63 protein-coding genes are annotated in these 54,114 nt (G+C 29.2%); 52 read left to right on the plus strand and 11 right to left on the minus strand.

Annotation, left to right across the window (positions count from 1 at the left end; translation table 11 throughout):
• The 22 genes from LJD34_RS05910 to LJD34_RS06015 form a co-directional block, all read left to right on the plus strand.
• Nucleotides 1–339 (plus strand): SpaA isopeptide-forming pilin-related protein (locus LJD34_RS05910; protein ID WP_227359411.1); only part of this gene is annotated, 339 nt, incomplete at its 5' end.
• 156 nt (nt 340–495) lie between these two features.
• Nucleotides 496–1,434, plus strand: a complete 939-nt coding sequence (locus LJD34_RS05915; RefSeq protein ID WP_227359412.1) for a DNA adenine methylase — start codon at nt 496–498, stop codon at nt 1,432–1,434.
• Nucleotides 1,418–1,831, plus strand: a complete 414-nt coding sequence (locus LJD34_RS05920; protein WP_227359413.1) for a hypothetical protein — start codon at nt 1,418–1,420, stop codon at nt 1,829–1,831. The genes LJD34_RS05915 and LJD34_RS05920 overlap by 17 nt, the downstream gene beginning before the upstream one ends.
• Nucleotides 1,832–1,845: 14 nt before the next feature.
• Nucleotides 1,846–2,190 (plus strand): DUF3852 domain-containing protein, encoded by a 345-nt coding sequence (locus LJD34_RS05925; protein ID WP_022001033.1) that lies wholly within the window; start codon nt 1,846–1,848, stop codon nt 2,188–2,190.
• A gap of 44 nt (nt 2,191–2,234) precedes the next feature.
• Nucleotides 2,235–3,053: a conjugal transfer protein TrbL family protein gene (locus tag LJD34_RS05930; RefSeq protein ID WP_412531082.1), complete on the plus strand. Its 819-nt coding sequence runs from the start codon at nt 2,235–2,237 to the stop codon at nt 3,051–3,053.
• 55 nt (nt 3,054–3,108) lie between these two features.
• The gene (locus LJD34_RS05935; RefSeq protein ID WP_106988547.1) at nt 3,109–3,501 is read left to right on the plus strand and encodes a hypothetical protein; all 393 of its coding nucleotides are present in this window, start codon (nt 3,109–3,111) and stop codon (nt 3,499–3,501) included.
• A gap of 1 nt (nt 3,502) precedes the next feature.
• A complete protein-coding gene (locus tag LJD34_RS05940; protein WP_022001030.1) occupies nt 3,503–3,817 on the plus strand; it encodes a hypothetical protein in 315 nt (104 codons plus the stop codon).
• Nucleotides 3,817–4,440 (plus strand): hypothetical protein, encoded by a 624-nt coding sequence (locus tag LJD34_RS05945; protein ID WP_052010810.1) that lies wholly within the window; start codon nt 3,817–3,819, stop codon nt 4,438–4,440. The genes LJD34_RS05940 and LJD34_RS05945 overlap by 1 nt, the downstream gene beginning before the upstream one ends.
• Nucleotides 4,430–6,277, plus strand: a complete 1,848-nt coding sequence (locus LJD34_RS05950) for a VirB4 family type IV secretion system protein (protein ID WP_227359415.1) — start codon at nt 4,430–4,432, stop codon at nt 6,275–6,277. The genes LJD34_RS05945 and LJD34_RS05950 overlap by 11 nt, the downstream gene beginning before the upstream one ends.
• Nucleotides 6,278–6,291: 14 nt before the next feature.
• Nucleotides 6,292–7,281: an amidoligase family protein gene (locus tag LJD34_RS05955; RefSeq protein ID WP_227359416.1), complete on the plus strand. Its 990-nt coding sequence runs from the start codon at nt 6,292–6,294 to the stop codon at nt 7,279–7,281.
• A 17-nt stretch (nt 7,282–7,298) separates the two neighbouring features.
• Complete coding sequence (locus LJD34_RS05960) at nt 7,299–7,790, plus strand: gamma-glutamylcyclotransferase family protein (protein ID WP_227359417.1); 492 nt, start codon at nt 7,299–7,301, stop codon at nt 7,788–7,790.
• Nucleotides 7,790–8,863 (plus strand): C40 family peptidase, encoded by a 1,074-nt coding sequence (locus LJD34_RS05965; protein WP_227359418.1) that lies wholly within the window; start codon nt 7,790–7,792, stop codon nt 8,861–8,863. The genes LJD34_RS05960 and LJD34_RS05965 overlap by 1 nt, the downstream gene beginning before the upstream one ends.
• 2 nt (nt 8,864–8,865) lie before the next feature.
• Nucleotides 8,866–9,273, plus strand: a complete 408-nt coding sequence (locus LJD34_RS05970; protein ID WP_227359419.1) for a hypothetical protein — start codon at nt 8,866–8,868, stop codon at nt 9,271–9,273.
• A gap of 13 nt (nt 9,274–9,286) precedes the next feature.
• Nucleotides 9,287–9,895, plus strand: coding sequence for a DUF4314 domain-containing protein (locus LJD34_RS05975; protein WP_117844942.1), 609 nt, complete (start codon nt 9,287–9,289; stop codon nt 9,893–9,895).
• A gap of 2 nt (nt 9,896–9,897) precedes the next feature.
• Nucleotides 9,898–10,128 (plus strand): hypothetical protein, encoded by a 231-nt coding sequence (locus tag LJD34_RS05980; RefSeq protein ID WP_117576125.1) that lies wholly within the window; start codon nt 9,898–9,900, stop codon nt 10,126–10,128.
• Nucleotides 10,129–11,117: 989 nt separating this feature from the next.
• Nucleotides 11,118–11,516: a ribbon-helix-helix domain-containing protein gene (locus LJD34_RS05985; protein ID WP_032089689.1), complete on the plus strand. Its 399-nt coding sequence runs from the start codon at nt 11,118–11,120 to the stop codon at nt 11,514–11,516.
• A 60-nt stretch (nt 11,517–11,576) separates the two neighbouring features.
• On the plus strand, nt 11,577–11,870 hold the full coding sequence (locus tag LJD34_RS05990) for a hypothetical protein (RefSeq protein ID WP_022001019.1): 294 nt from the start codon (nt 11,577–11,579) through the stop codon (nt 11,868–11,870).
• Between the two features lie 54 nt (nt 11,871–11,924).
• Nucleotides 11,925–13,868, plus strand: a complete 1,944-nt coding sequence (gene mobP3 / locus LJD34_RS05995) for a MobP3 family relaxase (RefSeq protein WP_227359420.1) — start codon at nt 11,925–11,927, stop codon at nt 13,866–13,868.
• A 135-nt stretch (nt 13,869–14,003) separates the two neighbouring features.
• The gene (locus LJD34_RS06000) at nt 14,004–15,629 is read left to right on the plus strand and encodes a DUF3991 domain-containing protein (RefSeq protein ID WP_117832925.1); all 1,626 of its coding nucleotides are present in this window, start codon (nt 14,004–14,006) and stop codon (nt 15,627–15,629) included.
• A gap of 26 nt (nt 15,630–15,655) precedes the next feature.
• A complete protein-coding gene (locus tag LJD34_RS06005; RefSeq protein ID WP_227359421.1) occupies nt 15,656–17,395 on the plus strand; it encodes a VirD4-like conjugal transfer protein, CD1115 family in 1,740 nt (579 codons plus the stop codon).
• Nucleotides 17,379–17,660: a helix-turn-helix domain-containing protein gene (locus LJD34_RS06010; RefSeq protein WP_227213440.1), complete on the plus strand. Its 282-nt coding sequence runs from the start codon at nt 17,379–17,381 to the stop codon at nt 17,658–17,660. The genes LJD34_RS06005 and LJD34_RS06010 overlap by 17 nt, the downstream gene beginning before the upstream one ends.
• Nucleotides 17,661–17,858: 198 nt before the next feature.
• A complete protein-coding gene (locus LJD34_RS06015; RefSeq protein ID WP_227359422.1) occupies nt 17,859–20,348 on the plus strand; it encodes a DEAD/DEAH box helicase family protein in 2,490 nt (829 codons plus the stop codon).
• A gap of 723 nt (nt 20,349–21,071) precedes the next feature.
• Here the strand turns inward: LJD34_RS06015 and LJD34_RS06020 are convergent.
• On the minus strand, nt 21,072–22,106 hold the full coding sequence (locus LJD34_RS06020; protein WP_227359423.1) for a hypothetical protein: 1,035 nt from the start codon (nt 22,104–22,106) through the stop codon (nt 21,072–21,074).
• Nucleotides 22,107–22,167: 61 nt separating this feature from the next.
• On the minus strand, nt 22,168–22,815 hold the full coding sequence (locus tag LJD34_RS06025) for a YiiX/YebB-like N1pC/P60 family cysteine hydrolase (RefSeq protein WP_227359424.1): 648 nt from the start codon (nt 22,813–22,815) through the stop codon (nt 22,168–22,170).
• A gap of 282 nt (nt 22,816–23,097) precedes the next feature.
• On the opposite strand from LJD34_RS06025, the gene LJD34_RS06030 reads away from it, so the two are divergent.
• The 6 genes from LJD34_RS06030 to LJD34_RS06055 all read left to right on the plus strand — a co-directional run bounded on the left by LJD34_RS06030 (nt 23,098) and on the right by LJD34_RS06055 (nt 27,157).
• Nucleotides 23,098–23,481, plus strand: coding sequence for a hypothetical protein (locus LJD34_RS06030; protein ID WP_227359425.1), 384 nt, complete (start codon nt 23,098–23,100; stop codon nt 23,479–23,481).
• 260 nt (nt 23,482–23,741) lie between these two features.
• Nucleotides 23,742–24,539, plus strand: coding sequence for a hypothetical protein (locus LJD34_RS06035; RefSeq protein WP_227359426.1), 798 nt, complete (start codon nt 23,742–23,744; stop codon nt 24,537–24,539).
• Nucleotides 24,536–25,219 carry a hypothetical protein gene (locus tag LJD34_RS06040; protein ID WP_227359427.1) on the plus strand — a complete coding sequence of 228 codons (684 nt, stop codon included), beginning with the start codon at nt 24,536–24,538 and terminating at the stop codon, nt 25,217–25,219. Before LJD34_RS06035 ends, LJD34_RS06040 begins: the two co-directional genes overlap by 4 nt.
• Nucleotides 25,212–25,871, plus strand: a complete 660-nt coding sequence (locus tag LJD34_RS06045; RefSeq protein ID WP_227359428.1) for a hypothetical protein — start codon at nt 25,212–25,214, stop codon at nt 25,869–25,871. The genes LJD34_RS06040 and LJD34_RS06045 overlap by 8 nt, the downstream gene beginning before the upstream one ends.
• Nucleotides 25,855–26,508 carry an ABC transporter ATP-binding protein gene (locus LJD34_RS06050; protein WP_227359429.1) on the plus strand — a complete coding sequence of 218 codons (654 nt, stop codon included), beginning with the start codon at nt 25,855–25,857 and terminating at the stop codon, nt 26,506–26,508. Before LJD34_RS06045 ends, LJD34_RS06050 begins: the two co-directional genes overlap by 17 nt.
• A complete protein-coding gene (locus LJD34_RS06055) occupies nt 26,501–27,157 on the plus strand; it encodes a hypothetical protein (RefSeq protein WP_227359430.1) in 657 nt (218 codons plus the stop codon). Before LJD34_RS06050 ends, LJD34_RS06055 begins: the two co-directional genes overlap by 8 nt.
• A gap of 141 nt (nt 27,158–27,298) precedes the next feature.
• Here the strand turns inward: LJD34_RS06055 and LJD34_RS06060 are convergent, their stop codons facing one another.
• The 5 genes from LJD34_RS06060 to LJD34_RS06080 all read right to left on the minus strand — a co-directional run bounded on the left by LJD34_RS06060 (nt 27,299) and on the right by LJD34_RS06080 (nt 30,421).
• Nucleotides 27,299–28,369, minus strand: coding sequence for a hypothetical protein (locus tag LJD34_RS06060; protein WP_227359431.1), 1,071 nt, complete (start codon nt 28,367–28,369; stop codon nt 27,299–27,301).
• 149 nt (nt 28,370–28,518) lie between these two features.
• Nucleotides 28,519–29,223 (minus strand): LytR/AlgR family response regulator transcription factor, encoded by a 705-nt coding sequence (locus tag LJD34_RS06065; RefSeq protein ID WP_227359432.1) that lies wholly within the window; start codon nt 29,221–29,223, stop codon nt 28,519–28,521.
• Between the two features lie 43 nt (nt 29,224–29,266).
• A complete protein-coding gene (locus LJD34_RS16755; protein WP_227359433.1) occupies nt 29,267–29,821 on the minus strand; it encodes an accessory gene regulator B family protein in 555 nt (184 codons plus the stop codon).
• Nucleotides 29,814–30,116 (minus strand): helix-turn-helix domain-containing protein, encoded by a 303-nt coding sequence (locus LJD34_RS06075; RefSeq protein WP_022001000.1) that lies wholly within the window; start codon nt 30,114–30,116, stop codon nt 29,814–29,816. Before LJD34_RS06075 ends, LJD34_RS16755 begins: the two co-directional genes overlap by 8 nt.
• A 14-nt stretch (nt 30,117–30,130) precedes the next feature.
• The gene (locus LJD34_RS06080; RefSeq protein ID WP_227359434.1) at nt 30,131–30,421 is read right to left on the minus strand and encodes a helix-turn-helix domain-containing protein; all 291 of its coding nucleotides are present in this window, start codon (nt 30,419–30,421) and stop codon (nt 30,131–30,133) included.
• A gap of 258 nt (nt 30,422–30,679) precedes the next feature.
• On the opposite strand from LJD34_RS06080, the gene LJD34_RS06085 reads away from it, so the two are divergent.
• From LJD34_RS06085 to LJD34_RS16760, 13 genes are all read left to right on the plus strand, one after another.
• On the plus strand, nt 30,680–30,823 hold the full coding sequence (locus LJD34_RS06085) for a cyclic lactone autoinducer peptide (protein ID WP_022000998.1): 144 nt from the start codon (nt 30,680–30,682) through the stop codon (nt 30,821–30,823).
• A 275-nt stretch (nt 30,824–31,098) separates the two neighbouring features.
• On the plus strand, nt 31,099–32,385 hold the full coding sequence (locus LJD34_RS06090) for a hypothetical protein (protein ID WP_227359435.1): 1,287 nt from the start codon (nt 31,099–31,101) through the stop codon (nt 32,383–32,385).
• A gap of 252 nt (nt 32,386–32,637) precedes the next feature.
• Nucleotides 32,638–33,096 carry a sigma-70 family RNA polymerase sigma factor gene (locus tag LJD34_RS06095; protein ID WP_227359436.1) on the plus strand — a complete coding sequence of 153 codons (459 nt, stop codon included), beginning with the start codon at nt 32,638–32,640 and terminating at the stop codon, nt 33,094–33,096.
• 499 nt (nt 33,097–33,595) lie between these two features.
• The gene (locus LJD34_RS06100) at nt 33,596–34,306 is read left to right on the plus strand and encodes a hypothetical protein (protein ID WP_227279717.1); all 711 of its coding nucleotides are present in this window, start codon (nt 33,596–33,598) and stop codon (nt 34,304–34,306) included.
• Nucleotides 34,307–34,536: 230 nt separating this feature from the next.
• Nucleotides 34,537–36,087: a recombinase family protein gene (locus LJD34_RS06105; RefSeq protein ID WP_227359437.1), complete on the plus strand. Its 1,551-nt coding sequence runs from the start codon at nt 34,537–34,539 to the stop codon at nt 36,085–36,087.
• The gene (locus LJD34_RS06110; RefSeq protein ID WP_227359438.1) at nt 36,087–36,599 is read left to right on the plus strand and encodes a hypothetical protein; all 513 of its coding nucleotides are present in this window, start codon (nt 36,087–36,089) and stop codon (nt 36,597–36,599) included. Before LJD34_RS06105 ends, LJD34_RS06110 begins: the two co-directional genes overlap by 1 nt.
• Nucleotides 36,600–36,616: 17 nt before the next feature.
• Entirely contained in the window at nt 36,617–38,284 is a 1,668-nt protein-coding gene (locus tag LJD34_RS16595; protein WP_227359439.1) for a recombinase family protein, read from the plus strand.
• Between the two features lie 83 nt (nt 38,285–38,367).
• A complete protein-coding gene (locus LJD34_RS06120) occupies nt 38,368–39,567 on the plus strand; it encodes a bacteriophage abortive infection AbiH family protein (RefSeq protein ID WP_227359440.1) in 1,200 nt (399 codons plus the stop codon).
• Between the two features lie 352 nt (nt 39,568–39,919).
• Nucleotides 39,920–40,162, plus strand: coding sequence for a hypothetical protein (locus tag LJD34_RS06125; protein WP_227359441.1), 243 nt, complete (start codon nt 39,920–39,922; stop codon nt 40,160–40,162).
• 247 nt (nt 40,163–40,409) lie between these two features.
• Complete coding sequence (locus tag LJD34_RS06130; RefSeq protein WP_066446990.1) at nt 40,410–41,291, plus strand: MurR/RpiR family transcriptional regulator; 882 nt, start codon at nt 40,410–40,412, stop codon at nt 41,289–41,291.
• A 132-nt stretch (nt 41,292–41,423) separates the two neighbouring features.
• Nucleotides 41,424–42,383: an NAD-dependent epimerase/dehydratase family protein gene (locus LJD34_RS06135; RefSeq protein WP_227359442.1), complete on the plus strand. Its 960-nt coding sequence runs from the start codon at nt 41,424–41,426 to the stop codon at nt 42,381–42,383.
• A gap of 115 nt (nt 42,384–42,498) precedes the next feature.
• Nucleotides 42,499–43,119: a hypothetical protein gene (locus LJD34_RS06140; RefSeq protein ID WP_227359443.1), complete on the plus strand. Its 621-nt coding sequence runs from the start codon at nt 42,499–42,501 to the stop codon at nt 43,117–43,119.
• The gene (locus tag LJD34_RS16760) at nt 43,065–43,397 is read left to right on the plus strand and encodes an EamA family transporter (RefSeq protein WP_227359444.1); all 333 of its coding nucleotides are present in this window, start codon (nt 43,065–43,067) and stop codon (nt 43,395–43,397) included. The genes LJD34_RS06140 and LJD34_RS16760 overlap by 55 nt, the downstream gene beginning before the upstream one ends.
• Before the next feature lie 204 nt (nt 43,398–43,601).
• Here the strand turns inward: LJD34_RS16760 and LJD34_RS06150 are convergent, their stop codons facing one another.
• Nucleotides 43,602–43,958: a cupin domain-containing protein gene (locus LJD34_RS06150; RefSeq protein ID WP_227359445.1), complete on the minus strand. Its 357-nt coding sequence runs from the start codon at nt 43,956–43,958 to the stop codon at nt 43,602–43,604.
• 145 nt (nt 43,959–44,103) lie between these two features.
• On the opposite strand from LJD34_RS06150, the gene LJD34_RS06155 reads away from it, so the two are divergent.
• The 8 genes from LJD34_RS06155 to LJD34_RS06190 all read left to right on the plus strand — a co-directional run bounded on the left by LJD34_RS06155 (nt 44,104) and on the right by LJD34_RS06190 (nt 49,787).
• Nucleotides 44,104–44,427, plus strand: coding sequence for a winged helix-turn-helix transcriptional regulator (locus LJD34_RS06155; protein WP_227359446.1), 324 nt, complete (start codon nt 44,104–44,106; stop codon nt 44,425–44,427).
• A 418-nt stretch (nt 44,428–44,845) separates the two neighbouring features.
• Nucleotides 44,846–45,910 carry a beta-aspartyl-peptidase gene (gene iadA, locus LJD34_RS06160; protein ID WP_227359447.1) on the plus strand — a complete coding sequence of 355 codons (1,065 nt, stop codon included), beginning with the start codon at nt 44,846–44,848 and terminating at the stop codon, nt 45,908–45,910.
• A gap of 166 nt (nt 45,911–46,076) precedes the next feature.
• The gene (locus LJD34_RS06165) at nt 46,077–46,370 is read left to right on the plus strand and encodes a hypothetical protein (protein ID WP_227359448.1); all 294 of its coding nucleotides are present in this window, start codon (nt 46,077–46,079) and stop codon (nt 46,368–46,370) included.
• Nucleotides 46,371–46,445: 75 nt separating this feature from the next.
• Nucleotides 46,446–46,985: a rubrerythrin gene (gene rbr, locus LJD34_RS06170; RefSeq protein WP_022000948.1), complete on the plus strand. Its 540-nt coding sequence runs from the start codon at nt 46,446–46,448 to the stop codon at nt 46,983–46,985.
• Nucleotides 46,986–47,261: 276 nt separating this feature from the next.
• Nucleotides 47,262–47,792: a methylated-DNA--[protein]-cysteine S-methyltransferase gene (locus LJD34_RS06175; RefSeq protein WP_227359449.1), complete on the plus strand. Its 531-nt coding sequence runs from the start codon at nt 47,262–47,264 to the stop codon at nt 47,790–47,792.
• Between the two features lie 58 nt (nt 47,793–47,850).
• Complete coding sequence (locus LJD34_RS06180) at nt 47,851–48,834, plus strand: ROK family protein (protein ID WP_227359450.1); 984 nt, start codon at nt 47,851–47,853, stop codon at nt 48,832–48,834.
• Nucleotides 48,821–49,450 carry an HAD family hydrolase gene (locus LJD34_RS06185; protein WP_227359451.1) on the plus strand — a complete coding sequence of 210 codons (630 nt, stop codon included), beginning with the start codon at nt 48,821–48,823 and terminating at the stop codon, nt 49,448–49,450. Before LJD34_RS06180 ends, LJD34_RS06185 begins: the two co-directional genes overlap by 14 nt.
• A 94-nt stretch (nt 49,451–49,544) precedes the next feature.
• Nucleotides 49,545–49,787, plus strand: coding sequence for a DUF454 family protein (locus tag LJD34_RS06190; RefSeq protein WP_227359452.1), 243 nt, complete (start codon nt 49,545–49,547; stop codon nt 49,785–49,787).
• On the opposite strand, the gene LJD34_RS06195 is transcribed toward LJD34_RS06190, so the two are convergent.
• Both LJD34_RS06195 and LJD34_RS06200 read right to left on the minus strand, forming a co-directional pair.
• Nucleotides 49,767–50,060 carry a hypothetical protein gene (locus LJD34_RS06195; RefSeq protein ID WP_227359453.1) on the minus strand — a complete coding sequence of 98 codons (294 nt, stop codon included), beginning with the start codon at nt 50,058–50,060 and terminating at the stop codon, nt 49,767–49,769. The genes LJD34_RS06190 and LJD34_RS06195 overlap by 21 nt on opposite strands.
• Nucleotides 50,061–50,079: 19 nt before the next feature.
• Nucleotides 50,080–50,388, minus strand: coding sequence for a LysR family transcriptional regulator substrate-binding protein (locus LJD34_RS06200; RefSeq protein WP_227359454.1), 309 nt, complete (start codon nt 50,386–50,388; stop codon nt 50,080–50,082).
• Nucleotides 50,389–50,678: 290 nt separating this feature from the next.
• On the opposite strand from LJD34_RS06200, the gene LJD34_RS06205 reads away from it, so the two are divergent.
• Nucleotides 50,679–51,626 carry a hypothetical protein gene (locus tag LJD34_RS06205; protein WP_227359455.1) on the plus strand — a complete coding sequence of 316 codons (948 nt, stop codon included), beginning with the start codon at nt 50,679–50,681 and terminating at the stop codon, nt 51,624–51,626.
• A gap of 67 nt (nt 51,627–51,693) precedes the next feature.
• On the opposite strand, the gene LJD34_RS06210 is transcribed toward LJD34_RS06205, so the two are convergent.
• A complete protein-coding gene (locus LJD34_RS06210; protein ID WP_119362699.1) occupies nt 51,694–53,034 on the minus strand; it encodes an MATE family efflux transporter in 1,341 nt (446 codons plus the stop codon).
• Between the two features lie 84 nt (nt 53,035–53,118).
• Here LJD34_RS06210 and LJD34_RS06215 point away from each other — a divergent pair, with 84 nt between their 5' ends.
• Both LJD34_RS06215 and LJD34_RS06220 read left to right on the plus strand, forming a co-directional pair.
• Nucleotides 53,119–53,394 carry a hypothetical protein gene (locus LJD34_RS06215; RefSeq protein WP_147580835.1) on the plus strand — a complete coding sequence of 92 codons (276 nt, stop codon included), beginning with the start codon at nt 53,119–53,121 and terminating at the stop codon, nt 53,392–53,394.
• Entirely contained in the window at nt 53,381–53,725 is a 345-nt protein-coding gene (locus LJD34_RS06220; RefSeq protein ID WP_175301663.1) for a putative quinol monooxygenase, read from the plus strand. The genes LJD34_RS06215 and LJD34_RS06220 overlap by 14 nt, the downstream gene beginning before the upstream one ends.
• The last annotated feature ends 389 nt before the right edge of the window (nt 53,726–54,114 follow it).

A 54,114-nucleotide genomic window follows, 5' to 3' on the forward strand; every position in this document is an offset into this window, starting at 1 on the left:
GGAGCTAAACTTACCTTAAAAGACAAGGAAACAGGTGAAGTAGTTGAATCATGGATTTCTGGAAAAGAACCACATCGAATCGAAGGATTAACTGTTTCAAAAACTTATGTGCTTCATGAAGATTTAGCACCAGCAGGTTACAATGTTGCAAGTGATGTTGAATTTACAATCTCTGATACAGGAGAAGTTCAAAAAGTAGTTATGAAAGATGAAGCAAAACCTGTTGTTGTAAAAACAGGTGATGATACAGACTATAAATCATTGAGTGCGTTACTAATTGCCAGTGGATTATTAATTGCAGCAGTGATCTGTAAAATCAAAAGAGGTAAAGATGAATAGGAATCAGAAGGTAATGTTTATGTTGTTAGTCATTTTCATTACCTATTTTCTTTACATTGTCTATAAATACTGGATTGCAGATATCGAATGGTTTTCATTCAAGAGTATCTGTCTGTAACAAAGAAAAATGATTTTGAAGGAGGTGATGACTATAAGATGAAAATGAACAGTTTGATTTCATGGGTAGGTGGAAAGAAGTCTATTAGAGATCTGATCTATGCAAGATTTCCACAAAGCTATGGAAGATATATTGAAGTGTTTGGTGGAGGAGGGTGGGTACTGTTTGGAAAAAAGCCAGATAAGTTTGAGGTCTATAATGACTTCAATAACAACCTTTCAAATATGTTTGCGGTTGTAAGAGATCAGCCATTGGCTTTTATTCAGGAACTTGGTTATCTTCCTGAAAACGGAAGAAATATCTTTAATCTTTATAAAGAAATTATAACCAAGCAAAGAGTGGAAGATAAATTTTTACAGGAAGAAATGGAAAAGGTAAAGGTTTATTTTACCGAACTTCAGCAAGAAGAAATCATGGAAATCATGAAGCAAGAACGAATTGAAAAACAGGATGTAAAACTTGCTGTTGCATTTTTTAAGCTTGTCAGATATTCCTATGGTTCAGGGTGTAAAACTTTTGGATGTCGACCTTACGATGTGCGTAAAGCATTTAATACGGTCTGGCAAATCAGCGATAGATTAGCAAATACAGTTATAGAAAACAAGGATTTTGAGGCACTGATTATTCAATATGATCGATCAGATGCCTTTTTTTATTTGGATCCTCCCTACTATGAAACGGAAGGACATTATTCTGTCGTATTCACAAAGGAAGATCACATTCGCTTAAGGGATACCTTAAAGAAAATACAGGGGAAGTTCCTGCTTTCCTATAATGACTGTGAATTTATACGAGATCTGTACAAGGATTTTTATATTGAAGGATTTTCAAGAATCAACAATATGGCTCTTCGTTATGATAAGAGTTCACAGTTTCCAGAAGTGTTGATTTCCAATTACAATCCTATGAAGAATTCAGGAATACAGAAACAGCTTGATTTATTTGAGCAGGATGGAGGTGATGAAAGTGATGAATGAGTATCAGATGAAACTTGAGGAAGGGAATAAAGTGACCCTTCCTGAAAGTTTAGTTAACAAGTTGCTGTTAAGAAAAGGTGAAACAGTCTGTTTGATTCAGGAAGATGGTATCAAGGACAAGTGCTTTAAAGTAACTGCAGAAAATGAAAAAGAACTGTTCGATGAAGATTTTTACTGCATTCCCAAAAGGGTATTTGATATGTGTCATTTGGACTATGAAAGTATTCAGATCATTGTTGAACAGGGACAAATGGTCATTACCAATCCACAGTATGTGTTGAGTTATTTAGGAAAAGATATGATTACCTGTCTTTTAAAGCAAAATGTGGATTTAGGATTATTTGCAAAGGATCTTGTAGATTTATTAAATGAACAGACAATCGAAGAAGCTGTTTAGAAAAGGAGGAAACAATGGTACAAATTTTAAAGAATAAAAAAGTAAAGGTCATTATCTGTTTGATGATTATCTTAATAATGCTTGTATTAACAATGAAACAGTCTTATGCGGCAGGAGATGTTTCAAGTGTTATCCAGCAGGCTTGGAAACAAATGGAGTCGCAGATTAAAAATATTGTCAACAATGTTGTGTTTCCTGTTATTGATATCATACTTGCTGTCTTTTTCTTTGCTAAACTTGCAATGGCATATTTTGATTACAGAAAACAAGGACAGTTTGATTGGACAACACCAGCAATACTGTTTGCGTGTTTAACATTTTCCTTGATTGCACCAAACTATATCTGGAAAGTCCTATAGAGGAATAGATTATGTTTTTATGGGATTTTGTCGCAGATAAGGTCATGGGTCAGATCGTTGATTGGATCTACAGTAAGCTACTTGAATTTTTAGGTGAATTCTTTGGCATGATGGGATCAATGGGAGCAGATCTGTTTGACTATGACTTTGTAAGAGCCATTATTGAACTGTTTAGACTTTTTGGATGGGCGCTGTTTGTTTCAGGAATGGTCGTTACAGTATTTGAAATTGCTGTTGAATATCAAAATGGTCGTGGCAGTATCAAAGATGCCTGTCTTAATGCTATGAAAGGGTTTATGGCTGTGTCTTTGTTTACTGTATTGCCAGTAGAATTGTATAAATTCTGTATTTCTTTACAGGTAACCATGTCCAATGGACTTGCTAAACTTGTAGGAAGTCAATCTGTAGGTGATTCAGCAATTAAGTCACTGTCATATATGCAAAAGCTGTCGCTTGGAACGGTATTGCTTATCTTTTTGCTGATTATGATGGGCTATTCCATTATCAAAGTGTTCTTCGCAAATCTAAAAAGAGGAGGTATCCTTTTAGTAATGATTGCAGTAGGATCGCTTTATATGTTTTCAATTGTGCGTGGCTATACAGATGGTTTTATTCAATGGTGCAAGCAGATCATTGGTATATGTCTTACTGCATTTTTACAGGCAGTCATTTTAATTGCAGGTCTGGGTGTTATGAAAGAAAACTGTCTTTTAGGAATCGGCTTGATACTGGCAGCAAGTGAAATTCCACGAATTGCAGGACAGTTTGGACTTGATACAAGCATGAAAGCAAATATCATGTCTACTGTTTATGCGGCTCAGTCAGCTATGAATATTACAAAAACAATTATGAACAGAAGCTAATAATCATCTTGCATTTTTCCTGCTTATTTGGTATTTCTGTTGTAGGAGGTACAGCATGACTATCGAAGAACTGAAAAAATATAAATGGTTTGTTGCAACATGCAAGTATGAAGGTATCGTTGGGAAAAAGCATTGTTTTACATATGATGTTGATAATTTAAATACAAATTTGTTAAGTGGAATGATTTTAGTTGATGATGAACTTGTAAAAGAAACAGAAGAAAAGGGTGTCTGGCAGGACTGTGTTTTTGATGCGATTTGTGATGAAAAAGTTCAAATCGTACAGCAATGTTCAAAGCCAATCATTCTTTATGAAGAAGTTCCAGAATATGATGAGTGGGTGAATCTGTTATTGTATCGCTATCTTGAACAGCATTATTATGAAAAGAAATGGATGACCTATATACAGGTCGATAGAAAAATGAATGATGAAATGAGGTTGAACTAAAATGTATATGTATCCCGATAATTTAAAAGGGAAGGCAACATTATGGCTATGGTATTTAAGAGATATTGGAATCGTAGGTGTGGGGGCAATCATTGGAGTGATTGCCATTTCTCATGCCAATTTTTATATGCCAATGGCATTAGTAGGGTGCTATGCTTTTTTAACTATCCGTATGGCTGATACCAGTATCTTTGATTTTTTATCATATGCCTTTGCCTTCTTTATATTTTCACAACAGCTATATAAATGGCATTTTACAGGTGAAATAAAAACACCCTTGAATACAGAAAACAGGAAAAAGAAATGGAGGCTATGATGAAAAGAAAGAAGAAAACAGAGAAGAAAGATACCGTGAAAAAGAAAACAAAGAAAAATAAAAAAGTATCCAGTACAAGGATGCTGATCAATACTAAGACGATTACCGATTACAGTTTAAAACTGTTTAATGGAGAGGAAGTCGTCTTTTTTGTTGTTCAGCCACAAAATCTTTCTGTTATGTCAAAAGAAAACATAGGTGCAAAGATATTTGCACTTACAAATGTTGTAAAAGGACTAAATGATATTGAAATTATCTGTCTGAACAGTCGAGATAATTTTGAAGAAAACAAATATTTTCTGAAAAAAAGAATTCAGGAAGAAACAGAAGAAGTTGTTATCAAGCTTCTTAAAGAAGATCTGTATCATTTGGATAAGATTCAAACACAGACAGCAACAGCACGACTTTTCCTGATCGCTGTTCGTATAAAACCTGATGATCAGTTAGAAGTACATTCTTTGATCCATCGTATTGAAAAACTCATTCGTATGCAAAATATCTCTGTAACACGAGCAGACAAGGAAATGATTAAAAGAATGTTGGCTGTCTATTTTGAACAGAATGTTACAACAAGTCAGTTTGAAGATTATGATGGAAAGAGGTGGTATGATGGTGTTCAATAAATTATTTGGTAAATTCAAAAAGGCTGAAGTTGAAGATGAAGAAGAAATCAAAGTGCAGGATTATCTTGATATGATTGCACCTTCAACAATACGTTTCTATACAGAATATTTTATTTGTGGCAACAGCTACAGAAGTGTCTGGGCATTACGAGAGTATCCAACCTCTACAGATGAACAGGCACTTTTACGTTATATGGGTGAAAAAGACGGAGTCACCTTGCATATTTATGCCAGACAGGTCACTTCTGCAGAAGAAAAGAAGATCATTGGAAATGCAGCTAATAAAAACAGGCTCAGACAAAGCAATACGCAAGATCTAAAAGAAACAGTAACTGCTCAAAGCAATCTTAATGATGTTATTGAGCTGATTGCCAATATGCATCGAAACAGAGAACCACTTGTTCACTGTGCTGTTTATTTTGAGTTGATTGCTGACAGCTATGATGAGCTTAAACTTATTCAGACTGAAATGATGACAGAACTTGTACGAAGCAAGTTGAATGTTGATCGTCTTCTTTTAAGACAGAAAGAAGGATTTCTAGCGGTTATTCCATCGGGCTATGATGGATTCAAGGAGCAGTTTGAACGTGTTCTTCCAGCATCGAGTGTTGCAAATCTTTTTCCATTTAACTATTCAGGTAAGACAGATCCGCATGGAATCTATATAGGTCACGATAAATTTGGAAGCAATATTATTGTTGATTTCAATGAAAGAAGTGACGACAGAACAAATGCCAATGCTCTTATTCTTGGAAATTCAGGACAGGGAAAATCGTATCTTTTAAAACTTTTACTGTTGAATTTGAGAGAACAGGGAATGTCTTTAATAACGCTAGATCCTGAACATGAATATGAAGAAGTAACCCATAATCTTGGCGGTGTTTTTATTGATATGATGGCAGGACGATATATCATTAATGTTCTTGAACCAAAACAATGGTCAGAGGATATAGAAGATTCAGGTGAAGATGATGTTCCTGTTGCATTCAAACAATCAACGGTTCTTGCACAGCATATTTCCTTTTTAAAGGATTTTTTCAAGACATATAAGGCGTTTACAGAGGAGCAAATCGATACGTTAGAAATTATGCTGGTAAAGGTCTATCAAAGGTTCAACATTAATGAAAAGACAGATCTTAGTGTTCTAGAACATGATGACTACCCTATATTGAGTGATCTCTATGATTACATTGATGAAGAATACAAACATTACAACACAAACAGAAATAACATTTATACAAGAGAATCACTGCGAGAAATACTACTTTTATTAAATTCAATATGTGTGGGAAGTGACAGTCGTTTCTTTAATGGGCATACCAATATTCATTCACAAAAGGTTGTGACTTTTGGCGTTAAGGATCTTTTGCAGGCAAATAAGTCTTTAAAAGATGCGATGCTTTTTAATATTCTTTCCTATATGTCCAATGAACTGTTGAAAAGAGGATATACGGTAGCTTCAATTGATGAACTTTATCTTTTTTTAACGAATACAACAGCAGTAGAATACATTAGAAATTTTATGAAGCGTGTTCGAAAGAAGGAAAGTTCTGTTATTTTAGCTTCTCAAAATCTGGAAGATTTCAATATTGAAGGAATCAGAGAACTAACAAAACCATTGTTTTCAATACCAACACATACGTTCCTGTTCAATGCAGGAAATACGGATGCAAGGTTTTATATCGATACGTTACAGCTTGAAGAAAGTGAATATGAACTTATTAAATATCCGCAAAGAGGTGCCTGTCTTTATAAATGTGGAAGTGAAAGATACAACCTTATTGTTCATGCACCAGATTATAAATCAAAACTGTTTGGTGATAAAGGCGGAAGATAGGATGATGAATATCCATGAAAAGTCAGCGTTTTGGAATAGAAATAGAAATGACGGGCTTAACAAGAAGAAGCGCTGCTTTGATTATTGCTAAACATTTTGATACAGGTTTTAGGCATGAACGTGGTGTATATGATACCTATTCTGTTTGTGATCAAGACGGAAGAAAATGGAAAATTGTACGAGATGCCAGTATTACACCACAATGTGGAAATCGATTTGATTATGATCCTGATTATAAAGTTGAGGTTGTTTCGCCTATCTGTCATTATGAAGATATTGAAACGATACAGAGCATTGTTCGTGAATTAAGAAGGAATGGTCATGCTAAAGTCAATGAAAGCTGTGGGATTCACATTCATGTGGATGCTTCAAAACACACTGCCAGATCATTAAGAAATATAGCAAATATTATGTATTCAAAAGAGGATCTTATCTTTAAAGCTTTAAAGGTAAGACCGCAAAGAGAAGTACGATTCTGTAAGAAAATAGATGATGATTTTTTAGAAATGCTCAATCGAAAAAAGCCAAAAGATATTGAGGAAGTTGAAAATCTCTGGTATGACGGAAATACCAGCAGAAAATACGAACACTATGATGATTCGAGGTATCATGCCTTAAATTTTCATAGTGTTTTTTCAAAAGGAACAATAGAATTTCGGATGTTTAACGGAACACTTCATGCAGGTGAAATCAAGACCTATATCCAGTTTTGTTTGGCAATATCTCATCAGGCATTGGTTCAAAATAAGGCAAGCAGAGTTAAGACACATTCGTCTAATGAGAAATATACGTTCAGGACTTGGCTTTTACGACTTGGACTTATTGGCGATGAATTTAAAACAGCACGACATCATCTTTTAAAAAATCTAGATGGATGTATTGCATGGAAAGATCCACAACAGGCAGTTATGCAAAGAGAAAGATTGCAAAGTGCACAGGAAACAAATAATGAAGCATTGGAAGATGTTCGAGAAGAAATTGGAATGCACATGCAACAGATGTAAAGGAGGAACAGAAAAAGATGAAATATTATGTGGCTTATGGCAGTAATTTAAACAGGGAGCAGATGGCACACAGATGTCCAGATGCTAAACTGGTTGGAACAGGTATGTTGTCAAATTATGAAATGGTGTTTAGAGGAAATAAAAGCAATGCAGTTGCGACTGTAGAACCAAAAAAGGGAATGGAAGTACCTGTAGGTATTTGGGAAATTTCAGAAAACGATGAGCATTTCCTTGATCGCTATGAAGGTTATCCACACCTCTACGAAAAGAAAAATTTAAGAATTTCTAATGGAACAATTACAACTGAGGCGATGGTTTATGTGATGAATGATGGTTATGAATATGGAGTACCAGGTAAGGAATACTATGAAATAATCAAGCAAGGATATAAAGACTGTTCTCTTGATGAAAAGTATTTAGATGAGGCTGTTAAAAAAATGAAAGAAGCTGTTTTAAATCAAACAGAAGCAGCAATGTATCCTTATGGTTATAGAGATGTCAGACAGTAATGAAAACAAAACTTATAAAGTTAGCTCTGTCTTTTTTTAGCAGTGATGATGGCAGGAAGTTTGTCAGAAATGTAGCTGTTGTTATTGTTTCACCATTTGTTGCTATTACTGTTTTAATTGGTGCTATTTTTTCAGATGGTATTTCATTCAATCACAATCTTGTAACGGATCTGTTTGAAGGCAATCCAATTAGTGAACTTACAGGTGAAATGAAGCAATATGTTCAGGAAATACAGGATGGACTTGTGTTGATTGACAGCCATATTGACAAAATTAATCAGACTTTTACAAATGGATCATCACTTAATGTTTATCAGGTCAAAGGCTATTTTATTGGTTATATGGTTTCTTCACAGCATAAGGTATTTTCAGATGAAATGGCAAAAGCATGGGTCAATAGTTTTACAGAGGGTGAAGAAGTCAAAGTCCCTACTTCTGTAAACGCCGTCATCTATGCCAGTCTAGAAAAGAACCTGAATGAAAAACTGCTGAAAGATACAAAAAAGTCAATGGAAACCTGTTATGGTGCATTGATTGGAAATGACGGAAAAACAGTCACAACACTTTCCAAAGAGCAGATGGATGAACTGATTAAAAATATGCCTGAAGATACAAGTGAAATCAGAAAGAAAATAGTGATGCAGGCTGCGGATGCTGTTGGAAAGATACCTTATTACTGGGGTGGTTCTGCCAAGTGTGCAGGATATGATGGTAATGATTTTGGAGTAACTGTTGCTCCAGACAGCAAAGGAAGAAATAAAAAAGGACTGGACTGTTCACATTTTGTAGACTGGGTCTATTGGACTGTTATGAACAATAATCTTGGCAATACAAATACATCAGGACAGATAAAAATGTGCAAGAAAATAGCAAAGCAAGATCTCAAAGCGGGTGATCTTGCCTTTTTAATTAACAAATCAGGAAAGACAACTCATGTGGGAATCTATGCAGGAAAGAATGCAAAAGGTGAAGCTGTGTGGATACATGAAAACAGTAACGACAGCAATGTTGCCATGAATACTGTGTCTTACTGGAGTGGTTATTACAGACTGAATATGATGGAAGGACGATAGCAATGAATGAACAAAATGAATTTATAAAGAACTACTTGCATACAGAATATGTTGGCTGTTTAAAAACAGATCATGAAAAATGTATAGATCTTCAGTATGAAGAAATTGGAAACTTTGTACAGAATGCAGGGATGTTTGGTAATCTTGAAATCTCTATAAAGCATAATGGCTTGGTACTGTTTGATACAAATGGTATTTATATCAACAAGGTGTTTCCTAATACAGAATATTCCAGAGATTATCTTATGGAACTTATCAATTCTGTTGCGATGCAACTTCAAAGTGATTTCGATGATGGAGATATAGGACATCCAATAGGCAAAGTCAATGAGTTTATTAAAGAGAACTTTCAAGTTGATCTGTTGAATCTTGAACAGGAAAATAAAGTAAATTTTAGTTTGCAAATGTAAGGAGGTGAGGAAAGTGAATCAAGATAAAATTAAGGAAATCAAACAGAAATATCCAAAGGGAACAAGGATCATGCTCAATTCTATGGACGATCCTCACCATCCTGTACCCTCTGGAACATTAGGAACTGTAGAAACAGTTGATGATATTGGAACAATCCATATGAAGTGGGATAATGGACAAAGTTTAGGTCTTATCGTAGGTGAAGACAGCTTCTATGTTATTGAAAGTGTTCAAAATCAAGAGAAAATACGAGAAGCCGATGAAAAAATACGTGTACTCGTTGTTGAGCCGATGAAAGAACCAAAGGTTGAATATATAGAAAATACATTGGATGATATGCAAAAAGTTGTTGGTGGTCTGATTGAAGAAATCGACTTGGATAATAATACTGTTCTTGTCTGTAACGAGGAAGGAAAACTCATGAATTTACAGGCAAACAGACGTGTTGGCAGAGATGTTATTGCTGGCACTTTTTTTATTGCAGGAGATGATGGATCAGAAGATCTAGTTTCTTTAACCGATGAACAGGTCAATGAATATAAAGAAAGATTTCATGAATTAGAAGAAATCGAGCAGCAAGAAGTGTTTGAAAAAATTGAAATAACGATAAGGGGGTTTTAAAAATGGCTAAACAAAAAGAGATAAAAATAAAATATCCTGAAGCAAGAGTTCGAGCAATCAACTCAAACCTTGCAAAGAAAAATACAACACTTGAAGTAGAAATTATGGAAAGCTTGAATCAAATCTATAAAAAGCACGTCAAACCAGAGGTTAGAGAATTCATTGAAGAATTAGAAGGAGATGAACCTGTCGTTAGTAAAAAGCCTAGAACGATCATTGAGGAACATCCGTAAATCAATGTATCAAGGAGTGTTTGGCGGTAAATTTTGATCGTGTGCGCTTTTTATAGAAATATGGAATAAGTATGCCAATTTTATTTGTTTAAAAACGTGTGCCCTTATTTTAAAGATTTTTAAAAACAGATGGATAGAATATCCAATTTGGATTGAAAAATAAGGGCAATTTTTAAGTATGTGGCGTGTGCAGGTTAAAGAAGCGACGTCGCTTCACCTTACAACAACGGGCAATGCCCGTTGTTTCAAAGAAGTTCACAAAAGAAAAACAACGTCATTATTGAAGACAGTGCGTCAATAGTGGCGTTGCATATTAAATGTTCTCCTATAAACAACAGGAGATAACAGGTCGTCAAAAACAGCGTAAGCAGAATTTTGACGAAAAATGTAGTTTGAAAATATGTGATATGTTATAATCATAAATGGAACAGCCGTATACGGTAGGTGGTTATCCTTGGTCGTCATGACGAAGGTACGCAATCCTTCGAAATTCACATTCCTAGAAGTTTTGGGAAAATCTGAAAAACGGAGGTGATGCGCAATGACAACATATGAAACAGTCATGGTGGTGTTAACAGCGTTAGCATTTATTGTGTCTATTATAGGAATCATTGTAAAGTTACTTCTTATCATTATAGATAAAAGTGCAAAAAAATAACTACCTCACCCTCTGGAAAAGTATGAGTTAGTTATTTTAACAAAAATACAAAATCCAAGGACAACCGCTTACTGGCAGTTCCTTTTTTCAACTACATTATAGTTTATACAAAACTGAAAGTCAATATACTAGTTCGTCAGTAAATGCATACCTACAGTATATCTACTGTATAGCTACGGGAATTTATGATTGCTTGTAAATTCAAGAATATTTGATGAAAAAATGAATGTAAAATTGTAATTAGAATGATGAAATTTATAAATTTAAAATTATATATAATAGAGAAAAACGGATGCAGATGTATCCTTTTTTTGTTGGAGGAAAATAAAATGTGAATAAGAAAAGAACAACGATCTGGCTAAGTCAAGATGTGATGGACAGACTGGATGAAATGACAAAAACGGATGACAGTAAAAGTCGAAGTGAGTTTATTGAAAGAGCAATTAAGTTTTATGATGGTTACAATCGCTCAACGTTGGAAAATCAGTATTTGCCTGTTGCTATTTCAAGTGCAGTTCAAGGAACTGTTAAATCAAGTGAAGATCGTATTTCAAAATTGCTTTATAAAAATACAGTAGAGCTTTCAATGGTTATGAATGTTCTTTCAGCAATAGCTGATGTTGATAATGATACTCTAAAAAAATTAAGAGTGAAATGTATGAATGAAGTTAAAGCAACCAATGGCAAGATAAGTTTTGAAGAAATAAATAAATATCAAAAAGGTTCCTGATTCATAATAGCTATATAAAAACTGTTGTGATAGTATGTCGTCTAGAAAGGAATGATCTACATGTCAAAACAGGATGAATTTATAAAACAACTTTATTATGGAGATGACTTATTCTATGAAAATACTAGAAAAGATTCTTCAAAAAAATGTGAGTTAAATAAAATAAGAGATGAAATTCATAAAAAAATTATGAAGGCATTGATACAGGTATATGGCGAGGAAGAAGCAAACAAAATAAATGAAGAATGGATAGGATGTTCATCAGAAATAGAAATTGAAAATGAAATAGTTATTTTTAAAGAGGCATTGTATTTGGGATATGATCTTGCAGATGTATTTTTTAATAGAAGATAGGAAGTATATGTTAGGAAACTTTAAAAAGGTTTCCTTTTTTATTTGGTAAATATTATGGTAAGAGTTATTGTTAAGTCAGGATATATGAAAGGTAAAAGTCATAAAGAATATTATGTGAATTATATCGCTACTAGAGAAGGTGTAGAAAAGTTTAAAAGTGATTATGGAAATATGAAGGCAACAAAGAAACAGCAGAAACTTATTCAACAGCTTATAAAGGATTATCCAACTGCAACAGGAATGTTTGAATATAATGATTTCAAAGAAAATCCAACAAGAGAAAATGCCAGTGAATTTATATCGAGTGTAATTGATAGTAATCTTGATGATATTACAACAAAAGAAAATTATATAGATTATATTTCACATCGTCCTAGAGTAGAAAAACTTGGTGAGCATGGTTTGTTTTCAGATGCAGGTCTTCAATTTGAACTGAATGATGTTGTCAAAGAAATAGGAGAACATGAAGGCAACGTCTGGACACATATCATTTCTATAAAAAGAGAGGATGCTACCCGTTTAGGCTTTGATTCAGTTCAAAGCTGGATGTCACTTTGTCAGGAAAAAAGAAATGATCTGGCAAAGGCAATGAAGATAGATCCGAACAATCTCAAATGGTTTGCTGCTTTTCATAATGAAGGTCATCATCCTCATATTCATATGGTTGTCTATTCAAAGAATCCTAAAGAGGGTTATTTAACTAAAAAAGGAATAGAGTCAATCAGAAAACAGTATGCTGGAAGTATTTTTAAAAATGATCTTTTACATATTTATGAAAATCAGACTGCCAATCGAGATGAAATAAAAAAATACAGTAAAGAAAAAGTCGTTGAAATTTTAAATGGAATGGATCATGAACATTTTGACAGTTCACAGATTTTTAATGACCTTTTAAAACTCAAAATGAGCTTGAAAGATTATCATGGAAGAATGATGTATGCATATATTCCAAAGGAATCAAAGCAGATTATCAACGATATTTTAAGAGAACTTGAAAAGGATGAAAATATTGCACAGCTATATGAACAATGGTATCTGTATAAACAACAAGTCAATGAGACATATAATGACACTGTCCTTGAACGTTTACTACTTCTTGAACAAAAAGAATTTAAAAGCATCAAGAATATGATTTTAAATATGGTCATGCAGGATTTTGAAGATATTCATAATTTCGGCAATAGTGAATTGGATGATGTGACTAATGAAACAGGTATGGAATTTAATGAAGAAAATAGTTTGTTAGAAGAATATAAAATAAGGCGTGACTATAAAAAAATAGGTGATATCAATTTAGCAATTAAAAACAATGAATTTGAAATGATTTCAGAAAGTATAGAATGGCTTGAAAAATGTGAACTTCCATTAGCTAAATATATACTTGGTAAAATCTATCATGATGGATTCTATGTAGATCGTGATTTGGATAAGGCAATAGAATGTTATAAACAAAGTGGTGATAACAAATTTGCTTATAACCGACTAGCAAATATCTATAGGGAATTAGGAGATAATGATTTGTATGTTCATTATCTTTATCAGTCGGCAAATGAAAATTTTTCAGTAGCACAATTTAAAATTGGTAAAATTCTTGTTGAAGGTGAAGTTACTGAAAAGAATGTAGAGCAAGGAATTTATTATTTGAATAAAGCTTGTGAATATAGAAATGAATATGCACAGTATTATTTAGGCAAAATGTACCTTTTAGGAAAAGATGTTGAAAAGGATAAAGAGAGAGCTATAAAACTATTAACATTGGCCGCTGAAAATGGAAATGAATACGCTCAATATTTTTTAGATCATATAGATGATATAAAAGAAGTTCCATTAAGTATGATGACAACAAGAATGTTTCGTCATATTGGAAGAATCATTGAAAATGAGTTGCCAATAAGGAATACCATTCTTACAGGAGTCGAACATAAACTCAAACAGAAATTAATAAGAAAACGAAGTGCAACGGGACATAGAGAAGATGATCATTCACTTCGTTTTTAATTTGAAGAAAAAGGTGAAAGATATGAAGGATAAAATTAAAAGTATTAAGCATATACAAAAAGATGAGTCTATGAAAGTAAAGTCAATCAAAGGCAAAAAGCAAAATAAAAAGAAAAAAGCAAGGAGGCATCAGTAATGGCACGAATGTTCAGTGAAGAACAGATTGCAATGGCTAATTCAGTTGATATTGCATCTTTTCTTCAAATGCAAGGTGAAGCACTCATAAAATCAGGAAAGGATATGAGATGGGCAAGGCATACAAGTATTACTGTAAGAGGTAATCGCTTTTATGATTGGAAGGCAGAAGCAGGTGGTTATCCAATAGCGTTTGTTCAAAGATATTTTAACTATAATTTTAAACAGGCTGTGGAATTTCTTCTATCCAATGTGGGTGATCTTCAAATGTCAGTTCCTTATGAAAAAACTGAGAAGGCAGAATTTAAACTTCCTGAAAAAAATGAAACTTTAAACAGGGTCTATGGATATCTTTTGAAAACAAGATTTCTTGATAAGGAAGTCATTGATGAATTTGTAAGAAAAGGTTTGATCTACGAAGATAAGGAATATCACAATGCTGTATTTGTTGGTTTGGATGAAAATGGTGTGGCTCGTCATGGGCATAAAAGAGGTACTGCAACTTATGGTAAAAATCAGTCATTTAGAGGAAATATAGAAGGCTCTGATCCATTATATCCGTTTCATTATAAAGGATCATCCAACAAGGTTTATGTTTTTGAAGCACCTATTGATATGCTTTCCTATATTTCTTTAAACAAAGCGAATTGGATGGAAAACAGTTATATTGCTTTGAATGGACTTTCTAAAATAGGACTGGATCATTTTTTAGATGTTCACCCAAATATTAATAAAATTTATTTGTGTCTGGATCATGATATTGCAGGTATCGAAGGAGCAGAGAGAATAAGTGATTTTCTAAATGAAAAAGGCAGTTACACTATTTCATGTATTCGAGCAAGAAATAAAGATTTTAATGAAGATCTGAAAGAACAAAATAATGTTGAATTTATTAAATCAACGGACAGTCCCAAATATCAGGAAGCAATGAAATATGTTTCAAATATCAAAAGTGATTTTAAAACAATTGTAAAAGACAAATTTCAAGAAGATGAATTTGATTCGCTTTTTGCCAAGTTTTATTATTCTTTTAATGGAAAAGAACCACGAGATGATTTTAAGTTTCAGGCACAGTTGGATAGACTTTTAAAAATGACAATGATCCATGAGCATTCTCTTTTAGGATTCTCTCATCCATTATCAGATAATTCACCAGTCTGGTCATATTTAAAACAGGATTATAGAAGTTATAGGGACAATGGCAATACAAAAAAGATGTTTGAAAATGTTTGTCAGTCAGTAGCTGACTATAAAAACTGTGTTAAAGAAAATAACAGAAATAATCTAGTAAAGGCTTGTAGAAATTTATCTGCAGGTCTTTTTTATATGGATGTTCATTATAGAAGGGAGATTTATAAAGCTATGGAAAATAAACAGGCATATGGTCTTCTTGAAGAAGAACGACCAAAGGCAAAGATGATAGGTGAAGATGGAAATATTTTTAATCTTATGGGTATTGCCTCAAGAACATTGAAAAGTGCAGGGTATGAAGAAAAAGCCAACGAGATGTTTGAAAGAATAACTTTCAATGCGAAAAGCTATGATGAGGCTTTGAATATTATCAGTGAATATGTTGAACCAGTTGAAAATTATGAGGAGTCTTTTCAAATGAAAGGATTTGAATGAATAGGTGAAGAAGGTGAGAAAAAACAATGACAAAATCACAAGGAATATTTATAGCGTTTGGTATTTTATTCTTTCTTTTTATAGGATGTGCTATGTATTTTAATGGAAACTATAATCTGAATAAGATCAAATCGAAAACAGTCGGTGATGGACAATATGGAACAGCTCGATTTGCGACAGATAAAGAGGTTCATCAAAGTTTGAAATATATTGAATTTGACAGTGTGAATTGGAGAAAAGGTATTGATCTTCCGAAATCACAGGGATTGGTTGTAGGAAGTAAAATAAACTTTGGAAAAACATTTGGATATGTTGATTGTGATGATATTCATTTATTGATGATTGGTGCTGCTGGTGTTGGAAAAACAGCCCATTTTTTATATCCAAATTTAGAATATGCCTGTGCCAGTGGTGTCTCTTTTATAACAACGGATACAAAAGGTGATCTGTATCGTAATTATGGTGGAATTGCTCATGACTATTATGGGTACAATATTTCAGTTATTGACTTAAGAAATCCTCTTTTTTCAGATGGGAACAATATGCTTCATATGGTCAATAAATATATGGATCAGTACAAACAAAACAGAAATGATTTGTCTTTAAAAGCCAAAACAGAAAAGTACGCCAAAATAATTGCTAAAACAATTATCTTTTCTGATGGGGAAAGTGCATCAAGCTATGGTCAGAATTCATTCTTTTATGATTCAGCAGAGGGACTTCTTACAAGTATCATTTTAATTATTTCTGAATTTTGTGATGATGGAGAAAGACATATCGTCAGTGTATTTAAGCTTGTTCAGGATCTGTTAAAACCTTCTGGAATAAAAGGGAAAACACAGTTTCAGATCTTGCTTGATTATTTGCCTGATAACCATAAAGCAAAGTGGTTTTCTGGTGCTGCTTTGAATACAGGAGAACAGGCAATGATGTCTGTTCTTTCTACTGTTTTATCACGTTTAAATGCATTTATTGATTCTGAAATTGAACAGATATTATGTTTTGAAACTACAGTTGATATAGAAAAATTCTGCAGTGAAAAATCTGCAATCTTTTTAGTAATGCCTGAAGAAGATAACACAAAACACTTTTTGATTTCTCTTTTTATTCAACAGTATTATCGTGAAATGTTGGCTTGTGCTGATAGTCAGGGTGGTAGATTAAAAAGAAAGGTCATTATGTATCTAGATGAAATTGGAACTATTCCCAAAATCGAATCAGCAGAAATGATGTTTTCGGCATCTAGATCAAGAAATATTTCCATAGTAGCAATAATTCAATCATTAGCACAGTTAGAAAAGAATTATGGAAAAGAAGGAGCAAGTATTATTGTGGATAACTGTCAGGATACACTGTTTGGTGGTTTTGCACCTAATTCAGAAACAGCAAAAGTAATGAGTGAAAATCTTGGGTCAAAGACTGTTATGAGTGGATCAGTCAGTAAAGGGAAAAATGATCCATCACAGTCTTTACAAATGATAGAAAGACCTCTTATGACAACAGATGAATTAAAGAGCATGCCAAAGGGTCATTTTATTTTGATGAAGACTGGAATGCATCCAATGAAAACAGTTTTAAGATTATTCATTAAGTGGAAGATAAAATTGGACAAGGAATATCAAGTCAATCAAAGAGTACAAAGAGAAGTTAAATATGCAGATATAAATAAGATCACATCAATTTTAAAATGTAAGTTTGAAAAAGATGACAATATAAAATTTGATCTTAAAAAAATAATAAATGAGGCGGGTGTCAAAGTTGAATAAGGATTATATGTATTTTTATACAAAAGTATCAAGTGCAAATGTAACTCCAGCAGGAAGAATGGTTTATAGAGCATTACTACGATACGCAAACAGGAAAACATGGTCTTGTTTCCCATCGGTTAAAACAATTGTTAATGACACAGGACTATCAGAAAGAACAGTAAGAAAACAAATAAAGATACTTGTAGAAGAAGAACTCATAATAAAAATCCCAAGAAAAAGAGAAAACAACGGAAATACATCTAATATGTATTTTTTTAATTGATCTTTATCTTGGGATAGATGTAATTATATAAGTGCATAAGGATGGTGCAGATAGATCATCCCTGTAACTTGTTTTCTAATGATTTTTCAGAAAATAAAAATATTAATAAATTGGATATTCATAAAATATATTTATAAATATAAGCAAAGCGGAAAATAAAATGATATGATATTATTATAAAAAGGAGGAGAGGTTAATATGGTAATAGACTTATCAATGCTTATGACACAAGATAGTAAGGAGATAGATCCTCGGGCAATTTTTAATTCACTTTTAAATAAATCGAAAAAATATAATGGTTATTTAAGAGATGTTCAATCGGAAGTGTTAGATAAATGGTTTGATCAGAGAAACAACAAAGATAACGTTATAAAAATGAATACAGGAAGTGGAAAAACTGTAGTTGCATTATTAATTTTACAAAGTTGTATGAATGAAATGAATGAGAAAAGTGTATATATTGTTCCAGATAAGTATTTGGTTGAACAAGTTGAAACTGAAGCAAAAGATCTAGGAATAAATGTTACAACTGATCCAAATGATTTAAAATTCATGCAAAAAAAAGCAATATTAATAATTACAATGCATAAATTAATAAATGGAAAATCTATTTTTGGATTAAGATATGAAAATAACATAGATGTAGGAACATTCTTGATAGATGATGTACATAGATGTATGGAGATAGCAGAGGATCAAAGTACCTTAATTATCAATAGAAGTGATAATAAAAAATTGTACAGCGATATAGTTTTATTATTTGCAGATGAATTAGCAAGGCAAAATAAAATGAATTTTAATAAAATAGTAGGTAATGATTTTTTAGCTATGCCGATGCTTATTCCATTTTGGAAATGGCAAGATAAAAAAGAAGCGGTTGTGAATCTAATATCAAAATATCGAGACTGCTATGCTTTTGTTTTACCGTTAATAGAAAATATATTTGAATTATGCCATTGTACAATATCGAATGATCGCATTGAAATATCACCAAAGTGTATACCAATACATAAAATAAAGAAATTTGCAACTGCAAAAAGAAGGATATATATGAGTGCAACATTAAGTGACGATAGTGTTTTAATTTCTAATTTTGATGTAGAAAAGGATATTTTAAAGAAATCTATAGTTCCTAAAAAAGCGTCTGATATAGGAGATAGGATGATTTTATATCCGCAAGCATTAAATCCAGAGATATCGGATGAATCATTAAAAAATAAATTAAAGGAATTATCTGAAAAATATAGAGTGATAGTAATTGTTCCATCAAATATAAGAGCTAACTTTTGGAATGATGTTGCGGATCATATTTATACAGGTGAAAGTTTAAATATGATAAGAGATAAAACAAGAGGTCTTGATGTTGTTGTTAATAGATATGAAGGTATTGATTTACCAGATGATAGTTGTAGAATTTTAGTAATAGATGGTTTACCTACAGGTCGAAAACAATATGATATCATCAAAGAATCCTGTTTAAATCTAAATGAAAAAACCATTAAGAATAGGATTCAAAAAATAGAACAAGGTATGGGAAGAGGAGTACGATCAAATGAAGACTATTGCTCAATAGTATTAATGAGGAAAGATCTCATAAATATAATATATAATTCTAATGGAGATAAATATTTCAGTCCAGCAACACAAAAACAATTTGAGTTATCGTTAGCAATGTATGATCAATTATATAATCAATCTTTAGACGATATTATTGAAACCCTTGATTTATGTTTAGAACAAAATGAGAGATGGGTTAGTATAGGTAAGTCACATTTAAATAAAGTTGATTATGATAGTAAGTTATCTTTCTCAAATGATGCAATAGTAGAAAGAAAAGCTTTTAATTGTGCTTTGAAACATAATTATGAAGAAGCAAGTTCTTCGTTCAATACACTTTTGCAAAATGATGATAAAGATACTTGTGGTTGGATTATGCAGGAAAAAGCAGAGTATCTCTATTTACAAGATCCAGCTAGTGCTCATAAGCTTATGCAATCTGCGCATGAAAAGAATACTAGTCTTTTGATTCCAATGGATGGTATAAGAAATATAAGAAATATAAAAATGATTGATAGGATTGAAAATATTCTAGAATATAAAAATATTAAAAGTAAAGATTCAAATGGGTATATTATATATGTAGAAAGCGTTTTGGATGATTTGAAATTCATCGCCAATGATGTGGATTATAATGCTCCAAAAAGATTTGAAAAGGCGATACATGAATTAGGAAAAATACTAGGATTTGATTCTTGTAGACCAGAAAAAGAGTATGGTGATGGAGGTCCAGATAATCTTTGGTTTGTTGATAATAATATGGCATTTGTAATTGAATGCAAAAGTGGTGCAATTAGTAAAGAAATATCTAAAGACGATTGTGCTCAGTTATTATCATCATCGCAATGGTTTACTAATAAGTATTGTTCAACGGATAGAAGTATTGACTATGTTCCTATTTTAATTCATAAGTCGTATACATTTGCTAATGATGCGTCTCCTAGTGGTAATATGGTTATTATAGGAGAAAAAGAGATGAATAATATTAGAGACGCGATCAAAAAATTTACTAAGAGTTTGACAAGTATTTCCAATGCAACAAATAATACAGATGAGATTCAAAAATTATTACAAATGTATTATTTAACTCCCAAACTATTTCTAGATAAATTTACTCATAAATATAAATAGATATAAAATTACATTTTTTCATTTCATAGTAAATATTTAAATATCCTAACTTATTAAATGAGTAATAGATATTTAATAAGTTATAAAGTCCTTGATATACAAGGACTTTTTATAATATGTTCTCAATATGAATTATGTAAAAAAATAGGTCAATTCGGGTGAAATAATTCAAAATAGAAAAAATTTTAGGGATACATTATTAAATATCACTAGTTTTACCGAATAATTGTAGTTAAATATAGTATAACTATATTGTATTATAATAAATATCTTGTTTCTTATATATAAACTGGTCAACCTTTTTTATATAAAATATATAATAACAAGAGTTATTTATGATATGTGTTGTATTAAGAAAATCTGTCAATTTAAATGAATTTTTTCTGGTGGGAAAAGCTTCTTTTATAGAATCAGAAAATATGTAGCATTTAATTAATTTTTTAGTTATTTTTTTGCACCTCCTACGAATAAATTAATATTTTTATTATAGTAAAGTATAACTAAAAAATGAACATAATAAATTCTTTCTTTACTATCAGTATAGCATGAAAAATTTTATTTTTTAGACTTGAATTATTCTTTTTTTAAATGTAAAATATGTCGATATTTTCAACGTAATTTTAAATATTTGAATTTGTTGTTAATTATAATAAACAGCTTATTATATCACGTAAAAACATATTGTTCTAGATAGATTATTTATGTTTAAATTGATAATTATATTTAAGAAGCAATAGTAGATAGATACATATTTTTAGGAGAAGTATGTTTTATTTTTTTTACGAGTTTCATATCGTTTAATAAGTCAAATTTGTATATATAATTTAAAGAATCGACAGTATAAAGACTATTATTTTTAATTGCCATAGATTTTATACAAATATTCGAATTTATAGTTTTGAACTTATTATTTTTTAGATTAAATATTGTAAATTTTGCTTTGTTTAAAGACACTTCATTAGTGTGAGATATTAACAAATACTTTTTATACTTAACAATTTCACCAATATATGATGTATTTTCAAAAGAAATAATGTTTTCAATTATATTAGTCTTTAAATTTAAAATAATTAGTTTAGAAATATTTTGATCGTTCATGTCATACGAAACAGGAATATAAGCTTTATTTTTATAAATGATATATTTTCTTTGACAATTACCTATTGTAGTTATATCAATATTTTTTATTGGTTGTAAATTATGATCATATATTTGAAGAGTTGAATATATGAATTCTTTATTTAAAGAGTTTACAAAACAGTACACATATTTATTTGTAGAAAAAACTAAACTTAAGTATTGGTCATTGAGTGAGAGATCATTATATTTTTTATTTTTCATATCATATTGTGTCAGATACGAAATCATATTTAAATTGCTAGATGTATAAAGATATCTTTTTGAAACTGATACACACTGAATGTTATTTTTATTAACATATATCTCATGAACCTGTTTTGTTTTTTTATTAATTGAGATAATCTTTTTTGCATCATGCTTATTTCCAATACCTCTTGGCACTAAATAAATATTTGAATTTTTATACTGTGGTTGATAAAAGTGTGTTCCTAATTCGGCATAATTATATTTATAAATATTCTTTTTGGTTAAATTGCTATCATAAAATGTTATTTGACTTTTATTGGTTGTAGATGATGTATCAATAACAGAAATAGAGTAATTATTACGTTTTGGATTACATGCTATACAATTAAATCCAATAGTAAATATTATAAATGTTTTAATTATTTTTTTCATTTTAATCTCTCCATTCTTATAAAGTAAAAGGCGATTTTTCGCCTTTTTTACATAAATAATATTATTTTTTACGATAAATTAATTTAGTTTTACTTGTGTTAACAAGTTCCATTGGATGAATTGCTTTCCCTGTTAATATATCAAAGTCCCCAGTATTTAAGTCAATATCATATAGATCTAAATAAGCAGAACGAATTAATTGGGAACAGTAAAATTTATCTCTATAATCCATTCTATAAAAATTCCAATTATATGGTTTTCCTAATTGTGAATAACAATAGTCTGCAGCCGATACATCTTGTTTGGATGTTGTATCCTTGACTGTTACTGCATAAGCTTGATTTTTGGATGTATTCCAATTATTTGGACCAATCTCTACACCTGGTTCATTTGCTTCAACTACAGTAGATGAAGTATATATTATTGATGAGTGACCTGTTTTAATAACACCTTTATAGGCATCATCAGTAACTAAAATAACTCCTTTTCTAGTAGGATATGTTCCTGTTGCTGTACGAGTTTTTAATTTATCATCACGGTTGATTTCTAAATTATTTGCTTTAGTTATCAGTTCATTCACTTCTTCTTTTGGAAAGATAGTATCTTGATCGTTAGTATAATCTAATGCAGATACATTTGATAGATTTGATGATATAACAAAAATAAAACCTAAATTTACTTTAAGAAAACAATTAATAATATTTTTCATACTTATACCTCATTTCTTTTTATATAGATATCTATAAAATCATTATACTTAAAAAAGAGTAATTTTATAGATAGGATGGTTAAGAAGCAAGTTATATGAATGACATACATTAATTGTAAGAGAAAAAGATTATTTTGAGCATAGAATTTGGAAAAAAATTACCTGTTAATCATAAATTGTGCATCTTAAACAAAATATATTTACATTATATATAGCGCTTTCATATAATGGACTTGTAAGAAGTCTAGACTTTATAATTTAATACGAAAGAAGGTAAAGGTTATGAAAAAAAACAAATTTAGAATTTTAGTTTGTTTAGGAATTATAGCATCTAGTTTAACTGGAGTCTCTGCTGCTACAGCGAGTATTAATTCTAGTGTACCAACAGCACAAGGATATAAAACAGTTACTTCAAAAAGTAAAACACAAACAACCAATTATGGTACTGTAAGATTGACTAAGAAAGAACCGGATGCTGTATCTTTTTCAGCAAAAAATAATGGGGGAAGTTATGGTAGCGTAACAACAGTTACACAAACAGGTACTACATATCGTGTTAACTATACAGGAACATTTGGATCTGGAACACCAATGACAGCTAGATTTAGAAATCATAATTGGTCATTAAACAGCAATATGATTACAGGTACTTTCGATTACAAATAAATAAATTAAAGAATAAGAAATTTGTAAAAATTTCTTATTCTTATTTAATGATAAATATCATATCAATTGATGAATGGAGTTAAAATATGAATAAAAAAATAATACAATACAGGAAACAATTAAAATTGATTAATTTATATGACAAAAAAATAAGAAATACAAATTATAGCACAAAATATAATAATTTAAATAGTATATTTTTTTAATAGAAAACGTAATATTGAATATTTCGATGATTATTATAAAAAAGTAGAGAAGCTATGAAAGAGTTTAAATATAATATTAAAATTCTATTAAGAAAGAAAGAGCTATATTATTGTATTATTGGTGTTTTGTTAATCAATGCGATTCATGTAATTTTGGTAATTAATCACTATTCACCAAATATGATTTTGAAAACGGGTGAATATCAGTTTATTTTATATAATAATGAGGTAACTATAATGTCATTGGTAATAATAGCGTTACCGATTCTAACTTCTCTTGTTTTATCAGATACGAGTTGGAATGATAAACATTTAGGGTACAATAATTATTTATATACACGTTTGAATATTAGAAAAAATATTTTTTCTAGATTATTTCTATCTTTTATTACAACTTTTATAATTTGTTTTGTAGGTTTCATATTAAATTATTTAACACTACGTTTCATTTTTGGTAGTGGAAATCTTATATCAAATTTTCAAGAATTACCGTATGATCGAGTAATAGCACCGGAGTTTTTTTTAGATTCTATCAGATATTATAATCCTGTACTATTTATTATTTTAATTAGTTTGCATGAGTCAGTAATTATAGGATTACTTGCAACAATTTCTTATTCTTTTTCATTTTTTACAAAGCAAAAATTAATTATTTATTTTCAAGTTACCCTTATTATGATTGTACTTGAGGTTGTGTTTTCTTTTATTGGTATCAGCCAGTTTTCAATCATAAAGCAGTTACAGCCAAATTCATCGTTCTCGGTTTATCAAAGTATTATTTTATATATTGTACTTTCTTTAATAGCTATTACACCAGTTTTGTTAATTACAAAGAAAGGTGATATATTATGAAAAGATTTTTTTGTAATTCATTGTTCTATATTGGGATAGTTATTATGATTCTTTTAGGTATAGCTGTTGGATATAATATAGATCATAATTTTTTAAAGTTGTATACTGCAAAAATGGGACAAGTTCCTATAAGATACTGCATTTTTATTATTATTCTTTTTATAGATTATCTTTTATTTGAAGAAATAAATCATTACACTTTTATATTTAGATATAAGTCGGTGTCAAATTTTATAATAAAAAGTATGAAACAAGAAGTAATTATGTCAGTAATTTTACTATTAATTTTTCATTTGCCCATATTCATATTAAATACAAAGGAATTTATCAACAATATTATTTTGATTATGCTAGTAATTTTGAATATAACTTTAATTTTTTCAGTTATGCTGGCTATTATTAGATTACTTAATGTATGGATTAATAACAGAATTATTTCTACTAGTATTTTTTTATTAGTATTTGCTTGTTTGGATGTTTTATTAGGACACTTTAGCTATTTTTATATGGAACATTATATTTTTGATTTTGATGCAATTCTTGTTCTACCATATGTTTATCACTTTTATCCATTTATTTTTTCATTTATGTGTACATTGGATATTGTTTTACTTTTTGTAACATCAAAAAAAATGAAGGAAAGGGATTATATAATAAAACAAAATGAAATTTGTGAATAAAAAAGATTTTTTGATATATCTATTAATTTTACTAGCCGTAACTTATTTAAAAAGTATATATCTTTCCGAAGTATATACAGATAATTGGTGGTATCAAGCGCTTATCTTTTTTGGTAGTGACCAATTTGTAAATATACTATGGCTTATTCCAATTTTGATTCAGGTATTTTTTATATCAAAAAAAATATATGTAGAACTAAATTATTTTGATTTGAGATATAAAAACAGGAATAATTTTTTAAAAAATATATTTTTGTGTTTTATTAAAGAGCATACAATTTACACAACGTCTTTTATAGTAGTACAAATAATTGGATTGATGATATTAACAGGAATACCGTTTAAATTTGATGTGGGTATATTAGAATTGTTTTGCAAATATTATATTGAAATTATGTTTTATATTTGGTTACTTATTCTTGTTTCACTTGTTATTCAAAAATATACTATATCATTTCTTATAGAGTTAACTTTACTATTGGTTTTGCTAAATATATTAAAAAGTAGTTTATTTCCTATTATTTCTTTATACTATAATTACTCTTTTAATTTTTTAACACTTCCTTGTATATGCTTTGTATTACATTTTATAAAAAAAATTTATATTTCTAGGGATCTGTTAGGAGGAATAAAATATGATATTAGAGATTGAAAATTATTCAAAAACGATTAATAAAAGAATAATATTGGATAATATTAATCTTACATTTAGAAGTGGTAATGTTTATGGATTCTATGGAAGAAACGGTTCAGGGAAAACAATGTTATTTCGTGCATTGACAACACTTATTTATCCAACAAAAGGGGATGTAAAAGTTGATGGAAAATCAATTCTTAAAGAAGAATTTGATTTGAGCCAAATTGGTATACTAATTGAGAATCCGGGTTTTTATCCACATTTGACGGGTTTTGAAAATTTAGAAATGTTATATAGGTTAAATAATGAAAAGAATGATCAACATATTTATGATGTTTTAAAAAGTGTAGGATTGGATTATGCTGGTGATAAAAAGTATAAAGAATATTCTTTGGGAATGAAGCAAAGACTGAGGATTGCTCAAGCAATTATGGAAAATCAAAGAATAATTATACTTGATGAACCAACTAATGGAATAGATAGAAATGGGTTAAAGGATGTTCATAAAATTATAAAAGAAGAAAAGAACAAAGACAAAATTATATTATTAGCAAGTCATGATTTAGATGATTTAAATTTACTATGTGATGAAATTTATTTTATAGAAAATGGAAGAATTAAAGATTCTTTAACGGAGATAAGCAATGATTAAATATTTGAGGATGTTTTGTCTTTGCTGTTTAGTGTTATTTGCAGGATTAGGATTTTATGGAAAGAATAAATTTCATAGAATAGAATATTTTGATATTGAAAATAATTTTAAGTATACAACGATGAGCAATCAAGATTTTTTAAAACTATATCCTGATACAGCAAAAAAAATGATTAATGATCAAGAAGTAACATCAATGGCGCAACTTGTTGATCAATCAGATTATATTTTAAAAGTAAAAAATACTTCAAAAAAGAAGATAGCAGGCAATGGAATAGTTAATGAATGTGAGGTTTTAAAAACATACAAGGGTAAAGTTAAACAAACGGTAAATATTTATGATATGACATATGTAATTGATCAAACATCTGTTGGCTACATCGAGGGATCGAAACCGCTGGTTCCTTTAAGGGAATATATCGTATTTTTAAAAAAATCAAAAAATGCAAACGTAAAAAATACTTATATGTTTTCAAGTGCTCATTTTGGCGCATTTGATGTAGGAGATAGAAATGAAAGTATAAATGATTATGATAATGATTCATTGACTTTAAAACAAACATATTCTTATGATTATATTGGATGTGACGATCAATTTGTAGAGAAATATCAATCTTTAAAAAAACAACTTGATTATATAGATAAATAAAAGGATTTATTGGTTTTAGCCAATGAATCCTTTTATTTTAGGGTATTCAAGTATTTTGAAGAATCTAATTTTAGAGTTTAATTTTTTAAATTAATTTTATAAAATTATCTATTTTTTATACTGTTTTTGTTGATTTTAAAATCAACTGGGAATATCAAAAGATATCAGAATGCTTGCATATGAATTATTAAGCTTTTTAATACTTAAAGAACTATATTTATTTAGTAAGATTTCGTTAATATTTTTTTTGATATTGAATTCATTAATTGATAAACAAGAATACAATATTTTTAAAATAATTTTATTTGCTGTTTTTACTGATTTTATTATTATAATTTTATCAGAAGTAGTAACTTGTATACAGGAATCAATAGATAGATTTATAATGTATTCAAATAAAATCAGTTGTGTATGGTAGTCTAAATTATCAAAATCGCTATATTCAATTACGGTTTTAATATCAATATCATTTTCAATGATTTTTGATAGGTTATTATTTATTATATAGTTTAAAATATATGAGTTACTGTATATTGCATTGAATTCTTTATATGCTGTATTAGATAGCTTATTCAAGACATTAGTTGCTTCTGAGTAATTCGAATCATTAAATAATGAATTTAATTGATTACAAGTATGAAGCAGATTGTGTAAAAAGCGGAAATTATTATCATATTGTTGGGATAATAGGTCTAATTTAGAATTAAATAATTCCTCTTTTTGTTTTGCAATTTGAAGCTTGTGCCTCATATTTGTGGAGTTAATAGCTAACATAAAAATAAAGAAAAATATAATATTTGATATTGCTAATCCTACTGTAGTAATAAGGATTTGTGGATTAGTATGCAACAAATCAAAATAATCACCCATAGTTACTAATAAAATAATAGTAATGATTGGAAGTATAAATGCTAACCACGTATATTTTGGTAAGTATTCAGATTTAATATATTTTAAGATTTTAACATAGATAAAAACAAAAAGTGTTAAAATAGCATATGAAAAAAATGTTCCAAATATAAATCCACGAGAGGAAGTATCTCGAGTTATTTTTATAAATAAAATATTATTTAAACAAAATGCAACAAGTATTTCTGATAAAATTTGGATTAAAAAATAAGGAATTATAGTCATTACTTTTTGTATTATCCGTCCGTTATATTGAACAAAAACATAGATAAAATATATTGCTAATAAAATTATACTTTTCAATGGAGAAGCACCGTTATAATTGGTTAGACATACAATTGTAGTTGATAATAATAAAATAATTATTGATTTGTTTTTTGAATATTTTAAAGTTAAAAAAGAATTTGCTATGTAACTGATTAGAATAAAAGAAATTATGTTAGAAATAATAATCATAATGTTTCATGTAGAAAATCATTATATTTTTGATCAAATTCTTTTTTATAGTGTCTAGAAAGTGGAATGCTCTCGTTATTGATTAAAATAATTTCATTTTTTTTAAATGCACTAATATACTCAAGATTTACTAAAAATGCTTTATATGGGTATGCAAAACCAAATTCATTAAGTTTATCATACCAGTATTTTAAGGTGCAATTTGTAATAATTGTGTTACCATCCAATTTGTGTATAGTTGATTTCCTATCTACAAATTCTATATAAAGTATATCTTTAACAAAAATTTTATGGTTGCTTATTTTTGAATCATAAAAGCCGATTGATTTTTTAATATATTTTTTTATTACTGATTCCATTTCTAAATTAAATTCCAATTGATTTATAGGCTTTATAAAATACCTGTCTGCATGTATTTTATATCCATCAATTGCATATTTTGAATAACTTGTTGTTATTATGATTCTACAATCATGTTTAAGCTCTTGAAGTTCCAATCCGATGTCAATACCATTTTCTTCATTGATTTCCATATCTAGAAAAAGTAAATCAGATTTTTTTATATTTTGTAATAAATCAGGTTTGTTTTTACAAATATGAATTTGATATTGTAAATTTACTTTGATAAAAAATTTTTCTATGCATTGTAAAAGTTGATCTATATCTTTTTGATTATCATCATAAATTAGAATATTTATCATTACCATCATCACCTCTTAAAATTATTTTATCAAATTATAAATGTTATGAAAATATTCTTTTAATATATGAGACAGATAAACTTATCAATGAAATAACAATAACTGAAAAAATAATATTTATTAATGTATGTATTGAGTATTTATAAGATATAATAATAAATCCAATATATAAAAATTCGATTATGATAGATTTCTTCTTATATAGATTAATTTGATTGTTTGTCAATCGTTTGTTTTTGTGATCAACAGGTGCTATTAAAAAAGTTTCAATTAGTAGAATTAAACTTGTTAAAACAACTAGCCTAAAACTCACAAAAAATTGTTTAGATAACAAAGGCGGGATTATAGAAATCAAGGTAGAAAAAAATATACATATTATATTACTTGAGAAATGAAAACCGCCGATATATCTTCGTAATGGAATGTATAATAAAAGAAAAATAATTGTTTGTTTAAAACAATCGTAATAAAAAGCTAATATAAAAGTAAAAATTAAGTATACAAAATAATGTGTAAAATTTGCCCATCCATAATAAAATAAGTCTTCATCCATGTTAATATCATTATTTTTCAAAATATTATATATTTTTTTATTCATTGTTACCCTTGTTCACATTATTAAAATAATTGATTAATTGAGTTAATATTTGATATTCTTCATCATTGATATCTCGAACAGATAATTCTAAAGGATGATCATATTTTATTAAGTAATCAGTTGTTATATTACAAACGAGGGCAATCATTGTAATATGAGCTATTGTTGGTGTTGATAAACCTTGTTCCCAATTATTTATAGTTGCTCTTGTAACATCTATTTTCTTAGCAAATTTATCTTGACTAAGATCCAATATATTTGTTCTTAAAAATTTTATTTTATCTGCTATATCCATAATCTATTCCCTGCTTATTTATTATCTTTCATTAGTTTGTATAAATCGAAAATAACATCACGTTGTTCATCTGTTAATGTTTCAATATTTAGACCTTTTCTACTTTCATTAAATAGTATCATTTCAGAGGATGTATCTAAAATGTTCATTAGTTCTATTACTGTATCTAAATGAATAATTCCACCACCTGCTTCCCAACCTTTTAAAACGCTTTCGTTAACTTTCAATAAAGCAGCTAACTCAAGGGGTTTCATTTTTCTTTTCTCTCTAGCAATTTGTAAACCTGATTTATTTTTAGTCGTCATATTTATATCACCTTATTAATAATTGATTATAGATATAGTATATTTTGAATTTATTAAATTGTAATATACATAAACATTGCAAAAATGATTAAAGCTATACAATAATTATGTATAATTGTATAATGATAGTCATAAAACAAAGAAAAGTATGTGTTTTATATATAAAAATGGTATTTTAACCACACTCTATTTATGAAAAACGTAATAGGTGATATTCTTTTTTTATGGAAATAAATTTGATGAAAGGAGATTATAAACATGAAAAATGGGAAAAAGTTCTTTTTAAATTCATTTGCATTTCTAATGTCATTTTTAGCTATTTCTTCTGTAAATAGTGCATGTGCCATTATATTTGGACAAGAAAAGGAACCAGATAGTTTAGCACGATATAAAAAGTGTTAATTTTATTTAAAGAGTATATTAATTTTGATATCATCAGTGTTTTTACATTGATGATATTTAGTTATTAAGAAAATTATTTATGAAGTATCTCTTAGCTTTACATGAACTATCAAGAAAATAAAAAAAGATTTTTTTAAAAAATAAAAAGTGATACTAAACAACAGAACACTAGGAAAGAAGTGACTAATGTTTTGTTGCTTGATAAATAAAGTTTTTTAATGTTAATAGATATTTGAATTAAGTAGTTTTAAATAAAGAAGAAGGAGAAATTTGATTTGAATAAAGGTTTAAAAAATGTAGACGATTTTTATAAAGAGTTTGATGAAACTTGTACAAAAAAGGCAATTATAAATGATTTAGGAGGAATATACCCACATATTTATCATTTAGAAGTGTTTCTAGTTTATTTTACTTTAATTGTTTATTATTTATATGAGGTTATTAAAAATGATTTCAATATTGAGAAATTTAGTCTAACTAGTTCATATGCAATATCGAAATATTTAATTACTTTAGCAGTATTTATGTGTCTTACATTTGCTGTTGTAATAATAGGGGAAATTATTTTGGTAAATAAAATAAAAAAGAAAAATGATATATCAAAAGTAGGTTATCAAGTATTTTTCAATAAGGTCAAAATTCCTACTGTTAATAAGACAATTGAAAACTTATTAGAAAAAAATAGAATAAATTTTTTAAAGAAAAATATGAATTCGTATTCTAAAGATAAAGTAATAGATATTTATAAATTCGTTAGAGATGATATAAATAATATTTCGTTAGAAATATCAAATAAATCTAATGTTGGTACATATGTTTCATTTTTAACAATTCTTGTAACTGCTTTTTTTACATGGTTTCTAAGTGAATCAGATTTTAGTTTTAAAAATGGTTATGATCTTTTAATTATTGCAGTTGCAATTTTCTTTGTAATCCTAGTGGTTTATTTATCATACAGATTTTTAATTTATATATATAATTTATTTGAATCCTATTTCTTACTAAGTGTTTTAAAAAAAGAAGAAAAGGAAATGAAACAATTCTTATATTTTATAAAAAAAGTGATTATTAATTATGACTATTATAAGGAGGAGATTAAGTGTATGAATGATAATGTTCCAAAGAATGCAGTATTAACACAAGAAGATAAGGATAGATTACATGAAAGACCATATTTCACATTTGTAGAAGCAAATCGTTCTTCATTATCAAATAATTTATTTTTTATAGATTTAACATTTAAAAATGATGGGCTAGAAAAATCTTTTAGAACATATCCAGAATCAAATGGTAAAACAAATATTTTAAATAAAACTGTTACTTTTAAAAGAGTGGAACCTAATAGAACACCTGTTATAAAGGTTGATCAAGAGTTTACAACTACATGGTGCTTTGATGATGCTAAAAATTTCGAAAATTGTATGGTTACTGTAGTTATTGAATTTCTAGATATTTTAGAAAGAAAATATACCCAATCTTTTGAGATTGCTTTATCAATGGTTAATGGAGAAATTCATGGAGATGCAATAAGATATAGTGATCCAATTCTTAAAAATGAATAAGTAGTTAAAAATGTAAAATTCAGTTATCAAGGGTACAACAAAATTTATATTTTTTGAATTTGTACCCTTTTTTTATACGTAAATTATTATTAAAAATTAATAATCGTATCGGTAGTGAAATTAGACGAAGTCTGAAGCACTACTTTTTTTATTCCCTGCTTTAGACATTGTCTATTAAGGGGGATGCATTTGTGCATAAAATCAGATCTCCTCCTGATTATCTTCAGCCAAAAAATACAGGAGGAAGATAGGATGGAAAACGATTATAAAAGAAATTATTTTTGGATCAAAAGAGATCTTAAAGGAAACAGACACTATTATTTTAAAATAAAAGGTCAATACCATGAGGTATCGGAAGAAGTATATAAAACTTGTTACAATTCATTTAAAAAAGAGGAACGTGAAAAAGAAAAGAGAAGTGAGTTTAAAGTATCCAGTTTAGATCAGTTAGATAATAATAATACAGCGCTTGTAGATAAGATTGCTGACAGTAATAATCAATATGATACTTTTTATGTCAATGAAGAAGTTGAAAATGTAATGAACATCATTAATCAACTTTCAGAAGAAGATAAGAATCTTATTACGAATCTTCTTATCAAGAATAAAACAGAAAGAGAACTCTCTGCATTGATGGGTGTTTCTCAACCAGCAATACATAAACGTAAAAAAAGAATAATAGAAAATATCAAAAATAAGTCAAAAAAGTAACTTGTTTTTTTTATTGGGTTATCAAGTAATAAAAAAATGTCCAGTTATATATGAGGGGAGTTATTAAGCACCTCCTCTCGAGAGGACATTGAAAACAGAATAGTCTGAATCAGCAACAAAAAGTTTTCTAGCACGTTGATAGTTGCGCCAAGAGAATATGTGAACATAGAAATGTAAGGTCACAATAAAATGTGAACTTTTTTCTCTGTTTCGTATTGGAGCGAGAAACAACTGATCATAAAAAGGTAGGGATAGACCTTTGCCGATATGAAAACGCAAATGATACTTCACTCTATTCAACAGTCGAGCGTGAACAAACCGTCGCAACAATTGAGGAGTGGTCTTTGACACGTGTGTCGTATGTTCTTGATGATCCTATACAGAAGCTGGTTTGGACAATGGAAAACAGACTTGAACCGATACGTTTATTGATAGATCGTGACACCTGTAAAAAAATGCAGGTGTCATCATTGTGTTAATAAAGGAAAGGATTGATCTTATGAAAAAAGTACATATTTTAACACAAGAAGAAAATAAACTTTCTTCGAAGCAGTTAGAGGAATATATGGAATTCGCTGCTAAAAACAATTATGAACTTACTGGAGAATTGCATTTTCATTTTTCCAATGCTTTTTATGAACCAGAGAAGTTTGTGAATACAATAAAGGATCTTACAACAAGCAGGACATTTGTTACTGATGGTGAATGTATTGTATTTGCTAATGCATTCAATGATGGAAGACTGCTTAAGGCATTTGAAGATAATGGCTTTGAAGTCTATGAACGTGACAGTGGTCGTCTCATTCAGGATGTGTTCAATGAATTCAACGAAAGACAGATTCATACTTTGAAAGCTGTAATTAACAGTGCATTAGAATCAGCGGTTAATAACAAGCCGCTGTTTGTAACAAGCAATTCAAACAGTGAAGCCACTCATGATTGTGTACGAGAATATGTATCCAAGTATGACTTGGATCATGCTGTTGTTATTCAACTTTCAAATCTGAATGAAGAATTTAAAAAACAGATTGTAGATGTCATAAAAAATGAAAAGTGTGACCATCTGGTACTTATTGAACCTGATTCTTTTTCAAAACAAATGCAACAGGATGTTGTTGACTTTGCATTGGAAAATAATCTGAAAGTAGACAGTTACTATGCACAGCCAGAAGTTGAAATTTCATTACAGATGAAAGGCATGGTTAACTGATTGAATGGATATCTTTGATTACTATTACATATATACATGCCTGAAGAAACTTGTCACCTATAAAAAGATCACTAAAAATGTTGCCAATAAAGTTCTGAAAAAGTATGAAGAAGAATGTAATCCACTTGTCAGATATCATTTTTAAATTCACAAAATAAAGCGAATAATGTCATGGATAGTTCGAAAGAGTTGTGGTACTGTGTGTGGTGATAAGAAAGGGGATTTTTAGAATGGCTCAAGCTCAAAAACAAGTACGCATTATCGAACCACTGGAAAGATTTGTAAACAGAATCAATCTTGTTGGCTGTTATGCAAGAGTCAGTTCAGACAGTGAAGATCAGCTTAATTCATATAACAATCAGGTTGACTTCTATGAATCCTATGTCAACAGTCTTGAAAATTCGAAACTGGTTAAGATCTATACAGATGAAGGAATAACTGGAACAAGAATGGACAAGAGAGACGGTTTTCTTCAAATGATTGAGGACTGTCGAAAAGGTCTTATAAATACAATTATAACTAAATCAATCAGTCGATTTGCACGAAATATAACGGAGACACTTTCAGTAGTAAGAGAACTGAAATCAATAGGTGTCTCCGTTTATTTTATGACAGAAAAAATTGATACAGCAAAAATGGGAAGTGAAATGATGCTTGCTGTTTATGCTGCCTGTGCTGAAATTGAATCAAAAGCAATTTCAAATGCACAGAAATGGGCATTCCGTACAAGGGCAAAAGAAGGAAGATACAATCAACCGAAACTGCCATATGGATATCAAAGAATAGATGGTGAAGTAGAAGTTATAGAAGATGAAGCAAAGATCATTGAAGATATCTTTAATAAATATGTGAATAAAGATTTTTCGGTAACAAAACTTGTAGATTATCTGAATAAACATTATTTCAAAAAGAAAAAGTGGTCACAGTCCACAGTTTCATCAATGCTTAAAAATGAAAGATATTGTGGAGACATGCTTCTTCAAAAAAGATATTCACCTGATGTCTTTCCTTATAAGTTAGTCACAAATAAAGGTGAACTTGCACAGTATTATGTTTACGATGTATTTCCAAAAATCATTGATCGTGAACTTTTTGAAAAGGCAAATGAAAAACTTGTGAACAACAAGTTGAAGTTCAATAAAAATCAGACAGATAGAAATAGAGAATATCTGCTGACATCAAAAATCAAATGTGAACATTGTGGTGGAACTTTCAAAAGAAGGGTGTCGAGGAATAAAGAATATTGGAGTTGCAGTAATCATGTTGCTTCAGCAAAGAAATGTGAAGTAAAAATGATTGGAACGGATGAAATCGAAGATGCATTTTTAAAAATCTTCTATAAGCTCAAAGAAAATATTCATGTTTTGGAAGCCTATAAAAAACATATTGTGAATTTTACGACAAATGACGATGACAGATGTGAACTTGATCTCGTTAATCGTGAACTTAAAAAAGTAAGCAGTTCTATCAATACACTTGTTCGATATTATCAGAAAGATCTTATCAGTCTGGAGGATTATAAGAAAAAGCATAACGAGTTGCTGGTAGACAAATCAGTCTTCGAAATGCAAAAGTGCAAACTCAATGAAAAAATCTATCAGAGGTTTGAAGTGATACAGACACAGATCATCATTGAATGTTTGGAATCAGCAAAAGAAATCACTGCACTGGATGAAGAAATCTTCAATACTTTAGTTGATTCGATTGAAGTGGGAACATTGGATATCCAGTTCACATTGAAAAACGATCTTAAGTTAAAAGTAGAAAGGAAACAGTTCTAATGGATAAAGAAAAGGCAAAAGAAAACAGAATGATACAGCAGTTTTTTAAAAACAAGATCTTTTGGGGAATTGACAGCATTCCTTTAAAAAGAAAAATCTACAGAGGTAAAAGAGATAAGAATGGATCTCGAAAAAATGAATGCTTCTATGTAAGTGAAGATCAGAAATATCGAATAGAAGAAAGTGTTCTGGTCAAGAATGTGAATTTGTTGCTGGAAGAAGTTATCAATATGAAAGACAAATACATACAAGGATGGAACAGTGAATCAAGTGAACAGTATTTTGAAATACTGAACAGAAATGCACTTCAAAATGTGAATACAGAAAGTGACTACAAGAACTTTATCTGTGACTATCTGAATCAGCAAAATTCACAGGAATATGAAAATGTGAAGTTAAAAAGCAATATAGAAAAATGTGAATTCAAGAATATTATTGAAAAGATTGAGGTATATGAAACAGGAATACTGAGTATTTTCAATAATGGTCTTGAACTTTTTATTAATTATTAAGGAAAGGGGGTAAGATTGTGAACTATATTATCAGAGATGACAAAGAACATGAAACAACTGCACCGAAGGTTAAAGTGATTGCTCCAAGGAAGAAGTTCCAGCCATCATACAATGACAGGCAGAACAGGAAAATAAGAGTTGGAGCATACTGCAGGGTCTCAACGGATTCTGACGAACAGGAACTGAGTTATGAAACACAGTGTGAATATTATGAAAACTACATAGGCAGTCATGAAAACTGGGAACTTGTTGCCATTTATTCAGATGAAGGAATAACGGGTACATCAACCAATAAAAGATCAGATTTTATGCGTATGATTGATGATGCTCGAGCAGGAAAACTGGATATGATCATTACTAAAAGTATTACAAGATTTGCAAGGAATACTGTTGATTCACTGATGTATTTGAGGATCCTCAAGGAATACAATGTCGATGTTTACTTTGAAGTAGAGAATGTTCACAGTCTGGAAGCAAATGAGATGTTGCTGACGATCCTTTCAAGTGTTGCTCAACAAAGCAGTGAAGATAAAAGTGAAAGTATCAAGTGGGGATATCAAAGGCAGTTTGAAAAAGGAAAGGTTTATGCTGCCAACATGTATGGCTATAAGTCAAACAGAGGAACACTTGATATTATTGAAGAAGAAGCAGAAGTTGTTCGAGAGATCTTTTCTAAATATCTTTCAGGGATGAGCGAAAGTAAAATAGCAAGGTACCTGACGGAAAACAAAGTCCCCAAGAAGAACGGGAGTACAAAATGGGATTCAGGAACAATTGGCAGGATGCTGCAAAATGAAAAGTACAGTGGTGATGCGCTTTTAAAGAAGACATTCAACATAGATTTTCTTCACAAGAAACGGTATAAAAATGAAGGTCAGAAGAAAATGTACTTTGTAGAAAACAGTCATCCTGCGATTGTGACCAAAGAAGTATTCAAAGCAGCTCAAGTAGAAAGAACAAAAAGGAACATGAAATCAAATGATGAAAAAGAGGCTGTGGAAAGTCACTATCAGAATCGCTATTCATCTAAAAATCCTTTAAGTAATAAAATCATCTGTTCAGAGTGTGGCGCCTTATATAGAAGGGCTGTCTGGACAAAAAGAAATAAGGAAAAAGAACCTGTATGGAGATGTTCAAACAGGTTGAAGAATGGAAAAGCAATCTGTCCAAACAGTGTGACTTTAAAAGAAAAGCCATTACTGGATGCTTTGACATCATTGATCAATGGAAAAACAAAATCAAAAGAAAAAACACGACTTGAACTTGCTAAAGAATTATCGGAATATTTAAATCCAAAAGATATTATTGAGAAGAAACAAAAACTGAATTGTGAATTAGAAAATGTGAATTCACAAATAAACGAATTATTAGATAAAGGAATGTTACTTGTTGCCAGAGGCGTTCAAGACGAAAGTCAAATTGAGGAACACTTGGCACAATGTTATCAAACCAAACAAATGCTTAAAAAAGAACTGCAAAAGCTTGATGACAAATACAATGCATTAAAGCAAGGCAGACAGGAAAAACTATTAAAAACGTTAGAAAGAAATAGCAATGAACATACTGTTATGACACAAGAAGATCTTGCAGTTTTTATTGATAGAATCGTTGTAAAAAAAGACAAGATTGAAATAGAAACAATAGATGATCAAAAATGTGAACTCCTATTAAATCAGATAAGTTAGAAATTTTTTTAGATGAATGCAAATGATTATTAAATATAGTAAAATATATTTAATAATTACCATAAACAGATGGGAGGAACATTATGGATATAGAGATAAGAGGAAGAAAAATACTACTGATTGGTAATGGGTTTGATTTAGCACATGGGTTACCAACATCATATAGTTATTTTCTTGATTTTTGTGATAAAGTATCAAGGATATTTACATATCTAATGCATGTAGATGAGAAAGTATATGAAAAATCTGCTCTTAATATTTGGGAGGTAGATGATTCTATAAAAGCTAAGTTACTAGAGTGGTATAAAAGAAGAAATGAAAATCCAGATAAATTAGCTGTTGAAATATATAATAATATTAAAGAAAATATTTGGATACATTATTTTTTAAATATCAGATACAGTCTTGGGAAAAATTGGATAGATTTTGAATCTGAAATTTCAAATGTAATACAAGCATTTGAATGTATAAGAGATAATATAGAAAGAAGAGAACGCATCCAACAAAGTGAAAGGAATAAAGTCATAAAATTAGAAGTTGTAAAGGATTTTGTGGATATTTCAAAAGAAATTGAAGGACTTAAAGAATTAGATCTAGAAGATATGTATACAAATTTAAAACTTTTTGATGTATATATTAAAAAAATGACTGTAGATTTGGATAGGTTAATAAGAGCATTAGAAATATATATTAGTGAGTTTATAAATAAAATAGAAGTGTTACAAAAAAATGATGATATCAAAGATATTAATCCAGATTGTGTTTTATCATTTAATTATTCTAATACATATGAAAGAATATATGGTCAATCAAATAAAATTGAATATGATTATATCCATGGTAAAGCGGATATAACTAATAATGTAAATACTTGTAATTTGGTTCTTGGAATTGATGAGTATCTAGAAGAATGTGATAGAGATAATAAGTTAGAGTTTTTGCCATTTAAAAAATTCTATCAAAGAATTTATAAATCAACTGACAGTTCTTATATGGAATGGGTAGATGAAATAAGACAAAATTCAGAATGTCCATATGAACTTTATATTTTCGGTCATTCACTAGATAAAACTGATAAAGATGTTTTGGAATTATTAATATGTAATGATAATGTACAAACTAAAATATACTACCATCGAAAAAGCAACGATGATAAAAAAGAATTAGGTAAATTGATAAGAAATCTAGTACAAGTTATAGGAGCAAAGGAATTAATAAGGAGAACGGGTGGATCGCATAAAACAATTGAATTTATACCACAGACACTTCCTGGAGCAGATTAAAGTAATCAGTTATTTCTATTTGTTAAATTAAAGAAGTATGAGGGTTCTGAATTCTTGTTAGTATATTTTTAATATGATATACTAATCTTGTTTAAAAATTAAATATTCGATTTAATATATGCAGCAAAAGTGATTGTAAGAATTTTATATATGGTGCTGAATTACTTTTTTGAAAAGCTAAAAATACATTTAATGACATCTATATTAACTCTTAAATTCATAAAAGTAATTGATTGAATACATATACTTATGTATTCTTTTTTTATAGAAATTAGTAAAAACTGGCGGTATTGAAGCCGTTATCGATTACTATAAGAATCTAGGTGAAGATTATTATCAAGAACTTATAGATATGCTGGTTTTTGATGCTGTTATCTTAAATGAAGATAGACACTTTGGTAATTTTGGATTATTAGTTGATAGTCATACAAACAAGATAATAGCTCCTGCACCAATCTTTGATAATGGATTATCTTTATTATGCTATGCAATGGACAGCGATTTTAATGATATAAATACTTATGTTTCAACTCGTCTACCTGCAACTTATCAGGATTTTATAGGATTTGTAAAACCTTTAATGACATCTAGATAAAAAGATAAATTAAGAAAATTAATTAACTTTAAGTTTGATAGAAATACAAGATATAAATTATCAAATAAACGTTTAAAACAATTAGAAAAACTGATTCAAGAAAGAGTAATACTATTATTAGAATAGTAATATCACTCGTTTTTATATTGAATAAAGCTTTGCTACTATGTCTTTTCTTTATGATTTTATATCTAATTGTTGCAATAAAGTTTCTGTGATAAAATAAATTTAAAGAGGGGCGATTAATGTGTTAATAGAAGAAAGAATTGATGACATTAACTGGACTGCAAATGAAAAAATTGTAATTGAGTTTATAAGAAATAAGCAAGAAAATATAAGACATTATACTACAACAATGATAGCTAAAGAAACTTATACATCCCCATCTATATTGGTTAGAATTGCTAACAAATTAGGTTATGATGGATATCTAGCTTTTAAGGATGCTTATTTGGAAGAAATGACTTATTTAAAAAGTAGGTTTAAAAATATTGATGCCAATAAACCTTTTAAAGCTAATGATGATATTATGACAATTGCCAATAAGATTACAAAACTAAAAACTGAAAGTTTAGAGGATACATTATCTTTAATAAATCATGATGATTTAAGGAAAGCAATTAATTTAATTGAAAAATGTGAAGTTATAAAGATTTTTGCTATTTCCAACTTGTGTTTTTTGGCCGAGGAAGCCTGTTTTAAATTTAGACACATTGGAAAAAAATGTGAAACTTACTCTTATAGCAATATGATGTATCAAGAAGCTATAATGTCAGATAGTCAAACATGTGCTATTTGTATTTCTTATTCAGGAGTTTCTAATGAACTTATAGAAACTGCTAAATTATTAAAAAATAATGATGTTCCTATTATAGCTATAACAAGTATTGGAGAAAATGATTTATCTAAGATTTCAAATGTAAAGCTGTCTTTGACAACAAGGGAGAAGTCTTATACAAAGATAGCAGGATTTTCTACAATTGAATCTATTAGTTTGGTTTTAGACATACTATATTCATGCTATTTTGCAAGTAACTTTGATAATCACTTTGCTTATAAAACAAAAGTGGCTGAATCAACTGAAAAAAGAAAGAAAACAAATATTATTATTGATGAAATATCAGATTAGAAAGATTTTTTATAATTTAAAGGATTTTTATAAGGAATTATAGAAAGCCTTTTTTTTATATTTTCAATGTATTTACTCTATGATGCGTATCAATATAATGATGGTGAAAAAAAGAAAAAGAGGAGGTTTGTTATGAAAGCAGTAGTCATTGGCGGGAAGGGACATATTGGAACATATTTATGCCCTATGCTTGTAAAAAATGGATTTGAGGTTGTAAGTATTACACGTGGAAATAGTCAACCCTATGAAGATGATTATGCGTGGAAAGATGTAGAAAGTGTATTTTTAGATAGAAATAAATGTTCAAACTTTGAGGAACAGGTTATTTCTATGAACCCAGATATAATTATTGATCTTGTTAATTTTAATATTGAAGATACTAAAAAAATGGTAGAAGCTATCAAAAAATCAAATGTCTCACACTATTTATATTGTTCATCTTGTTGGGCCTATGGGATGGCAGAAATATTACCATTTAATAAAGATGATATGAATAAAGTTCCATTAGACGAATATGGTAAAGATAAACTTGCTAGTGAAATGTATCTTAAGGAAGAATACAGAAAAAATGGATTCCCTGCTACGATTGTAATGCCAGGACAAATATCAGGACCAGGATGGACAATTATCAATCCTTGGGGAAATACTTCTATGAGAGTTATTCAAGATATTGCAGATGGTAAAGAAATTGCTTTACCAAACTTTGGGATGGAAATTATTCATCATGTGCATGGATATGATGTTGCACAAGTCTTTATGAATGCTATAACACATAGAAATGTATCACTAGGAGAAAGTTTTGATGCCGAAGCTGAAAATAGCATTACTTTATATGGATATGCTAAACATTTATATGAGTTCTTTGGTCATGAACCAAAGATTAAATTCTTGGGTTGGAACGAGTGGTGTAAATATGAAGGAAACAAAGAAGAGTGTGAGCATACTTATTATCATATTATACGTAGTGGAACATTTAGCATTGAAAAGGAAAAAAGATTATTAGAATATAAACCAAAATATACAAATCTTGAAACTATAGATTTAGCTATTCAAAGTTATATAGATAGAGGGTTAATTTCTGTCAAAAGATAAAATACATATGTTGAATAATTTTAAATAACTTATTGATTATGAATTCAAATAAAAAAACTAGATTCTTGAAAATAAAAATCTTGTTTTTTAATATATCAAAACAAGGAGGAGTCATATGCTCATTGGAATAATATTTATACTATTGTTTGTTTTAGCATCTGGAGGACAAATGTGTTTTAATAAGTTTTATCAGCAAAATGTTGAAAATACCTTGGTGAGTCATTATATTTATTTATTAGTAATGAGTTTTCTTGCAGCTATCTGTTATTATATTTTAGCTGATTTCAATCTTCAAATAGATACTATGTCTTTTATTTATGCTTTAATGGCTTGTTTGGTTATAGTTGCTTGTCAAATATTAACATTGATATGTATGGCAAATGTTAATCTAACAATGGTTACGGTTTCTACGAATGCAGGCAATTTACTTTGGCCAACTTTATTTGGAATGATTTTTTTAAATGAAAAAATATCTACTACAACAATAATAGGCATTGTTTTCATTTTATTAGCGTTTTTTGTGCCATTTATATTTAATTATAATGAAATAAAAAATGATAAAACAACAAAGATTGGATACATCATTTGTATACTGTTATTTTTAGTAAGTGGTCATGTGAATAGTATTAATAAACTATTTACACTAAGTAATAGTTCTACTTCAAATTCATCATATTTATCGTGGATCAATATCATTATGTTTCCACTAGTTTTATTGGTTTTTGTTTTTTTATAAAGCGTTCTAAACAATCATTAAAAATACTAACAAAAAATATTGATTTTAGATATTATGGTTTTGTGGCAATTGGAACAGTCATTGGCTGTTTTGGAATGTTGTTTTCTTTTGAAGCATTAGCTAGGTTAGATGTATCGTTATATTCACCATTATACTCTTCAATATATATTATTTTTCTAACTATAGTATCAAGATTCTTATTTAAGGAGAAATTGAAGAAAGAAAATTATCTTTCCATTGGTTTAGCACTTATATCAGTTGTATTTTGTTCAATATAAATGGAATGATTAAGTATGAAGATGTAAAACAGTGTCAACCGAAATTGAGACATTATCACATTGGAATCAGATTGGATGTTATTGAATTTTTAAATTGGTTGTTATTTAGTGAAGATAAAGAATAAAATATATTTAATAGAAAGGTAATTAGAATTTAAGAGAACAAAAAAAGATTTTAGAATTCAAATCTAAAATCTTTTTATATTATTGAATAACTTCAGCATCACTCATTGTAAATGTTTCTAAAGAGTTTTCCTTGACTTGTACACAAACAAAAGTGATAGATTCATTGATACTTGCAAAGAATTGACGTTTTTGTGTAGGTGTAATTTTTAACCAATCACCTGCAATTAATTGAACTTCGTCACCATCAATGATGACTTTACCACTTCCAGATATGATCCCATATATCTCTTCATTGTTTTTATGACAATGAACAAAAGGAACACATTCACCAGCTGGTAGAGTATTGATACTAATTTCTGCACCTGTTAAAGATAGTGCATCATGTAATTCCATTCTAGCTTTATTAGAAATATTTACTTTTTTACATTTAGACATTTTATAATCCTCCTTCATTTAAGTAGAATAACTTTCTACGTCATTATTATATATAAGTACGCAATCATTTTGTAGTACGCACTTTTTTGTAACTGTGTAATGTTTTAAAAGTATGTTATAATGCCTTTACAAGAAGGTGAAGAAAATGAAAAGAAAAGAAGAATTACCAGAGTGTCCAATAGCTACAACAGTTTCATTGATTGGAAGTAAATGGAAACTACTTATTATTAGAAACTTATCAAGTCGACCTTATCGCTTTAATGAACTTCAAAAATCATTAGAGGGCATATCTCAAAAAGTATTAACAACAAGTTTAAGAGAATTAGCTGATGATGGTATTATTTATCGTAAGGATTATCATACTAATCCACCAAGGGTGGAATATGGAATGAGTGATCTTGGTAAAGAGTTAATAAATGTTTTAAAATCAATGGAAGAATTTGGCTATTACTATAAAGCTAGATTATAGATACTTACAAAAGGGTAAGTACTATTAAATTTACTAATATTATGATATCTTGGAAAAGGAATAATACGAAAAATTGGAAAGGAAAAGTGAAAGGCCTTAAAAGAAAAAATAAACAAACATCAAAGGTATAGATGGGCCTCAAAGGAATAGAACAGGTTCGGCTCCACTTCTGAAGGTAATGCGAATTTTGATGAGAAGTCGCGATCTTGTCGAATTATAAAAACATTGATCCACACATTGAGATTATAGAGCTATCGACGAACCGTTAACCTTTTGGTACCTAATCCACGAATAACAAGATGGTTAACTGCCGCAGAATCTATATGATTTGGGGGCTTTCTATGCCCTTGATGATAAAATTGGATAGTAGAAGTTTATTTACGTTTTGACAACGGTCATTTCATAACAGGTGAAAAGTATGAAACTAATTAAAAACATTCAAGTTTATGCCCCTAAAGATTTAGGCGTTAAAGATGTATTGATTTCTGATTATAAAATAGAAAAAATAGATAATCATATCGATTTTCCTTATTCTATTGAAACAATAGATGGTACAGGTTGTATCCTTACTCCTGGTCTTATTGACCGCCATGTTCATATCACAGGTGGTGGGGGAGAAGCTGGTTTTATTTCTCGTGCAAGACCTATTGAAGTAGACGAAATACTAGATGCAGGTATTACTACTGTGATTGGACTGTTAGGAACAGATGGCTATACAAGAAACACAAAAGAATTATTCGCAAAGGCAAAAGAATTGACTCAAAAAAGAGTTCATGCCTATATTCTAACAGGAAGCTATACATATCCTACCTATACACTCACTGATTCAGTAGAAGATGATATTGTATTTATTGATAGTATATTAGGTGTCAAGCTTGCTTTAAGTGATCATAGATCTAGTCATATAACAGAGGATGAACTTGTTCGTTTAGCCTCTCAAATCCGTACAGCTAGCCTTATTGCTGGAAAACAAGCTAATTTAACACTTCATATGGGTGATGAAAAAGCAGGATTAAATCCTGTATTTCATGCATTAGAAAGAGCCGATATTCCTGTTTCTTTATTCCATCCAACACATTGTAGTCGTAATCCACACTTGTTTAAGGATGCACTGAAGTTTGCAGAAATGGGTGGTACAGTTGATTTGACATGTGAAGGTGATGGAAAGACTTTGGAATTTATTAAACAGTTTAAGGATACTTCTAAAGTCACTATTTCAAGTGATGCACAAGGTTCATGGTCTACCTATAATGAAGATGGTTCTATCAAAGAAATAGGCATTACACCTGTATCTAACTTAAAGAAAGAATTCATTTCTCTTAAGAATGAAATGGGTTATGAAGAAGCTTTACCATTCTTTACTCAAAATGTAGCCAATGTATTAGGCTTAAAGAATACAGGTATGATTAAAGAAGGATTTGATTGTGACTTAATTATCTGGAAAGATGATGAAATCAAGCATGTTATTACAAAAAAAGATTAATACTACATATAGGTTCTGATTATGATAAATATCATTCAGAACCTTTTGATTTTTATGAAATACCTAAGCGATATTGTAATATTATAAAAAAATAGCAGAAATATATTATCATATTAGTATAAAGTTGATTATTTCATAAAAAAATACAAATGATGGATTAGAAGTTTTGATTAATACTGTTAATCAAAATTTACAATATCTTTTACCATTAGACTTAGAATTAAGTAATGAAGGATTAAAAAAATGGCTTCAAAAAAGGACGATTCATAGAAATAGAGCCTATGTTTCTAATTTTTTATCTCGATTAGGGTTAAATGAAAAAGATACAAAAGGTATTATTGATATATGTCAAGGCTTATCATTGAATGTGTCTATCACTAAGCCCTCTCCATATATGAGTTCATTTTCTATTGCAATCATATTAGTGATAGGAGGAGAAATTCTTTTTCTCCTTTTTTAATTGACAAAAGAAAGAAGAAAGACTAAAATATAAATAGGAATTATTCCTAATAAGGAATAAAAGGAGGAAATACAAATGGCTAATAAATATGCAGGAACACAAACAGAAAAGAACTTAATGGAAGCTTTTTCAGGAGAATCACAAGCAAGAAATAAATATACTTACTTTGCTTCAAAAGCAAAAAAAGAAGGTTTTGAACAAATTTCATCTTTATTCTTAAAAACAGCAGATAATGAAAAAGAACATGCGAAAATGTGGTTTAAAGAATTAAATGGTATTGGAAATACAGCTGAAAATTTAGTAGCAGCAGCTGAAGGTGAAAACTACGAATGGACAGATATGTATGAAGGTTTTGCAAAAACTGCAGAAGAAGAAGGGTTTCCAGAACTTGCAGCTAAATTCCGTATGGTTGGAGAAATCGAAAAACATCATGAAGAACGTTATAGAGCATTATTGCATAATGTAGAAATGCAAGAAGTTTTCGCTAAAAGTGAAGTAAAGGTTTGGGAATGTCGTAACTGTGGACATATCGTTGTTGGGGAAAAAGCACCTGATGTTTGTCCAGTATGTGATCATCCACAAGCATACTTTGAAGTTCATGCAGAAAATTATTAATAAGAAAGGTGCTTTGGCATCTTTTTTAATATAAGAATATTTTTTAAGTTTTTTTGTGCTCTTTTCATAAATAAAAATATTTATTCGTATAATAATAGCTGTCAAAGAAAAGCGGATGAAAGTGAATAAATGTTATAAATATGTTTTATCTTTAGGCTATTTATGTTTAGAAAGCATTTAATTTGCTGTATTACCATAAAAGAATGAACATTATACCAAAAACAACTTTTTAATCATCGTCAAAATAATTTACAAGATATACGAGGAGAAAAGATTATGTATTATCAAACAACATATAAATCACCCTTAGGAATTTTATATTTAGTAAGTAATGAAGAAAATTTAATAGGATTGTGGCTTGAGGGACAAAAATATTTTCAGGCAACATTAAAAGAAGAACCTATCAATAACGATCAAATAGAAATACTTCAAAAAACCAAAAATTGGCTAGATCGTTATTTTAAAGGAGAAAAACCAGATATTAAAGAGCTTTCTTTAAAACCACAAGGAAGTCTTTTTAGACAAGAAGTATGGAAACTTCTTTGTGAAATACCTTATGGTGAAGTCACAACTTATGGAAAGATTGCTAAAGTTGTAGCTCAAAAACTTCATAAAGAAAAAATGTCAGGACAAGCCGTAGGAAATGCGGTAGGACATAATCCTATTTCAATCATCATTCCGTGTCATCGTGTCGTTGGCACAAGTGGCAGTTTAACGGGATATGCAGGTGGTATTGATAAAAAAATAGCTTTATTAAAACATGAAGGTGTGGATATGACACATTATTTTATACCTAAAAACAGATGATTCTGTTTTTTCTTTTATTTTACTTTTATTATACTATAATAAAAGTAAGGGTGAGAATATGAATGCATTAAAAGAAACAAAGAAAAAACATTTATTAGCTATTTTAAAATATCTCTATCTTCATAATAGTTCAACAATGAATGAATTAGTAGAAAATCTCCAATTATCTCAACCAAGTATTCGTAATATGGTAAGAATACTTCAAGAAAAACAAATGATTCAAGAAATAGGAAATGACTTATCAAGTGGCGGAAGATGTCCAACACGTTTTGCATTAAATGAAAAGAATTATTTAATTCTATGTCTTTATATTCAAGTGGATAAAGTCATTTATCAAGTAAGAAGTTTTAGTGAAATAAAAAAAGAAGATACATTAATTTATCAAGACGAAGAAGAATTAAAAAAAACAATAAAACAATTAGTAGATAAAAATGAAGTTCATTGTTGTCAAATAGCGGTTGAAGGAATTGTTTATGAAGATGAATACGTTACTGATCATCAAAACATTCTAAAAAAACATCATTGGGTGAAAGATATCAAAAAAGAAATAGACTTGCCAATTCAACTTCAAAATGATGTCAAGATGATTCATCAAGGATGTTGTTTTACGTATCAACAAGATGCTACGTATTATCTATATATAAATGAAGTGGGAATAGGAAGCTCTTATTTTTATAAAGATGAACCGCTATATGGAAATACTGGAATCATGGGTGAAATAGGCTTGATATCTATTAAAGGAAAAACGATTAATCAACGCGTTCGCGAATGTCAAAGTCAAGATGAATTTAATGAACTTCTGGGGTTATTGGTAAGTATGATTTTTACAATGCTTGATCCAACGCGTTTAGAACTATCCTTAGATTTAAAATGGAATTATGAAGAAAAGATTATTAAAAATATATTAAATAAAATAGATGAAAATTGTTTTAAGAATCTTTATTTTCATAAAGATATTTCTTCAATGTTGTTTGAGGGATTAGCTTATCGAGGTATTGTTTATTTATTGAAAGAAAGGATTGAAAGAGATGAAAAAATATAAAGCGATTATTTATGATATTGATGGTACACTTTTAGATACTTTAAAAATGAATATGTATCCCCTTATGAAAATTATTAAAGAAGAAACAGGAGAAGATTGGTCTTTTGAACAGGTTTTAAAATTTGCATCCTATCCAGGTATGAAGGTCATGGAAGAATTAGGTGTTAAAGACCAAGAAAAAACCTATGCTAGATGGGTTCAATATGTTAATGACTATGAAGAGGGAGCTACTTTATTTGAAGGATTTGAAGAAGTTTTAGAAACATTTAAAAACAAAAAAATCAAACAAGCAATTGTCTCTTCTAAACTTAGAGAACAATATGAAATTGATATTGTTTCTAAAGGAATTGATCAATACATGGAAGCTGTTATTTTAGAAGATGATACCACTTTTCATAAACCTCATCCGGAACCATTATTAAAATGTATTGAAAAATTAAATTTAAAACCTGAAGAAGTCATTTATATTGGAGATGCACATTCGGATTATGAAGCATCTAAAAATGCACACATTGATTTTGGTCTTGCAAAATGGGGTAGTGTCGCTACGCAAGAAATACCAGCCACTTTGGTTTTCAAACAACCAAAGGACTTATTGCGATTATTAAAAAAATAATTTTTCTTTTAGAATTATTTAGTTTTTCTTTAGAAACAGTTCACGGCTTGTTCATATAACTTTTTTATGCTTTTTTTAACAAAAGGAGGCATCTATGAAGTTACGTTACATCTACCAAAGTGTTTTATTTATTATTGGACTATTCTTTATTTTATTAGGATTTGTTGGTTTATTGCTTCCAGTTGCTCCTCAAGTTCCATTCTTTATTATTGGAGCAATTTGTTTAATGAAATCATCAAATCGTATTAGAGATTGGGTAAAACAACATGCCCTTTATAAAAAGCATTGTCAAAAATTTATAGAAAAATCGAAATTATTAAAGCGAATACTTAATTAGTACTCGCTTTTTAGTATTTCTATAAAATTTTTTTGTAATAAAGAAGTAGGTTTCTTTTTTTTTAATAAGATACCAATGATATAAAGGCATATTTTCTAAAGGAATAAATTTTAAATCAGGATCTTGATAACAGGTATCGTGAAGCAAGGCAATGCCCATGTTTTCCTTCACCATTGTTTTTGCATTTTCGGGTAAATCAAAAACAGCAACGATTTGTTTATGTTCAATAAAATCAGGTATTTCTTGATCTTGCATTGCTTGCCTAGCTACCATTATTTTTTCTTCTTTGAGATCATTTGCTTTGATTATCTTTTTTAGAAGCAAAAGGATGATTTTTAAAAACAAGAATACCTAAAGAATTTGTACTCTTTAAAGGGATTCCTTCATAAAGATTATGATCATAATCACGAATAAAAAGACCAAAATCAAGAATGCCACTTTCTAATTGTTTTAATAATGTTTCTTTATCACCACTTAGTAAATGAAATTGAATATGAGGATAACGCTCTTGAAAGAGTTTCATCATTTTTACAACTTCTTTTAGATTATCTGTTTGACCTGTTCCAATATAAAGTGGACCCGCTAAAGTATCACTTTTCATTTCTTCTAAAGTCTTTGTTGATAAAGATAAAATTTGATTTGCACTCTCTTGTAAAAGATCATAAAGCATTAGAAAAAAGAAAGGTATTAGAAAATATAAATGCTTCAACAAAGGAAAGAGAAGAATATCTTTTATACTTGGATAATTTGTCAAAAAAGATAATAGATACTTTAAAAAGTGAATAATTATAAAATGTGATCGTGTTGGGAAAAAATAAATTTTTCAACATTTTTTATAAAAAAGAAGAAAAGAGCAAAAAAAGAGCGAATAAATAAGTAGGAGGACTACTTATGGAAACGGTAATACAAAATACAATAACCAATCATAAAATCATGTTAGATCAACATTGTAAAGCAATCGTAGGAAATCAGGAGATGCTAGCAAGAATGATTCATGAATTTGTAAGGGAAGCAAGACATTTAAGTGTTAAAGAAATTATGAAAATCATCAAGGATGAACAGCGTTTTAGGTGTCTCAATAATGAAAATATGATACCAAGCTATGGAACAGTGAAGTTTGATATGTTCTGTTGTATTGATCTTCCTCAATTAAATGGAACCAATAAACGAATCTATTTAAATGTAGAAATACAAAATAATATTCATCCAGGTTATCCACTTGTAACAAGAGGAATAGCGTATGTACTAAGGATATTAACAACACAATTGGGAAGAGAATATGATGATAAAAACTATGATGGAATGAAGAAAGTTTATTCATTGTGGATCATGCCACAAGCAACAAAAAGAAAAGATGGAGATGTAGATGTTTACAAGTTAAAAAAAGAAAGAAGGAAGAATGGAAAAGAAGAAAACAAAGAAAATTATGACAAGGAAGAACTTGTTATGATATACTTGAACCAGAAACATGATACTACAAAAAAGTATCCCAAACATGATGAAGTACTCATGCCATTAGTAGTCTTTTTAAATAATAGAATAGACTATCAAGGGAATAAAGAGATTATTAAAGGATATGGATTTAAGGAAATAGAAAGGGAGGTCAAAGAAATGTGTGATTATGCAAACTATCTAGAAAGAAAAGTAAGAAATGAAGGAATCAGTCAAGGAATCAGTCAAGGAATCAACCAAGGCAAAAAAATAGAACGTAAAGAAAAGAATATAGAATATGTAAGAAAACTAATGGAAAGATTACAAATGTCATTTAAAGAAGCAGTTAGTTTATTGGAAATACCAGAAAAAGAAATTAAAGAAATAGAAAAATACTTTCAATCATAAATAATGAGCTTAAAGGTAAAAAAAGATATTTTTAATTAGAGTAAAAGAGGCTTTTGTAGCCTCTTTTTTAAGCGAGTGTTTTTTTTACAAAATGCTTGAAATAAATACCATTAAGAATTGTTGTCATTAAATCTGAAATCGGTTCTGCTAGAACAACAGCATAAACTCCATAACTTGGTAAAATAAATGGTAACAGATAAATCAAAGGTATTAATAAAATGATTTTTCTAAAGAATGCAAAGAAAAATGCATTTTTTCCACAACCTAATGCATTATAGGTTTGTTGAAAAGTAGAGAAAGCACCCATGATAATAAAGCCAAAGATATAGATTCTTAATAATTGATAAGAAAGTTGAATTAACTGAGTATTATTAGCAAATAAGGAAACAAATACTTGAGGAAATGCTTCCATTAGCAAAACACCAATAATTGAATAGGTTAAAGCTACTTTGATCGTAATTTTAATAGTCTCTTTTACACGATCATATTTTTTTGCGCCAAAATTGTAACTAATAATAGGTTGTGCTCCTTGGGCAATTCCTTCCATAGGAAGAGATAGGATTTGTGACATTGAAAGAAGTATTGTCATAGCACTTACCGATAAATCTCCACCATAAAGAAGAAGCTGTCTATTAAAGGCGACTTGTAAAATTCCTTCTGTTGATGACATAAAGAAAGGAGTAAAACCTAAACCTAATATCTTTTTCATAATATTTTTATCAAATAAAAGATATTCTTTTCTTATTTTTATAATTGTCTTTTTACCAAATAAAAAAGATAACACCCAAATACATGAGACGAATTGTGAAATAATGGTTGCAAGGGCAGCACCAGCAACATTCATATGTAAAACATAGATAAAGATAGGATCTAAAATAATATTTAAAATACCACCAATAAGTAAAGTCATCATGCCAAACTTCGCATAACCTTGAGTGTTGATAAAATAATTAAGACCGACTGTTAATTGGATAAACACAGTTCCAACTGCATAAATTCTTAAATAAGATAAAGCATAAGGAAGTGTTTTTTGACTTGCTCCAAAAAGAATAAGAATTTTATCACCCCAAACAAAAAGACAGAACATAATGATAAGCGAGGTTAAAATTAAACTACTAAAAGCATTTCCTAAAATTCTTTCAGCTTCTTTGGGATTCTTTTCTCCTAATTTAATAGAGGCGAGTGGAGCACCACCTCGACCAAAAAGATTACTAAAAGCAGTAATGATTGTAATAATTGATGTACATAAACCAATTCCCGCAATGGATAAACCACCATCGGGAAGTCTACCAATATAAATACGATCAACCATATTATAAATAAGCGTTGCAAGCTGTGCCAAAATGGATGGTAAAGCAAGCGAGAATAAAAGTGATGACACTTTTTCATTTTCTAATCGATGATTCATAAATACCTCCAAACAGTCTTAATTATAAATGTTTAATTATAAAGGTCAATATGATAAAATTATGGAAAGAAAGAAGGGAAAAGTATGGCATTATTTGATGATTTAACAAAGAAAGCAGCAAAGTTTACGGAAAAAACAATTGAAAAATCTTCTGAACTTGTAGATACTGCAAAAACAAAAGTAAGTATTAAAAGTGCAGAAGCTGATTTGGATGATCAATTCATTGAATTAGGAAAGTTGTATTATGAAGTTTTAAATAAGGACAATGTCTTTGATGAAAAAGCTGCTCCAGTTGTTCAAAAGATTGATGAAATCAATCAACGTATTGAAAATTTGAAATCAAGTCTTGAAAAAGAATAACGCAATTACTGTTCATATTTACTATACTGGAGAAAATGGAAGTGCAAAAGCTTTTGTCAAAGAGATGTTAACAAGTGGTCTTGTTGATGAAATTAAAAAAGAAAAAGGAAATAGACGTTATGAATATTTCTTTTCAGTAGAAGATGAAGAAACGGTTTTATTAGTGGATAGTTGGGATAATCAAGAAGCAATTGATTTACATCATTCTTCTAGCATCATGGATCAAATAATGGAACTAAGAATCAAATATCATCTACATATGAAAGTTGAACGCTATTTTTTAGATGAAACAGGAATACCAAAAGAAGATCAAAAGTTTATTCAAAAATAAGGGCCTATTGAGGAAATAGGTCCTTCAGACTATTAACATTTTATTTGTTAACAGTTTGAAAGAAGACCCCTAAAAAGGTCTTTTTTTGTTGTAAAAACACAGTATATTAGACAAAGAAGAGAAAAAGGTAAAAAAAGAGTTGGATAAAAAACGTTGATATAAAGGCAGAAAAAGAGTGAAAGAGAGAAAAAAATAAAAAAAGGACAAGAAAAAGCTTTACAAAAGGGAGAGAGGATGGTAATATAAATGGGCACTCGACGAGAGAGACGAGTGAGAGGACATTGAAAACTGAACAGGAAAGAATAAAACACAACGTCAATTAAGTTTAAGAAATAAAAAAGAGCTAAACAGACCAAAGTTGTCTGAAGAGATAGAAGGACAATGGAGAG

Origin of the sequence: Faecalibacillus sp. MSK20_93 (genome assembly GCF_020589945.1) — a bacterium.
Lineage (GTDB): Bacteria > Bacillota_I > Bacilli_A > Erysipelotrichales > Coprobacillaceae > Faecalibacillus > Faecalibacillus intestinalis.

Excerpts from the sequence above, each read along its gene's own strand:
- LJD34_RS05940 (WP_022001030.1), top strand. The coding sequence starts at position 3,503 with ATGTATATGTATCCCGATAATTTAAAAGGGAAGGCAACATTATGGCTA.
- LJD34_RS06105 (WP_227359437.1), top strand. The coding sequence starts at position 34,537 with ATGGCTCAAGCTCAAAAACAAGTACGCATTATCGAACCACTGGAAAGA.
- LJD34_RS06005 (WP_227359421.1), top strand. The coding sequence starts at position 15,656 with ATGACAAAATCACAAGGAATATTTATAGCGTTTGGTATTTTATTCTTT.
- LJD34_RS06015 (WP_227359422.1), top strand. The coding sequence starts at position 17,859 with ATGGTAATAGACTTATCAATGCTTATGACACAAGATAGTAAGGAGATA.
- LJD34_RS06180 (WP_227359450.1), top strand. The coding sequence starts at position 47,851 with ATGAATGCATTAAAAGAAACAAAGAAAAAACATTTATTAGCTATTTTA.
- LJD34_RS06050 (WP_227359429.1), top strand. The coding sequence starts at position 25,855 with ATGATATTAGAGATTGAAAATTATTCAAAAACGATTAATAAAAGAATA.
- LJD34_RS06155 (WP_227359446.1), top strand. The coding sequence starts at position 44,104 with ATGAAAAGAAAAGAAGAATTACCAGAGTGTCCAATAGCTACAACAGTT.
- LJD34_RS06185 (WP_227359451.1), top strand. The coding sequence starts at position 48,821 with ATGAAAAAATATAAAGCGATTATTTATGATATTGATGGTACACTTTTA.
- LJD34_RS06095 (WP_227359436.1), top strand. The coding sequence starts at position 32,638 with ATGGAAAACGATTATAAAAGAAATTATTTTTGGATCAAAAGAGATCTT.
- LJD34_RS05960 (WP_227359417.1), top strand. The coding sequence starts at position 7,299 with ATGAAATATTATGTGGCTTATGGCAGTAATTTAAACAGGGAGCAGATG.
- LJD34_RS05955 (WP_227359416.1), top strand. The coding sequence starts at position 6,292 with ATGAAAAGTCAGCGTTTTGGAATAGAAATAGAAATGACGGGCTTAACA.
- LJD34_RS05945 (WP_052010810.1), top strand. The coding sequence starts at position 3,817 with ATGAAAAGAAAGAAGAAAACAGAGAAGAAAGATACCGTGAAAAAGAAA.
- LJD34_RS05930 (WP_412531082.1), top strand. The coding sequence starts at position 2,235 with ATGGGTCAGATCGTTGATTGGATCTACAGTAAGCTACTTGAATTTTTA.
- LJD34_RS06040 (WP_227359427.1), top strand. The coding sequence starts at position 24,536 with ATGAAAAGATTTTTTTGTAATTCATTGTTCTATATTGGGATAGTTATT.
- LJD34_RS05925 (WP_022001033.1), top strand. The coding sequence starts at position 1,846 with ATGGTACAAATTTTAAAGAATAAAAAAGTAAAGGTCATTATCTGTTTG.
- LJD34_RS05970 (WP_227359419.1), top strand. The coding sequence starts at position 8,866 with ATGAATGAACAAAATGAATTTATAAAGAACTACTTGCATACAGAATAT.
- LJD34_RS06025 (WP_227359424.1), bottom strand. The coding sequence starts at position 22,815 with ATGAAAAATATTATTAATTGTTTTCTTAAAGTAAATTTAGGTTTTATT.
- LJD34_RS06100 (WP_227279717.1), top strand. The coding sequence starts at position 33,596 with ATGAAAAAAGTACATATTTTAACACAAGAAGAAAATAAACTTTCTTCG.
- LJD34_RS16755 (WP_227359433.1), bottom strand. The coding sequence starts at position 29,821 with ATGAATAAAAAAATATATAATATTTTGAAAAATAATGATATTAACATG.
- LJD34_RS05980 (WP_117576125.1), top strand. The coding sequence starts at position 9,898 with ATGGCTAAACAAAAAGAGATAAAAATAAAATATCCTGAAGCAAGAGTT.
- LJD34_RS06085 (WP_022000998.1), top strand. The coding sequence starts at position 30,680 with ATGAAAAATGGGAAAAAGTTCTTTTTAAATTCATTTGCATTTCTAATG.
- LJD34_RS05920 (WP_227359413.1), top strand. The coding sequence starts at position 1,418 with ATGAAAGTGATGAATGAGTATCAGATGAAACTTGAGGAAGGGAATAAA.
- LJD34_RS06000 (WP_117832925.1), top strand. The coding sequence starts at position 14,004 with ATGGCACGAATGTTCAGTGAAGAACAGATTGCAATGGCTAATTCAGTT.
- LJD34_RS05935 (WP_106988547.1), top strand. The coding sequence starts at position 3,109 with ATGACTATCGAAGAACTGAAAAAATATAAATGGTTTGTTGCAACATGC.
- LJD34_RS05915 (WP_227359412.1), top strand. The coding sequence starts at position 496 with ATGAAAATGAACAGTTTGATTTCATGGGTAGGTGGAAAGAAGTCTATT.
- LJD34_RS06110 (WP_227359438.1), top strand. The coding sequence starts at position 36,087 with ATGGATAAAGAAAAGGCAAAAGAAAACAGAATGATACAGCAGTTTTTT.
- LJD34_RS05965 (WP_227359418.1), top strand. The coding sequence starts at position 7,790 with ATGAAAACAAAACTTATAAAGTTAGCTCTGTCTTTTTTTAGCAGTGAT.
- LJD34_RS06135 (WP_227359442.1), top strand. The coding sequence starts at position 41,424 with ATGAAAGCAGTAGTCATTGGCGGGAAGGGACATATTGGAACATATTTA.
- LJD34_RS06125 (WP_227359441.1), top strand. The coding sequence starts at position 39,920 with ATGCTGGTTTTTGATGCTGTTATCTTAAATGAAGATAGACACTTTGGT.
- LJD34_RS06080 (WP_227359434.1), bottom strand. The coding sequence starts at position 30,421 with ATGACGACTAAAAATAAATCAGGTTTACAAATTGCTAGAGAGAAAAGA.
- iadA (WP_227359447.1), top strand. The coding sequence starts at position 44,846 with ATGAAACTAATTAAAAACATTCAAGTTTATGCCCCTAAAGATTTAGGC.
- LJD34_RS06200 (WP_227359454.1), bottom strand. The coding sequence starts at position 50,388 with ATGAAAAGTGATACTTTAGCGGGTCCACTTTATATTGGAACAGGTCAA.
- LJD34_RS06195 (WP_227359453.1), bottom strand. The coding sequence starts at position 50,060 with ATGGTAGCTAGGCAAGCAATGCAAGATCAAGAAATACCTGATTTTATT.
- LJD34_RS06205 (WP_227359455.1), top strand. The coding sequence starts at position 50,679 with ATGGAAACGGTAATACAAAATACAATAACCAATCATAAAATCATGTTA.
- LJD34_RS06215 (WP_147580835.1), top strand. The coding sequence starts at position 53,119 with ATGGCATTATTTGATGATTTAACAAAGAAAGCAGCAAAGTTTACGGAA.
- LJD34_RS06210 (WP_119362699.1), bottom strand. The coding sequence starts at position 53,034 with ATGAATCATCGATTAGAAAATGAAAAAGTGTCATCACTTTTATTCTCG.
- LJD34_RS06020 (WP_227359423.1), bottom strand. The coding sequence starts at position 22,106 with ATGAAAAAAATAATTAAAACATTTATAATATTTACTATTGGATTTAAT.
- LJD34_RS06140 (WP_227359443.1), top strand. The coding sequence starts at position 42,499 with ATGCTCATTGGAATAATATTTATACTATTGTTTGTTTTAGCATCTGGA.
- mobP3 (WP_227359420.1), top strand. The coding sequence starts at position 11,925 with ATGGTAAGAGTTATTGTTAAGTCAGGATATATGAAAGGTAAAAGTCAT.
- LJD34_RS06065 (WP_227359432.1), bottom strand. The coding sequence starts at position 29,223 with ATGATAAATATTCTAATTTATGATGATAATCAAAAAGATATAGATCAA.
- LJD34_RS06120 (WP_227359440.1), top strand. The coding sequence starts at position 38,368 with ATGGATATAGAGATAAGAGGAAGAAAAATACTACTGATTGGTAATGGG.
- LJD34_RS06175 (WP_227359449.1), top strand. The coding sequence starts at position 47,262 with ATGTATTATCAAACAACATATAAATCACCCTTAGGAATTTTATATTTA.
- LJD34_RS06035 (WP_227359426.1), top strand. The coding sequence starts at position 23,742 with ATGAAAGAGTTTAAATATAATATTAAAATTCTATTAAGAAAGAAAGAG.
- rbr (WP_022000948.1), top strand. The coding sequence starts at position 46,446 with ATGGCTAATAAATATGCAGGAACACAAACAGAAAAGAACTTAATGGAA.
- LJD34_RS06030 (WP_227359425.1), top strand. The coding sequence starts at position 23,098 with ATGAAAAAAAACAAATTTAGAATTTTAGTTTGTTTAGGAATTATAGCA.
- LJD34_RS06055 (WP_227359430.1), top strand. The coding sequence starts at position 26,501 with ATGATTAAATATTTGAGGATGTTTTGTCTTTGCTGTTTAGTGTTATTT.
- LJD34_RS06190 (WP_227359452.1), top strand. The coding sequence starts at position 49,545 with ATGAAGTTACGTTACATCTACCAAAGTGTTTTATTTATTATTGGACTA.
- LJD34_RS06150 (WP_227359445.1), bottom strand. The coding sequence starts at position 43,958 with ATGTCTAAATGTAAAAAAGTAAATATTTCTAATAAAGCTAGAATGGAA.
- LJD34_RS05990 (WP_022001019.1), top strand. The coding sequence starts at position 11,577 with ATGTCAAAACAGGATGAATTTATAAAACAACTTTATTATGGAGATGAC.
- LJD34_RS06075 (WP_022001000.1), bottom strand. The coding sequence starts at position 30,116 with ATGGATATAGCAGATAAAATAAAATTTTTAAGAACAAATATATTGGAT.